The organism is Anaeromusa acidaminophila DSM 3853 (genome assembly GCF_000374545.1).
Classification (GTDB): Bacteria; Bacillota; Negativicutes; order Anaeromusales; family Anaeromusaceae; genus Anaeromusa; species Anaeromusa acidaminophila.
Window position 1 is genome coordinate 1 of record NZ_KB894598.1, and the last position, 57,671, is coordinate 57,671.

A 57,671-nucleotide genomic window follows, 5' to 3' on the forward strand; every position below is an offset into this window, starting at 1 on the left:
TAAGATCCATTGCTGAATCTCCGTTCGACTTGCATGTGTTAAGCACGCCGCCAGCGTTCGTCCTGAGCCAGGATCAAACTCTCCGATAAAATCGAAGAACTGATGTCAGCTCTTAGTTTAAAAAAAAAATTTTAATTGACTTCCTTCGCCTTGCGGCAAAGGTTGCCTCGCACATCTGGCTTGTTTGCATCGTTCAGTTTTCAAGGAGCACTTGTGTCGCTTGTGTTTCTCAGCGGCAACGTGGTTTATTATGCCACATTGCCCCCGCCTTGTCAACCGGCTTTTTCATTCGCTGCTTGCGCGGCGTTTGCTGCTGGCTGCCTGGGCTCTCTCTCGGCGACGAAAGTGAGTATACCATTGGAAGCAGTCTTCTGTCAACCACTTTTCTCTGTTTCTTTTTCCGAGAGTGATTCTATTATACCTCTGCCTGTTTTCATCGTCAAGACAAGTAAGTGAATTTTCTGTTTTTATAAAGAGATACGGAACGCAGAGTAACAGGGAAAAGCCAGAGGAGTAATATAAGGGAACGGCTTAAGTGAGGTGGCCGTAACTGTATTTGAGACTTTTGGGGAGCAAGACGGTCCGCAGGACGCAAAAAACAGGAGGCGACGGAGAAAAGTTCCGTATGTCTGAGCGCCAGCGAGTTCGCGGAACTGCCGTCGACTCCTGGTTTTGCGAGGCGCGCGGAAATCTTGTCTCAAATACAGTTATGCTGCCATTTATACAAAAGCTCCTAGCCCTTGAAAACCCTTTCGCGCATTTCGCGTATTTCGCGGTTCGTTATCCCCCGCCAGTTTTCCTATCTCACCCTCTCAAAGCTTGTAAATTCTCGTATAGAGATAAAAACGAAGCCCCGGCATTTCTGCAGAGGCTCCGCGAGTGTGCGTTTGCGGCTTTTTGCTATTTGACAACCAAGACCGGAACTTTGGAGTAAGCGACCAGCTTCTGCGCTACGCTGCCAATCAGTAAGCCTTCAAAGCCGCCTGCGCCGCGCGTACCGCTGACGATCAGCTCCGCTCCGCTAGCTACGCTGTGCTCAATCAGCGTATCCACAATATGTCCCTCCAGAATGTGCGTTTCCACTTTCCGCCCCTTATCGGCGCATTCCGCACGCAGCAGCTCCATGGATTTTACCATGCCTTCTTTCTGGCTTTCCCTTACACTCGTCATATCCATAGGATAATCCGCATACATGAAGAGGTTTCCAATTGGCGGCAGAACAGTAACGACATCTACCGTCACTCCCAGACGTTCCTGCAAAGCCAGCGCCCATTCCAATGCCACCTTGCTATACGTTGAGCCATCGTACGCAACCATAATCTTGCTAGTGAGCATACTCTTCCCCTCCTTCACGGTTTAGGAAACTATTGACTTCTTCTTTCATTATATATGATTTTTAAGCGCTTTTAAAGTCTGAATATTCTCATTCTGTTTGCTTTGACTCAACTTTGTACCAAGCTGCATAAAGGGCTGGCAAGAAAAGCAGCGTCAGCACGGTAGCCACAAAAAGGCCGCCCATAATCGCCACCGCCATAGGCCCCCAAAAAGCGCTGCCCGAAAGAGGAATCATCGCCAAAATAGCTGCTGCCGCCGTTAGCATGATCGGACGAAAGCGAAGCAGCGCCGAATTGATAATCGCATGCCAAGGCGATTCCCCCTTGGCCAAATGCTGGTCGATCTGATCAATCAAGATTACGGAGTTACGCATAATCATGCCCGCCAACGCAATAACCCCCAGCTGCGCTACATAGCCCATCGGCTTTTGCAGCGCCACTAAAAACAAAGTTACCCCAATTAGGCCTAAGGGCGCCGTAAACAACACCAGCAGCATTTTGGAAATGTTCTGCAGTTGCAGCATCAGCAGGATAAGAATCACTACGATCATCGCCGGATAAATTTCCACCAGCTCCGCCATGGACCTAGCGCTATCCTCGGCATTACCGCCAATCGCAATGGCGTACCCGGGCGGCAGCTGCTGGCGCAGCGGAGCTAGACGCTCATAAACGCCGCTCGTTACATCATTGCCTGTTACGCCTTTAGCTACCTCTGCTTGTACGGTAATAGTCGGCCGCAGCGTGCGCCGCCAAATCGAGGCATCCTCCGCTCCATAGGAAATTTGAGCAATTTGTTCCAGCGGCACATACCGTCCCTGCCCTATGTGAATTTGCAACGTTTTTAGCGCCGCCAAATCATTTTTATCAATTCCTTCATTGCGTAACACCAAAGGAATCGTTTTATCCCGCTCCCGATAATCCGTTATGCTGTAACCGGACAGCGCCGTCTGCAAGCTAGCCGAAAGAGCTTGACTGTCCGCTCCCATCACGCGCGCCTTATCCTGATCTACGGCAATCCGCACGGATTTACCTTGTTCGAACCAGTCATAGGCAACCGTTGTAACCCCCGGATAGCCACGCAATTCCGCCGCCACTTGCGAGGCTATTTCACGTACCTTGCCTACTTTCTCGCCGGATACGCGCAGCATCACCGGATACGACGCCGGCGGACCAGTGGAAAGCACTCGGGTATGAACCAAGGCCTGCGGCAATTGCGGCGCAACAACATCCCGAATATGCTGTTCTAAAGAAATACGAGCTTCCGCGCTAGTAGTAAGGATAATAGCCTGAGCAAAATTATCGCCTCCCGGCGGCGCATCTACTACCAACACAAAACGAGGCGTCGGCTTTTTCAAATAGCCGGCGATATTCACAATCCGCTTGTCCTCTGCAAGAAGCATTTGGAACTTTTGCAAGGCCTCGTCCGTTTGTTCCAGCGACGCCCCTTCGGGCAGCGTCAGATCCACGATCAACTCCGGCCGCACCGATTGCGGGAAAAATTCTTCTTTCACCAAGCTGTTCATCGCGATACAGGCGACAAAGGCCGCCAAGGTCGTACCAATGACCAGCCAGCGCCGCCGCAAACAAAATTCCAGGATACGTCGAAAAGCCCGATTAAAACGAGTATCCGGCACTTCATGCTCTCCCGCCTCGGCCTCTCCGATATGAGGCGTCACTTTTAAAATGCGATGTCCCAAGAGAGGAATGACCGTTACCGCCACAATCCAGGACACTACCAAAGCCATGGCCACCACCCAGAAAATAGCGCCTGTGTATTCCGAGGTGCTGCCAGCGGAAAAGCCTACAGGCATAAAACCGGCGGCCGTAATCAACGTACCTGTCAGCATGGGAAATGCAGTTACGGTATAAGCGTAGCTGGCGGCCCGCTCCTTGTCGAAGCCTTGCTCCAGCTTTAGCTGCATCATTTCGATCGCAATGATGGCATCGTCCACCAAGAGACCCAAGGCGATAATCAACGCCCCCAAAGACGTTTTGTGCAAATCAATGCCAGTGCCCTTCATGGCAATAAACACACAGCACAGCACCAAGGGAATGCTAAAGACCACTACCAGACCTGCCCGGCGGCCCAAACTGAAAAAGCTAACCACCAAAACAATGACTACCGCTTCTAAAAGAGTCTTCATAAATTCACTAATGGACTCTTTAACTACCTGCGGCTGATCCGCTACCGGCGAAATCTCCATGCCCGCCGGCATTTCCGCACGTATGCGTAAAAGTTCCTTGTTCAGATTTTCCCCCAAGGAAAGGATATTCCCTCCGTCGCGCATGGACACAGCCAAACCGACAGCCGGCTTACCATTAAAATACATCTTCGCGTCCGGCGGTTCCGAGTAGCCGCGATGCACCCTAGCAATGTCCCCGAGACGAAAGGTGCGCCCGTTGGCCCTGATGCCCAGGCTCTGAATCTGTTCCACACTCTGAAACATACCACTGACGCGCAGATATACATTATCGCTGTCCGTCTCCATGCGCCCTGCCGGAGTCATCGCATTCTGCCGGCTCAAGGTCTGTACAATTAATGCCGGGTCCAACTGCAGCGCCGCAAGTTTGCTGTTCTCAATTTCGATATAAATTTTCTCTTGCTGCGCCCCAATAATGTCCACCTTGCTCACATCCGGCAACGTTAGCAGTTGCAGGCGCAGGCGATCGGCCTCGTCTTTCAGCTCGGCCATAGAAAAATCATCCGACGTCAGCACATAAATAGAACCGAAGGTATCCCCAAAAGTATCATTAAAGAAGGGACCTTGAATATCCGCAGGCAAAGTCGAGCGGATATCGCCCACCATATTGCGCACTTTCAGCCATGTCGGCTTAATCTGGTTAATCGCAACATAGTCATCCACCTTCACATAGATCGTAGCCACCCCGGGCTGCGATTTGCTGCGGATGCTGTCCAGCCCCGGGGTTTCCTGCAGCTTCTTTTCAATTTTATCGACAACTTGCTCTTCCATTTGCTTGGCTGTCGCTCCCGGCCAAGCCACAGATACGACCATCTCACGCACCGTATAGGAAGGATCCTCCGCCCGTCCCAATCGCAAATAAGAAAGAATCCCCGCCACAAAACAAAGAGCCATGAAAAAATACATGAGCTGCCTGTGCTTAAGAGCCCATTCGCTCAGATTAAAATGCTGCACTCAACGTCCGCCTCCTTCCCAAATGCGGACGCTCTGGCCTTCCGACAATTTCTGCACGCCAGCAACAACAATCGTTTCCTGCGCAGCAAGCCCTTCCAACACCACCACATCATTCTTGCCGTACTCGCCCAAGCGCACCGGGCGAAAATGCACTTTTTCATCCTGTACCACCCACACGCCGCTTTGGCCATCGCTCTGATATACAGCGGCCAAGGGAATGCGCAGCGCCTGCACCGCACCGGCTTCAAGGGCCACGCTAGCGCTCATGCCTAAATATACTTGCTCTGGAGGCTGCACCAAAGACACGCGAACCTTATATGTACGGGTTACCGGATCCGCTTGGGGCGTCACTTCCCGAATATTGCCGGAAACCACCATCCCCGGCAGCGCCCAAAAAGAGACCTGCACCGGTTTCCCGGCGAATAGCTCTTGCACGCGGTTTTCCGGCACTGCAAACTCCACTTCCTTTTCCCCGTCTCCTACCAGCGTCAATACCGGCTGCCCTGCAGACACCACCTGGCCGACTTCGCCGCTGATGGCAGAAACGACCCCGGCGCGATCCGCCGTAAGCACACTGTAAGAAAGCTGATTGCCCCCTTCGCCGTAGGCGGCTGTCGCCGACCTGGCTTTGGCTTCCGCCGCCTCATATTGGGCCACCTGCGTATCATAGGCTTGGCGGCTAATCGCTTGCTGTTCATAAAGTTCTCGAGAACGTTCCAGATTTCGCTGCGCCAGTTTCAGATCCGCCTCAGCACCAGCCACGCCGGAAGCCGCCCGTTCCAAAGACAGCGTCAAATCGCTGGGTTCCAATCGGAATAACGGATCTCCCGGAGCCACTCTGGCCCCAGCGTCCACTAACCGTTCTTGAATCTTGCCGGCCACTCGGAAGGAAAGCTGGCTCTCCTTGCGCCCCTTCACCTCACCGGCATAAAGACCGCTGGCCAATTGATTGCTCGCGCCAACGCTTTCCACTTTAACAGCCACTTTATTTTCCAATACTTCTTGTTTCGCTCCACAGCCCCCCAAAAACACAAGCGCCGCCAACATCGCCGCCGCATAGGGCCTACAATTCATTCTTTGCAAATTAGTTCACCTCTTCGTACTATATCGCTGACTTTAGTTTAGGACGACGTACTTTTCTTGTCAAGAGCGATATCCTTCTCCAACTTGCCTCAACAGCGTCGCCAACGTAATTATTTTTTCTCCTGCATTTCCACGCGCCAACTCGCCGGGGGCGCTTTATCGGCGGGATATTCCTGCGGCATCGCAATCGCGCTGCCATCACGCACCGCCATATAGTGAGGAGACATGATTTCCACCCCCGCCGCAAAAAAAGAATCCTGAATGCGTTGATGCAATTCCGAATAGATTTCCAACATATTCTGCGGCTGCCGGGTATATGCATTCAATTGATACACCACATAAAAATCATTTAAAGCCCGCTGCAATACAAATGGCTGCGGCTGTTCCAATATAAAGGTTGTTTCTTTCGCCGCTTGCAATAGCAGCTCATGCACTTGCCTCCACGAAGTGTCATACCCTATCGTTATTTCCGTATATAAGATTAGCCCCGGCCCTTCCGCTAGCAAGGAATAATTCACTACATGCGAAGACAGCAACGTCGAATTAGGAACCGTGATTTCCTCATTCTTCACCGTTTTCAATTTGACTGCCAACAGCCCTTTCTCCAAGACATCGCCGACAACATCGCCCACTTTGATCCGATCGCCTACACGAAAAGCCCGGGTATAGATTAACGCCGTCCCCGCCAAAATCTGAGACATGAGTGAGGAAGAGCCTACAGAAACTAAAACGCCGACAAAAACGGACACTCCCTTGAAGACTTCCGAGTTAGAACCCGGAATATAGGGGAAAATTACTACTAAAACCAATAACACCCACAGTAAGCGCACGATGCGATACGTAGGTTCCGCCCATTCCGCATAGAATCCGTTCAATTTCAGATTCCCATTCTGCAGTTGCCGAAACACCGTATGAATCAACCGCAGCGCGTAACGACTAAAAAACAAAACAACTACAATCATCATTAAATTGGGCAACTGATCGACGAACCATTGTGAAATCTGACCAACCGGCCCCAACAAAAAGCTCAGTAGTTTGCCGGAAATATCCTTAGTCCACGAAAAAAAAGATAATGAAAACGACGCATATATGTATAGCAGCATCAGCCAGCCCAAACGGTAGATTACGGTCCAAAGCTGACGCAGCCTAGTTCCCACTACAAGCGGCGTTAAAACCTGCCAGTTCTGCAGCTGAGCGCGCGCCGACGTCAAGGTCGCCACCCAGGGGATCAGATTCTGCACAAACCGTCCTATTCGCTTCCAAAGCCACCCTAAACAAAGGAACACTAGCAAGCCGCCGCCCTCAATCGCAGCCAGCCGTCCCCTTCCCTCCCACGTACGAACGCGCTTATACGTCTCCAACGCAGTTTGCATCCGTTCAGCCCGTTGACGAGCCAAATTTTCAACATCAACGCCCGCCAGAAGCGCTTCATCTTCTCTAACTGTATGAATAAGCACCTGACCCGCCGTTATTTTCCACTCGTTATTTTCCCGAAATACATTCAACGCAGGCAGTGAAGCTTCTTCTTCCGCTAAACGACTCAAACGGTCCTCAATAATTCCCGCCCGCTCTTCCGGACTAAAGGTTCCTTCCGGCAGCAGCACAGAAAACAAAACTTCCCCTTCAAAAACCACTTCTGCCGGTTCGCTTGCCCCTTTGGGCAAAAATGCGTCGGCCGCAGCGATCGCTGCGCCACAAAGCATTAATGCAGCTAAAATACAACTAACCACAACCCGTCTCATATCTTACCAGCACCTCTCCCAGCGAGTTTTCAACGAAAAGCTCCCCGGCTTTCTCGTCCAAACCATAGCCAGGGACGACAGCAAAATCTCTTACAGATGAAAAAGGCGCAAGACAATACTGCCTTGCGCCTAAAAATTATAAATTACGATACTCTGGTTTTAACAACTCCTGCACCTGCGCAAAAGAAATCAAAAACTCCACTTGCCCCATGCGGGCTGGAGCAATCTCACAGGGGCGAAAATAGACAACAATACCTTGGGGCGTCAAATAAAATGTCTGCTCCTCGCGAATACCTTGGAAACAATACCGCCCACTTTCCGGTCTAGCCATAATAAGTGCATTAATACGCTTAGCATACGCATCTCCGGGAAGGAACAAGTCCGCAAGGCGAAGCTGTCTACCATCTTCTACGCGATAAGTAAGACCAACGGCATTTCGCTGCCCCTGTTTGGCCGCCAACACACCGCTGACAACCAGCCCGTCGTTAAAACGCACATCATACTCTCCTGGCAGGCGTTGACCTTGCAATTCCTGATGCTGCTTGGCCTCCGGCGGCGCCGTGATTACCGCTGCTTCCGCCTGGGGCCATGCGCCAAACAAAACTGCCGCTGCCGCCATTCCCGCCAAACCTGTTTTCAGAACCGACACAGTACGTTCATTCATACCGCTAGGTACCTCCTGATTCTTTTGGTTTGTCTTTGCGGATTCACCGTTCACTTTTGCCGTCCTTTGCACCTCCTGCGCCGCCGGGCAGCATGCCACCCGACAGATGAAATTGTTCCTTTATTCGACACATCGCAACACGATTCCTGCTTCACTTCGTTCTAATGATAAAAATAAGTCAACCAAAGGTACCCATGGGAAATAGCAACTGATAAAAGCATCAACGGGAATGCTATTTTCAAATAGTATTTAAAGGAAATAACAAAACCATTTTTCTCCGCAATCCCGGCCACAACCACATTGGCAGAGGCGCCGATGAGAGTGCCGTTTCCTCCCAGACAGGCGCCTAAAGACAAGGCCCACCAAACAGGTTCCATAGGCAGCCCGCCCAGTTGCCCCACTTCCTTGAGCAAAGGAATCATCGTCGCCACGAAGGGAATGTTATCAATAAACGCCGAGGCAATAGCAGAGATCCACAGTACCAAAAAGGTCATTTCCTGCACCTGCCCATGGGTTATGCTCAAGCACCACTGCGCCAACGCGCCGATCACGCCGGTAGCGCGCAAACCGCCTACCAAGGCAAACAAACCCATAAAAAAGAAAATAGTCGGCCATTCTACATGGAGCAAAATGTCTTCGGGCTCCTCGCCGCTGATGAGCAGCAAGATCATCGCCCCTGTCATGGCCAGCGTCGCCGACTCCAAATGAAGCAAGCCATGGAGCATAAAGGAACCAATCGTCAAGGCCAATACAGCCAAGGACTTCTTCAAAAGCAGCCAGTCCTTAATCTGCTCTGCCGCATTCAGCGCCAGCACCTTAGAACGGTTTTCTTCGGTCACATCCAAATCCTTGCGGTAAAAAAACATCAGCAGTGCTACGGTCACGATCATAATAATACTACACACTGGGGTTAATTCCAGCAGAAAATCATTAAAACTCAAGCCCACGGCGCTGCCGATCATGATATTCGGAGGATCGCCGATCAAGGTCGCCGTCCCCCCAATATTGGACGCCATAATCTCTGAAATTAAAAACGGCACAGGGTTCACGTCCAGCCGGTCGGTCAGCGTCAAGGTTACCGGTACCACCAAGAGCACCGTTGTGACATTATCCAAAAAAGCGGATGCCACCGCCGTAATGCAGGACAACAAGGCCAACAGCCAAAGAGGCCGTCCTTTTGTCACTTTCGCTGCCCAGATGGCCACCGCTTCAAAGGCGCCGGTGCGTCGCGTGATGGCCACTAAAATCATCATGCCAATCAGCAGTCCTAATGTATTAAAATCAATATCTTCCATAAGTACAGCTTCTTGGCTGACAAAGCCGCAAAGGATCATCGCCATACCGCCAGCCATAGCGACAATCATGCGGTGCACCTTTTCCGAAATGATCACCCCGTAAGCAACAAGAAACACGAGGATCGAAAGAAAAAAAGAGATATCGCTCATGCCAACCCCTCCTGACACAACATAGGAAAAGAGCCGCTAAGCCGGCCCTTTCCCTAAAGATCAACCTATTTCTTTTTTAATTATACCGCAAAGCAACCAAAGCTCCTACTATTTCCAAAGACTTGCAATGCCCTGCAACGAAGTAGCGCCAGCATAAGCGGAAACCAGCGCTGCCAAAATACCAAAAACAAAGAGCCAAAGCGGATGCTGATAAGCCCCGACAATCTTCCTATTCCGCGCCGCCATAAGCATCGCCCCTAGCGTAATCGGCAGAATCAAGCCGTTCAACGAGCCTACCAAAACCAAAATGGCCACCGGACGCCCAATCAGTACAAAAACCAAAGTAGAAATCAGAATAAATGCCATAATGACATAGGAATTATAGGTATCAACCGTTTTAGACATAGACCGCAAAAAAGAAACGCTAGTATAGGCCGCGCCCACAACCGAGGTAATCGCCGCCGACCAGAGTACGATGCCGAAGAACTTATACCCCAAATCGCCAGCGGCAATCTGGAACACCGATGCTGGCGGATTACTAGCCAGCAATTGTGCGCCGGTACTCACTACGCCCAGGACGGCCAAGAACAAAATAACCCGCATTACTCCAGTAACAACAATACCGGTAACAGCGCTCTTATTGACTTCTTTAAGATTTTCTTCGCCTACAATCCCTGCATCCAGCAAGCGATGCCCTCCGGCAAAAGTGATATATCCTCCCACCGTACCGCCCACCAAGGTAATCATGGGCAGCATCAGCATCCCATAATCCGCCGGGAACAGAGCTTTCGCCGCCGCTGTAGCCACCGGCGGATTAGAGGCAAACATAACATAGGTTGTCAGCGCAATCATCAGGCCGCCAAGAACCTTAGCCACCTGATCCATAGCCGCCCCCGCCTCCTTAGAAGCAAATATAGCCAAGGCAATGACACAGGAAATCATAGCACCTGTCTCAACCGATATGCCAAACAACACATTGACCGCCATGCCACAACCGGCAATATTACCGATGTTAAAGGCCAACCCGCCTGCAACAATCAAGATAGCAATAAAATGTCCCAAACCGGGCAATACCGCATTGGCCACATCCTGACCGCGCATGCGACTCATCGTAATGACCCGCCACACATTCAACTGTGCGCCAATATCAATCACAATTGACGCTAGAATAGCAAAGGCAAAATCAGCGCCGAATTTTTGCGTAAACACCGCTGTTTGCGTAAGAAAACCAGGGCCAATCGCCGAAGTAGCCATAATAAAGGCCGCTCCTAGCAGCACCGACCAATTTGTTTTTCCAGAATTACCCGTTTTAGAAATTACAGGCTCTGCCATAGATATACCTCCTACTATTTTTTTAGATAACCCCATAGGACTCATCGGTCGTATCACAAATAAACATATACCCCGGGGCATGCGTAATCATCAGCTCCGGCTTAGTATTCATCGCCACCGCTTGCGGCGTTACGCCGCAAGCCCAGAAAACCGGCACCTCTCCGGGACGAATGGTAACGGCATCACCAAAATCCGGTTTGTTCAGATCGCGAATACCAATACTTTCCGGCGAACCCACATGCACCGGCGCACCATGTACCGCCGGAAAACGCGAGGTGACTTGAACCGCTCGCACTACCATTTTCTCCGGTATAGGCCGCATGCTGACCACCATGGGCCCGGAAAACACGCCAGCCGGCGTACAGGGAATATTGGTAATAAACATCGGCACATTACAACCTTCTTCAATATGACGTACAGGCACGTTATTCTTCAGCAGCGCAGTTTCAAAAGAAAAGCTGCACCCTAATAAAAAGCCCACCATATCCTTCGTCCAGTACGCTTCTAAATTACTGACCTCTTCCACAAACTCCCCCTTGCGATACACTCGGTATTTCGCGATGTCATAACGCAAATCCGCACCGCTTCCTACTAAGCGAGGCTCCGGCGAACCTACTTCCGTTACATCCAATATCGGACAAGGCTTGGGATTCCGTTGGGCAAACAACAAAAAATCGTATGCCAAGTCTTTGGGCAAAATCGCCAGGTTTGCTTGTGCATATCCCTGGGAAACTCCCGACGTGGGCCGGCATAGCTTCCCTGCTCGAATCAATTGACGCGCCTGCTGTGGCGATAACAAAGCTACGTTTTCCATGTAAATCCCCCTCCTTTTCGTTCAGAACGTTCCAAAGGCTTTCACTTCTACGCCAGCGGCATCCAAGGCTTCCCGTATGGCCTTTATCATGGCAACCGCTCCTGGCGTATCGCCATGAACGCAAACCGTTTGCGCCGTAATTGGCACCGTCTGACCATCAAGGCTCCGCACCTGGCCTTCGCTTACCATCTGCAGCACCCTCTGCGCCACTTGTTGAGGATCATGAATAACTGAGCCCTCCTGTTTGCGCGGCACCAAAGTCCCTTGCGCCGTATAGGCGCGGTCCGCAAAGGCTTCTTCCACATATGGAACGCCTTCGGCTTTTGCCGCTTCCACCATCAGGGAGTTTCCCAAACACAGCATATACAAAGCAGGATCTACCGCTTTAATCGCCTTGGCAATGGCCGTCGCCAAGACCAAATCTTTAGCAGCCGCATTGTACAAAGCGCCGTGAACCTTCACGTGCTGAAGTTTTAGGCCCTCCGCCCTGCAAATTGCTTCTAACGAACCGATCTGATATAGCACGTCAGCATATACTTCTTCCGGCGAGAGCGCCATGAGGCGCCGTCCAAAGCCTACCAAATCAGGAAAGGACGGATGCGCCCCGATCGCTACGCCGTACTTTTTCGCCAGCCGCACCGTTTTTAGCATATTCGCCGGGTCGGAAGCATGAAAACCGCACGCCACATTGATTGAAGTCACATACGGCATGGCTTCTTCATCATAGCCAAGCTTATAGGTCCCAAAACTTTCCCCCATATCGCAATTCAAATCCATTTTCATTGTCTTCATCCTTCCTGCACTTGCACATCGTATGTGGCCCCGGCCACGACAATTCGAAACTGCCTGCTACCTTTACTTTCCTCAGCCCCCGCCAGCCACGCCGCAGCAGACTGCTCTAAGGAGCGCATTTGGCGCAACGCCGCCACCGCTTCTGCATCGCTGCACTGCACAAAGCGCACCTGGTCTCCCGGCTTGGCCTGGGCAAGTTTGCCCAGATCCGCGCCAATGACCGCGCCAATTTTCGTATATCCTCCGGTCGTTTGCCGGTCCGCCATCATAACAATCGGCTGTCCATGCCCCGGCACCTGAATTGCCCCTAGACATAAGGCATCCGAAATAATATCCGCTTTTCCCACATGTTCAATTACAGGTCCTTCCAGGCGATAGCCCATGCGATCCGCCTCGGAAGAAATTTCATAGTCTGCAGAAAACAAGGCAGCCACTCCCTGATCAGTAAAGGCTTCCGCCTGCGGCCCCAACAAAACGCGCACCAAGGGACGCTCTTCTGGAATCGGAATGTACGATACTGGCAAAAAGAGCGGCTTTTTAAGACGCCGATCGCAAGCTCCTAAAGGCAAGACGTCTCCTGTTTTTAAGGCGCGCCCATTTAGCCCCCCTATCGTTCCTCGCGTATAGGTGGAACGGCTTCCCAAAATTACCGGTACCTCAACCCCTCCTTGTACGGCAAGATACGTCCGGCAACCCTGCTCCGCGTAACCAAAGGACAACTCACTGCCGGCAGGAACGAAAAAGCGGCTCCAATTAGACTGCATCTTACCATCAAGCGAAATCGGCATAGCCGCCCCGGTTACCGCAACCCAGCAGGCCTGGTGAAAGCAAAAGCTTCCTCCTAACAGAGTCATTTCCAAAACAGCAGCCCCCGGTTCATTACACAACAAGCGATTGGCCATTTTACAAGCATACTCATCCATCGCACCGGCAACCGGCATGCCATACGCTTGATACCCGTTACGTCCCAAATCCTGAACCGTCGTAAAAAGACCTGGTTCTTTTACCTCAAGCACGGCTAACACCTCCCAAGCTTACGCGATCTCGCCGTACCTCATAGCGCCCTGCCGCCACCGTTTCAGCCAGTTCTTCATATTCCGCACGTGAAATAGCTTGAAACTGCAAATAGACTCCCGCCTCTAATAAAAACGGCGTCTTTGCTGCAGGATCGAAAGCTTTTACCGGCGTTCTGCCGATCAATTGCCAGCCTCCCGGCGTTTCCAATGGATAAAATCCAGTCTGGCTTCCCGCAATCCCCACCGAGCCGGCGGGAATACGGGTGCGTGGTTTCGTCAGCCGCGGCGTAGCGATACGCTCGTCCATTCCTCCTAAGTAAGGAAACCCCGGCGTAAAACCAAGCATATATACCAAATAAGGTTTTGAAGTATGTATTTTTACCACCTCTGCTTCACTCAACCCATTATGAGAGGCGACAAACGATAAATCCGGTCCAAATTCCTCGTCATAACATACTGGAATATAGATTCGCTCGGCTTCATGGACAACTGCTTCTTCTGCGGTTTCCCGCAAACACTGTTCCACTTTAACCGTCAAGGCGGCCCGTGATATCTGCAGCGGATCAAAATACACCAGCAAAGACCGATAGGTAGGCACCACTTCTTGGATCACTTCAGGGTATTCGTTCACTAATTTTTTAGCTAAACCGTGCACCCGCGCGTTAACAGCCGGATTAATTTCTTGACCAAACTCAATGACAAGCCCGCGCTCGCTCGCCGCCCGCATTTTTACGCCATCCATCCTATTCACTCCTGCCTTTGGGGGTAATTCGTTGATTTTTCATACATATCTGTCATCATTTCGAACTTACCCACTAGAATCCTCTTTAGATTGTCAAAAAACCGACACATTTTACTTAAAAAAATAAAAAAGCCCGCTGAACTATGATTTCACAGTCAGCAGGCTTCATTGCCTTATTATGGACTTTTCCTTATTTAGCTTGATTATAGCAAAGACTAACGTATTTTGGCAAGCCCTCCCTTGCCTTAGACCTCGCAACACGCTATGATAAAAGCATGAAACGATGGATTACCCATGTAGACATGGACGCTTTTTTTGCCGCTGTGGAACAGCGGGATCACCCGGAACTTAAAGGACAGGCAGTCATTATCGGCGGTCTGAGCGAGCGCGGCGTAGTATCCACCGCCTCGTATGAAGCCCGCCTTTTCGGCGTACGCTCGGCCATGCCCATGGTCGAAGCCCGGCGCCGCTGCCCGAAAGGCGTCTTTCTCCCTTGCAACCATCGCCATTATGCTGCGGTCTCCCGCGAAATCCGCAGCATAATGAATGACTTTTCTCCGCTAGTGGAGCCTTTATCATTAGATGAAGCGTTTTTGGATCTCACTGGCATGGAATGGCTGCACCCGGACATTACCGAACTGCCGCGCCAGCTGACCCAGCGGATCTACGAAGAAATAGGACTTACCGCCTCCGCCGGCTTAGCACCCAATAAATTCCTCGCCAAGATCGCTTCCGATCTCAAAAAACCCCACGGCTATGTCATCGTACGCCATGGCGAAGAAGCGTCGTTTCTAGCGCCGCTGCCCATTCGCCGACTTTGGGGCATCGGCCCCAAAAGCGCCGCTAAACTAACACAACTGGGCATTGAAAAAATTGGCCAGCTTGCCAAGCTGCCTCTGACAGCGCTGCAAGCCGCCTTTGGCGATACAACAGGCAGTTGGCTTCATGAACTGGCCTTAGGTCATGATGACCGGCCAGTAGCAACTGGCCTGGAAGCCCACTCTATTGGTAATGAAAACACCTTTGACCAAGATTTGCGGAGTACGGAAGAAAAAGTGGAAGCCCTGCGGCAGCTAGCGCAGAAAGTAGGCCAGCGCCTGCGTTCTCGTAAACTCGGCGGTCGCACCATTACGCTCAAGGTACGCTTCGCTTCCTTCACCACCATCACCCGCAGCCATACGTACCAGCAACCGTTGGCTTATGACGAAGACTTATTTCAAGCAGCTCAAGAATTGCTGCAAAAAGCATCTTCGCTGGAAGGAGTGCGCTTGTTGGGTCTTACCGCTGGTCAATTAGAGCCCCTGACGCAGCAAGGTTCTCTTTTTATGGAAGAAGACCAGCGTAAAGAAGCGCTATACCAAACTCTCGACACCTTACGCGAACGCTTCGGCGAGCAAGCTCTCTGCCGAGGCGCAAGTAAACCCAAGGCACGAAATAACGAAAAGCAACAGGAGTAGAGGGAGTATACGAATGAGGGTACGAGTTGGGGAATAAATATTTTTAAATCCTCTGCTTACTCTGGCCCTTTCTCTATTCCTCCGTGTAAACGTAAATTCCCGCGAACCCGAAATAAAACCAGGAGGCATTACTATGATTAACGAAGCACGCATGTTGGAAGAATTTTTTGAGCTGGTCCGCATGGACTGCCCTAGCGGTCAGGAAAAAGACGTAGCGGAAGTGCTGCGCCGCAAACTGGAAGCTCTCGGCTGCACTGTCTCAGAGGACCAGGCGCAACAGCATTTTGGAGGAAATTGCGGTAATCTCATCGCCACTCTGCCGGCCACCAAAACTAACGCTCCTACCGTTCTTTTCACCTCGCACATGGACTGCGTTTCCCCTTGTCTTTCCATCCAACCCCGTCTTGAAAACGGCCGCATTACCTCTGCAGGCGATACTGTCCTAGGAGGCGATGACAAAGCCGGCATTACCGCTATTTTAGAAGGCCTGCGCACCCTGAAAGAGAGCGGCAAGCCTCACGGAGCCGTGCAAATCGTCTTTACCGTCCATGAAGAAGGCGGCCTCAAAGGCTCCAAACACATGGACGCCGCACTGCTCAAAGCTGATTTTGGTTATGCCTTGGACGCCGACGGCGCTCCCGGAGAAATCGTCACTATGGCCCCGGGTCAAGACAGCATTACCGCCATTGTGCACGGCAAAAAAGCCCATGCCGGCCTCGCGCCCGAAGAAGGCATTAACGCTATCCAGGCAGCAGGCAAAGCCTTAGCAGCCCTTAAAATTGGCCGCATTGATGAAGAAACTACGGCCAATGTCGGTTTGATTCAGGGTGGCACGGCAACTAACATCGTCCCGGACCATGTAGAGATTCATGCGGAAGCCCGCAGCCGTAATCTGGCAAAGTTGGAAGCCCAAAGCCGCCATATGAAGGAAACCTTGGAACGCACTTGCCAAGAATATGGCGCTAGAGCCGAAGTCACCGTACAACGCCAATACGACAGTTTCAGCTTGGCTCCCGACAGTCCGGCTGTCAGCCTAGCCGTAGCCGCAGCACATCAAATAAGCTTACCTGTTCACATCACTGGCACTGGCGGCGGCAGCGACGCTAACCACTTCAACCGCAAAGGCGTGCCTACGGCGGTACTGGGAGTGGGCATGAAAAAAGTTCACACCACAGAAGAATACATCGATGAAAAAGATCTCTATGATAGCGCCCGCTTGGTTTTAGCCATTCTGGAACAAGCCGCCCTCGCCTAGCCTTTTTTCTTAGTTGCTCTGCCTTCTATTGTTGTATGTTTTCTTGAACGAAAGGAGCCCTCCCTCATGAATTTCCGTCTCTTTTTCTGCAGCTTGCTGCTGTTTTATTTTGCCGCTTCCGTCTCTGCCTCCCCAGCAGATCATCCTGCCTCAAAAGCCAAGGCAAAGGACGCGAAAAAGGAAGAAGTTGCCGTTGCCGCCGAAGAACCAACCCCGTTTTCCCAGCGTATCCAAGGCATCCTTGCTTCCTTGAAAACGCCGCCGGAAAAACCAGAACAAGAAGATAAGACCCCTATTTTCGGCAAAGCCCAAGTTCCGCCGGAACAGATTGTAGCTTATATTTTGCAGCGCAATCCCCAGCCTAAGCTCAATTGCACCGTAGCGGAGCTTGTCGGTTACTACTACGAAGAAGCCTCGCGCGAAGGCATCCGTCCTGATTTGGCAATCTCCCAAGCCATTTTGGAAACTGACTGCTTCCGTTACGGCGGCGACGTCGTACCGGAACAAAACAATTATGCCGGCATCGGCACTACCGGCGGCGGCGTTAAAGGAGCCTTTTTCGATTCGCCGCAAATTGGCGTCCGGGCCCAAATCCAGCATCTTTTAGCATATGCGTCTTCTCGCACGCCAACTTTAGCCATCGTAGATCCTCGCTATGATATACTCAAGGCGCATCCCGACAAATTTGGCCGTTGCTCTAATTGGGAAGATCTAAATGGACGCTGGGCCGTGCCGGGAAAAAATTACGCTCAAAACATTTTCCGCACCCTCAGTTATATTAAAACAGCGCCTGCGCAGCCCACCGTTCCTCAACCTCCTGTGACCGCCTGGCGCGTCACGGCACCGCCTGTCGAAAACCCTGGCAATCCTGCACCGATCGCGCTCCCAGCACCTGGCGTTACCGCCCAGGACGCTAATGCGGCTGCGGAGTAACGCTGGAGCTATGGACGAACAAGAGTAAATGAGGACTACGGCGATAATGGTGTTTGAGAATTTTAGCTATCCGTTTTACGCAGAGACCTCCCAAGATTTGAAATCCTTGTAAATTCCAGCAGTATTCCCCAAACAAAAAGCAGTACGAGCAATTGCTCGTACTGCTTTTTTATCGTTTCGGGAATATTCGAACCCTCCGATTACTCCCTCTACTCCTGTTGAAAAAATCGTCCCCGATCCCTCTCGCATAAATGCTAGTAGACGTCGGTTGCTATGCCGTCCATGGATTTTCAAAGGCGACCGGCGATTATGCCATCCTTAACATCGCCGGAATTGGTACATCACATACAGTTAACCCCATCCGGCGGCGGCGCACTCCTGCTCGTTTCTTGCTTATTTTCCAGTCAGCTTCTCGCTGAAGGCTTGCGCAAAGGAAACAATCACAGCAGTCAGCTCTTTTTTAGAACTAACGCTTTCCACCAAAGCCGCTACGGTACGGCCTGTTTTGGTATCATTCATGGTAAATTCCACGGTTTCCCGCCCTTTTTCGTCGCGTCCCAGTTCCGTATACATAGCCAGGTCGCTTTGCTCGCTAACCGCCTTGATGAACTGCCGATAACTTTCGTCCGGATTCGTTTCGTGAAACTTCATCAAATCAACGCCGCTCTTTTTCTGATGCGCCGCCAATACTTGGTTCACGTCTAAAAGGGTAACCGTCTTCGGCTGAAACGTTTTCCAAAACAGCTCCGCTCCCTCGGCTTCGCCAACATAAGTCAAGGCGGATGCTATTTTGGGGTCGTTCACATATACTACCTTCACCTTGGAAAAATCAAATTCCTTGTCAAACCACGCCGACGGCGCCGCACCGGCCACAGGCAGGGACAACATCAAAAAAAGCGCCACTAGGCAAAAAAAACGTTTCATGCCCTTCCTCCTCAAATTTTAGAGTTTCCGGTATGCCACCAGTCTTTCCATCATACCATCTGCCGCCGTTGAACGCCAGCCCGGCATGCTCTTAAAAACTTCCCACAGGGCTGATGGCAATCTGCGCCGTCATATTCCAACGCAAACGCTCATCCCAGCTTGCCGGCGCAATCGTCACCGTATACGTAATATCGCCGCGTTTCTTCTCGCCGTAAGGACGGATAAACTTCACTCGCCCCTGCAGCTCCAAATCTGGAATGCCGTCAAAAGTAAGCGTCACAGGCGCTCCTTCCCGCACTTTGGCAATAGAAAGCTCCGTCAAATCATCACTGCGCACTTCCCAGGCGCTTTCATCGGCAATGCGCACCAGCACCGTTCCGATATCAGCACGCTCGCCAAGACGCTTGTCCAAGTAAGAAACCCGACCAGCCATCGGCGCACGCAGTTCACTTTTATCCAAAATCTCCTGACTTTCCTTCAGCGCCTCCTGCTGGGTCCGCCATTCTTCCTTAGCCTGGGCTACCAATGTCAGGCTGCGCTCCAACGTCGTCTGCGCCTGATCCATCTGCTGCCTGGAAATACCGCCGTTATCCGCCAATTGACGCTGACGGAACCACTCTCGCCTGGCATCGGCCAGATTGACCTCCGCCTGCTCCACCGCAGCGGCCGCTTTGGCGGCAGCGGCGTCAACGCTTCTTACCCTGGCCTGGACGTCCTGGCGCACCAAACGCAGCAAAGGCTGCCCTTGCCGCACCATGTCCCCCTCTTGCACAAAAATCTCGCCAATGGTGCCTTCCACCGGCATAACGATTTGAGCATAACGCACCGGAAACACGATTCCTTCCGAAAGCACCCTGCCGTCATCTTTAACCGGAGGCAGCGCCTGCGGCTCCTGGCGGCTGCTCTGCCAATACCACCAAGCGCCGCCTGCCGCTACGAGGAGCAGCAAAAGCAGCAGTCCGTATTTTCTTTTTTTAAGGCCTGTCGCTCCCATACAGCATCCCTCGCTTATTGTTACTCATAACTAATGACATCCCGTACGCACAGGCGAGTTGCATTGTACGCCGGAAGTAAGCTGGCAGCCACCGCCAAAAACAAAGACAGCGCCAGCCAAACGGCCCAGCCGAAAAAGCTGAAAGAAAATGTCAACGGCGCCTGAATAAAAAGCATCCCCACTTGGTAACTGAGCAGCATAGCAATAGGCAAGGCCAGCAACGATGCCGCCAGCCAGCTCAACAGGCCGATGCAAAGGGCCTCCACCACAAACACCTTGCCCACAGCCAAGCTGGAAGCGCCAATGGCGCGCATGACGCCAATTTCCCGGGTGCGCTCTAACACATTGATACTCATGGTACCAGTCAGCCCTAAGGCTCCTACCAACGCCAACAACAACGCCATAAACAGCAAGAAGGTCGTAAGAATATCAAACTGCGAACGCAAGCGCTCCTTTTGCTCCCAGGTAATGTCTACGTTCTGGACTCGCAAATTGTTTTTCTTCAAATGAGACTCCAGTTCCCGCCCCAGTTGAGACTGGGCCTGCTGTGAATCCGTAGCAGCCACAATCTGTACGGAACGAGCCTTGCCTGCCGCCTGGGTAACACGGCTCAGCCAAGTATAGGGAGCATAGCAAATGGGACCAGTCAACTGGCTTTGCGCCACCCCCACCACCACACAGCGCAGGCGCTTGTTCGCCACTTTGATCACCCCGACTTCTCCCAGACGCAAGTGCGGATTATCCTTAAGAACCTCCGTATTGATAACAATGGCGTTCTCATCCTCCGGCAGCAGCCACCGTCCCTGTACAATCCGAGGCGCGATCATTTCCGTGTCTACCGGCGGCGCCAGCAAAAACACATTCTTGCTAGCCTCGTCTTCAGCCTGCTTGCTGTCCGCATGCAGGATTCGTCCTGAATTGAATCCCCAAGCTTCGGCCCGCTTCACCCCGGGCGCCTTCAGGACTTCCTGCTCCACCCGCTCGGCCCGATAGTTTTGCGTAAATGTAACCGCCACATCATATTGAAAATACTCCAACGCCTTATCCAAAGTGGCATCCAAGGAATCTCTTACCGAAAATACCGCCATAAATACGGTTCCCGCCATCATCAGCGTCAACAGCGTCAGCGCCAGCCGACCCTTGCGGCGAAAAGTATTGCGCAGCGACAAGAGCACAGGGCGCGACAACGGCCGCAAGCGGTTTAGAAGCCAATCAACACCGCGGTCCACCCGACCGCTGGCCGCCACGGAGCCAATTCCGTAATCGCTTACCGCTTCCCGCACCGTTACGCCAGTTCCCTGCCAGATGGGCCACAGCGCCGCTGCCAGAGGCACCGCCAACGCTACAGCCGCCTCCAGCAGCATAACCGTAAGAGGCCACTCCAGACCGCCCGAATTGAAATTAAAAGCCGCCGCCATAAAGGCGGTTACCTGCTGCGCCGCCAGGGCTCCCAAGGGAGCTGCCACCGTCAGGGCCAACACGCCGTACACCGCCACCAGGGTCAAATACATGCGCATCAGTTGGGCTCTTCTAGCGCCAATCGCTTTCATAATGCCCACTTGGCGCACTTGCTGCGTCAAAATAGCAGAGACCGTATTCACCAGCAGCAAGGCACCCAGCAGCAGCGAAAGTACGCCCAGCACCGCCAGCAAAAGCAGCAGCGCGTCGATAGCCCCCTGGAGCTGATGTTCCCCCGGCTTATTCACTTGCAGCCAAAATACGGTTGTATTTCCTTGCTCCAGCTTATTCCAGGCTTTGCGACCGACCGCTTCAATGGCCTGCACGGCCCTTTCCTTGTCCAGGCCAGCCAGCGCCGCCGGCTGCAAAATAAAGTTTACCTGATCCAGCCGCCGCTCTTCGTCCAGCTTCTCTAAGGTATCCATAGTAATGTAGCCATAAGCGCGGCCCGTAAAGAGGCTAGGAATCTGGCTGGCGTCATACACGCGGCCGCTCACCTTCATCAAGCGCTTGCGCCCGGCTGCGGTTTCCACCGTCATATACCGCCCGATGCTCAGTCCCAATTCCTTAAAGGAGGAACGCTCCAGCAGCACTTCGCCGTCCCGAGGCGGCCAGGCCCCAGCCTCGCTCTTCACAAGATTGACCTTCTGCTTGTCATAGTCCGGGATGGCAATCAGCCACATCTGCCGCCACTGGCCGTCCCCGCCGCGCACGCGCAGATCCACATTGCGCCGTCCCTCGGCCTCCTTGACGCCTCGAAGACTGCGAACGCTCTGCACCAGCTCTTCGTCAAAAGGATCTGCGTATACTGCGGCATTCGCCGGCGCCGCCATAGTCCAGCTCTGCGTCAAGTCTCTGGAAAACATCAAATAGGAACTGTAGACCATACCTACCGCAAAAACGCCGACAGCAATAGAAAGCACCACCAGCAGCGTACGCAGCTTACTGCCCCAAAGATCGGCCCATACCTTGCGCCAGCGCGGCCGCAGCCAAAGGCCCCTAGCCATCTGAAGCCCTCCCTTCGGCCTCTAAAATTCGTCCTTCCGCTACGGTAACGATACGGCTGCCTTGACGGGCCAGCTCGCCGTCGTGAGTAACCATAATAATGGTTTTCCCCGCTTGCGACAGCCGTTTAAACAAAGCAATCACCGCCTCCGCCGTCTGGGCGTCCAAATTTCCCGTAGGCTCATCCGCCACCAACAGCGGCGGATCATTGGCCAGGGAACGGGCAATGGCCACCCGCTGCTGCTGTCCGCCGGACAAATTGGCCGGCAGCTTGTCCGCCTGATCGGCTACGCCAACCAGCTCCAGCAGCTCCAGCGCCCGCTGCGGACGTTCCTCCCAGGCATGGACATTGCAAAAATCCATAGGCAGCATGACATTTTCCAAGGCCGTCAAGGTAGGCAGTAACTGAAAAAACTGAAAGACCACGCCCACCGTCCGCCCCCGCCAAATCGCGCTTTGATTCTCCGAAAGACGGTGCACCGGCGTTCCCGCCACCCATACTTCGCCTTCCGTCGGCCTGTCAATGCCTGTAATCATATTGATCAGCGTCGATTTTCCGCTTCCCGACTTGCCGATAACCGCTACAAACTCGCCGGCAGCTACGGTCATGCCCACGTCTTTCAGGGCCGAAAACTCGCCGGCGCCAGTGACATAGGTCTTAGAGACCCCTTGCATCTCTACCGCCCAGGCAGCTTCTTTTGCTGTAACGGCCACCGCTTCTTCCGACCAAAACCGCCAGCCTTTTCCCATAGCAGCCTCCTATGCCTCTGTTTTCAGCCGCCGCTTCACGCAAGCCTCCACCGCCTGCCCAATCCGAACCTTTGCCTCTCCCTCCGGCAGCGCCGCCAGCAGCAGCGGCAAAAATCCGGCATGAGCAACATAGCGCACGGCTTCTACCGTATTGAGATCATACACCCAGGAAATACGAAAGACCTGCTGATCCGCCGCTGTTTTTACCTGAGCTGGTCTCCCCAGTCTGCCTGAAACCACCGTAGCCGCCAGTTCCGGCGAAATGCCTCCATGCTGCGCGATCCCGTCGGTGGGCGGCATGCGGTATTCTTTGTCTGTTGTAAGCATATCAAAAATATCCAGTTTGTCCGCATCCCTGACTACTTTCGCCGGCAGCCACGCCGCTCCGGCAGCTTCTGGCGGCAAAGCCCTCTTATTGTGCCATAACACCGCCTTCTTCAGCACTACCGCCGTTTCCTGAGGCACCCACTGCCAGACTCCTTCTTCCGTCAGTGTTTCCACCCCTAAGTCTGCATGATCCACCGATAATAAGTCCCGAAAGGTCCGATACTGCCAATACTGAGGAAAACGCCCCACATCATGCAGCAAAGCCGCCGCATCCACTACCGCCAATTCCTGCGCCGGAAGTTCTCGCGCTTGCATCAATTGCCGCGCAATATTCCTTACCCTCGCCGTATGAGCGACTTTGAGCCGCACATGATAATCCGTCTCTTCATCTCGTCCTAAAAAACGCCGCACATAAGATTCCCACCAAGAAGCCAGCTTGTCCCGCCATGCGGCCGTTGTTTCTTCCATTACGCCATCACCGTCAATTCCAGATTGAATTCCTTTTTAAAAGATTTCTTCAACTTATTCAGATTTTCCTGTTCAATAACGGCCGCTTCCCTTAGCTCCAACTCTAAAAGAGCCAAACCACGTTCCAAATCCACCCCTGCCTTCACGCGGCGCACCAACTGCATTTGCGTCGTATCCAAAGCTTCCGCCAAGGCGAGCAGCAGCCCCAGCTTACGAGCCCGCCCCCAGTCTCCCTCGTCCAAAAATTCGCTATACATGCGGTTGCGAACGTATTTCATAGAAAGACCGTTATGCCAGCCAGCCATCACAGCGCACATCATCTGTTCTCTGTGGGTCAGGCCGAAAAGCCGGGCGTTTTCCACCAAGTAGGCGCTGTGCCGAGGATGATCGTAGTAGTTGATAGAAATGCCGATATCGTGCAGCAGCGACGCCACGCGCAACAGCCGCCGCTCACGCGCGCCGAGCTCCCCCTGGACTCCCCAGCCCTGCCAAAGTTGATCCGCCAAGCTAGCTACATGCTGCGCATGGGTTTCATCTAAATTGTAGGACAGCATTAGATTGTGCGTGCTATGCTCCAAAATATCCCGTACTAGTTCCCCCTCGCCGTGACGCGATTGGTAATACTGCATAAATAAACCTTCACGTACGCCGCAGCCGCTCACCAAAAACTGCTGACTCGCCGTTATGTCAAACAAGGCATTAACAATCGCCAACCCCGGCACAATAATGTCCGCCCGCTCATTACTTAAGCCAGGCACTTTGCGACGCTGGGCCAGCGTCATCCCAGCCAACCCTCGGTAGAGTTCTTGGAAGGCCATTTTGCCAAGACGATAGTTATGCACCTTAGGAAAAGGATAGCCTTTTTTGCGTTGATCCATTTTAGCAATGTTCCGCGCCGTGCCGCCAATGCCAATTAAAGGTACGCCGCTATCCTTAAGCCAGCTCAAGCCAACCAATTGGTCCCACAAATAATTTTGCAGTTCTAGCAGCTTTTTCTCATTCGGCCGCGCCCCCAGGTACTCTGTCAGCGTCACCGCCCCAAAAGGCATACTGACCGCGGTCTGCGCTTTACGCCCTTTAATCATTGTCAACTCCGTGCTGGCGCCGCCCAAGTCGAACACAATGCCTTCTTCAATATCCAAGGTATTCACTACGCCCAAATACCCTAATTTTGCTTCGGCTTCGCCGCTAATCACCCGCAACGGAATGCCTGTTTCTTTTTTAGCTTGCCGCAAAAAATCAGCGCCGTTTTTCGCATTACGAACCGCCGCGGTCGCTACGGCCAAGACCTTGTCTACTTTAAACAACTGGTTCATATGGGCAAACACCTGCAGCGTGCCTACGGCCCGGCGCATAGCCGCCTCCTGCAATTGCTCCGTAGCCGCCAAGCCTTCCCCCAGCCGGACCGTCTCTTTTTGGTTGTACACCAGATTATAGGCGCCCCTTCGGTCAATATCTACCACAATCAGCCGCGCCGAGTTCGAACCTAAGTCAATAATAGCTACCCGTTCCCGCTCTTTCATACCAAGACTTCCTTTCTCCGTACATTGCCTCTTTTCTATATTCGCGTTTTATAACAAAATCCTGCCAAAAAAGCGAAAAACCTTACGACGGCATTCAGATTTTACACAACCTTAAACTAAACCGGCAGGGATTTGGCCATCCCCAGAGAGAATGTACTAAAAAACATTATGCCGCGAGGTGATTTCATGCACAAAAACCATCCCAGCCTCTTTGCAGCCATTCATGTCGGTTCAGAACAAGTCAGCCTGCAAATTGTAGAATACCGCAATCTAGAAACCATACGCGTTCTAGAAAACATACATCGGCAAATTTCTTTAGGCGAAGAAACCTTTCAAACTGGCCGCATCGGCACCGATACGGTGGCCGAATTGTGCGATATTCTCAAGGGTTTTCGGCGCAAACTAACGGAATATGGCGTACGCGACTATCGTCTCATGGCGACCACAGCCATTCGCGAAGCCGCCAACCAGCCCTATATTATTGACCAAATTCAAATTAAAGCGGACCTCGAGGCGGAAGTCGTCGACATGCCTCAGGAAATATTTTTTAAATATGTAGCGATTTTCCGCAAAATGCAAGTTCTCGGCTTAACAGGCGGCAAGGAAGCTTTGCTCTTTGTGGACATCACTTCCGGCGGTCTAGGCATTACCTTGTACCGCAACGGCCGCATTCTCTACCAGCAGAATATTCATATCGGCGTGCTACGCATCAAAGAAAGCTTCAATAAAAACCAGCGCGACTCCCTCTCCTTCCAGCAAGCCTTAGGCGAATACATTTTTAGCGTCATCGAGCCGGTGCGGCCCGCTCTGGCGGGGCACACGATTCGTTACGTAGTCCTCTCCGGGCCGGATACAGAGCTGTTTTTACAGATGCTGGGGCGCAAAACACGAAGCGCGCTGGACTCGGTCAAGCAAGAAGAGTTCCTGGTTTTGTACAAGAAATTGCACAAGCTCAACCTTTCTCAAGTCATGCAAGCCTTTGCCCTCAGCGAAGCCAAAGCGGACATGGCCTTGCCGACCATTATCCTGTACCAGCAGCTGCTTTCTCTCTGCCAAGCCCAGGAGCTGGCCGTCGTCAACGATCAGTTTCTCGACGGCATGACCGTCTGCCATATCGCCCAGAAAACAAAGCACCCTTGGATGGATGAAATCGACAAGCAGACCTTCAGCCTCATCCGCTCGCTGGCTAAAAAATACCATCAGCATGACGGCCACTCCGAAGCGGTTGCCGCAGTCTCCTTGCAGCTTTTCGACAAACTTCACCGCGCCCACGGTTTAGGAAAGCGAGAACGGCAGCTCCTGGAAGGCGCCGCCCTTTTGCATGACATCGGTAAGTTTGTCAGCCTGCGCAGCCACTATTTATTCTCGCATCGTCTCATTCTCTCCTCAGATATTCTCGGCTTTTCAGAAAAAGAAAAACTGATTATGGCCTGCGTAGCGCAATACCATTCCAAAGGCACGCCTCGTCCTTCCGACCCGACCTTGAGCGGCTTGAGCGTACAGGAACAAATGACCGTAGCGAAGCTGGCCGCCATCATTCGTCTAGCTGACGCCATTGATCGTACGCACCGTCAAAAAGCGCTCAAAATCGAATTTGCTTTTCGCGGTGAAGAGTTGCTCGTCACCGTCACCACTCGCGAAGATTATGCGCTAGAACAATGGACCTTTGCCGACAAGGCTTCCTTTTTTGAAAATGTCTTCGGCATTCGTCCCATCTTAATACGACAGGCAGGTTGATACCATGTTTGATAAACCGGAATACTTTTTTAATCGCGAACTAAGCTGGCTCAAATTCAACAACCGCGTCCTTAGCGAAGCAGGCGACACGGCAACGCCGCTTTTGGAACGGCTGCGCTTTATCGCCATCACTGCCTCCAACTTGGACGAATTCTTTATGATTCGCGTCGCCGGCCTCAAACACCAACTTGAGTCAGGCATCAACAAAACCGACGCCGCTGGTCTTACCGTAGCTCAGCAATTAGAACGCATTTCCGAAACGGCTCATGAGCTGGTTAAAAACCAGTACAAACAGCTACGCACGCTCATCCCGGCCTTATGCGACGCAAAGCTCTGCCTGCGCAGCATTGACGCCTTATCCCCCCAACAGCAAGAATGGCTGGATCATACCTTTCACCGCACCATTTACCCGGTTCTCACCCCTCTGGGCGTGGACGCCAGCCATCCTTTTCCCTTCTTGGCCAATCGCAGCCTGAATCTGGCCGTACAATTAACCCGCCCTGACGAAGACGAACCGGCCATCGCCATTATTCCCGTGCCCTCCGTATTGCCCCGCTTGCTGGAAGTTCCTTTCGCTCCGCAGGAAGAACGTCATTTCTTGTTTTTAGAAGACATCATCGCCGCCTATTGCTCCCGCCTGTTTCAGGGCTATACACTGAGCCAGCCGCTCTTTTTCCGCATCACCCGCAACGCCGACATGTTCATTGACGAGGACGAAGCCGAAGACCTGCTGGAAGAGGTGGAAAGCGCCCTCAAGCAACGTAAGCGCGGCCCGGCTGTACGCCTGGAAGTCTCCAAGCACGGCAACAAGGAACTGCAGGCCGCCTTACAAGAAGAGCTGGATATCTCCGGACAAGATATTTACGAAATCAACGGACCTTTAGATACTACGTGCTTTTTCCGTTTCGCTGATATTTCGGGCGCCGCTCATTTGCGTCACGCCCCTTATCAAGCGCCCCTGCCGGCGGCCTTGGCCGAAGCAGAGGATATCTTCGCCGCCATCCGCCAAAGCGATATTTTACTGCACCATCCCTACGAAAGCTTTGAACCGGTAGTAGACTTCATACGCCAAGCCGCCCTTGATCCCCAGGTGTTGGCCATTAAGCAGACGCTGTACCGAGTCAGCGGCAATTCTCCCATTGTCAGAGCCTTGATGGAAGCCGCAGAGAACGGCAAGCAGGTTACGGTCCTCGTGGAGCTCAAAGCCCGCTTTGACGAAGAAAATAACATTCAGTGGGCCAAACGCCTGGAAGAAGCCGGCGCGCATGTCATCTACGGCTTGATGGGCTTGAAAACCCATTCCAAAATCGCTTTAGTCGTGCGCCAGGAAGAGGACGGCATTTGCCGCTATGTACATTTGGGAACCGGCAACTACAATGACTCCACGGCCCGCATCTACACAGATCTAGGCCTCTTCACCGCCAACGACGCCTTTGGCGCCGACGCCTCGTCGTTTTTCAACATGCTTTCCGGCTACTCCGATCCGCCGGTCTGGAATAAATTCATCGTGGCGCCGCTGAATATGCGCGAACGCTTTTATGAACTTGTGAATGAACAGATCGCCGCCGCCCAAAGCGGACAGCCAGCACATATCAGCGCTAAAATGAACTCTCTCATTGACAAAGGAATCATCCTGAAACTCTACGAAGCCTCTGCCGCTGGCGTTTCCATTGATCTCATTATCCGAGGCATTTGCGGTCTGCGCCCAGGCATCCCCGGCGTCAGCGACAACATTACCGTCCGCAGCATTGTCGGTCGTTTTCTAGAGCATCACCGCATCTTTATTTTCGGTGTTGGCGATGAAGCTAAAGTCTATCTTTCCAGTGCCGATTGGATGCCCCGCAACCTCAATGAGCGGGTAGAGCTGCTTTTTCCTATCGACGATATTCGACACGCCGCTCGCATCCGCGCTATGTTCAGTCTCTTTCTCAAGGATGGAAGAAAAGCCCACGTCTTGCGTTCCGATGGCGTCTATCGCCGCGTAGACAAAAAAATTGACGCTTTTTCCAGCCAAGACGACTTCTGCCGCCAGGCTCACAAAGCCGCTCAAAAGAGTTGGACCCTAGAGCAACGCCTCCAGCCTATGCAGCGGAAAGACACCTAGAAGCAAGAGAGAAGTTAAGGGAAAACAGAATATTAACAGGAGTAGATGGAGTAAATGAAGGGCTCGACTGAGGATTCAAAGGAATGTATTTTTATTTTTGTCTTCTCGTCCCCTTTTTTTACTCACTCTACTCTTGTTCAAAAGTTCGTGCCCCTTTCTTACATTCCATATCCCCCGTCCAAAAGACCGCGAAAGCGGTTTTTTCATTTTTTCCTTGCACCTAGCGGCGAAACATTGCAAAATAAGAGAGATATCAAAAAAGGAGGGCTGCTCTTGAAATCGATTCTTCTGGTCCGCCACGGGCAAGCCGAGCACCATACCCGCGGACTAACCGGCGGTTGGACTGACGTCGATCTCACACCAGTAGGCTGTCGCCAGATTGAGGCCCTTGCCAAGCGTCTGGAACCGCATTTTTCCGGACATGCTTTCGACCTCGTCGCCAGCGACTTAAAACGCGCCGTACAGACAGCCCAGATCCTCGGGCAGCCTTTCGGCCAAACTCTCTCTCAGCATCCAGGCCTGCGCGAAATGAACAATGGCATTGCTGCAGGCAAAAGCGAAGCGGAAGCTCGCAAGCTGTCCTTGCCTAAAACAACGCCGATTCTCGATTGGCAGCACTACCCGGAAGGCGAGTCAAGACGCCAATTTTACAACCGCGTCGCCGACGCCATGGACGAACTTACCGCTCGCCAGCGACGTCCTCTGATCATTGTGGCCCACAGAGGCACCATTATCAACATTCTCTGTTGGTGGCTAGGCTTAGGCGTCTCCGGCGCCGTTCATCACAATTTTTCCTTTGAAGTAGCCCCAGCCAGTTTAACGGTGCTGCGCTGCAACCGTTGGCATGAAAACGCCATCGAACGCCTTAACGACACTGCGCATCTGATCAGCGCCGGTTTTGGCGACAAAATGTTATTGGACTTTTAAACGAAGAAAGGTTGGATTACTATGTATCGTGTCGCAATCAGCTATGGAAATGATTTGGGTTATGTTGAGTTCAATGAAGTCTCGCACACCCTCTCGGTTGTCTTGCCGAATGAAGAAAAGCGCGAAGCAGCCGAAGCCTTTTTGGCACAACAGCATACCTTTAAACTTCCGCAGGAGTCACTAAGTGATTTTGTTGAAGCCACCTTACAGGCTTCGGAAAGCAAAGAAAATTTTCAACGTGTTTTAGGATATTTGTGGCAAGCTACTGGCGTTCATGTGGACTGGAGCCGCCCTGTAGACTAACCCACAGCTTATCCACAGTTATCCACACACTTATCCACATTTTCAACAAAACAGTGGATAAGTGCCCTCGCAAAATGTTGAAAACTCGGCTAAACCCCCTGTTTTACACACTTTTCTTGTGGATAAGCCTGTGGATTTGTGCATTTCTCTGTGGATGAACATTTTTACTGTTGACATCAGGCTCTCGTAGTGTTATTATAAGTCTCGTCCATTAAACACATGACTCCGTAGCTCAGCTGGATAGAGCGTTTGACTACGAATCAAAAGGTCGCAGGTTCGAATCCTGCCGGGGTCACCATTGAAAGCTAATCCTCCGACTTTGTCGGAGGATTTTTTTATGCTTGCGTACCGTTGCCTTCGATCTGGCCATTTCTATTTCTTCTCGAAAGCCACACTCTATATTATCCTTGCTTTAATGCTTGAAATCATTCATTTCGCTCCCATTTTCTATTATTTTATGTAATATAAGAAGCAACCCTCTTCAAACCACATCGAAGAGGGTTGCTTCTTATATTAAAACGAAATTATCCTTTTCTCCGACCTACACGAACCATTTCTTTGAATTTCGCCATGATGAGCGCCGAGGCCACTTGCGTCACATAACGCACGCCCAGATCTTCGCAGCGCCCGATATCGTCAATCCCCGACGCCATGAAACCCATCAGCACACCCTTTTCACGACCGCGGCGGATCAAATCTTCAATCACCGCGCGCACTTCAGGATGGCTAGGTCCTTCCGCCTTATAGCCCATGGAAACAGATAAATCCGCCGGGCCGATAAAGGCAATATCAACCCCAGGAACACTGATGATTTCATCAAAGTTTTTGACCGCTTCCGGCGTTTCAATATGCACAACTACCAGCGTATTTTTATCCGCTGCATCCAGGTAATCCTTGCCCGAATCCATCCCAAAGCGGGCCGCCCGTACCGAATAAGCTGCGCCGCGTGTGCCGCGCGGCGGAAATTTAGCCCGCCGCACCGCCGCTTCTGCATCTTCCTTGGTGTTGACCATAGGCACCTGAACGCCCTTTGCACCGCGATCAAGCGCTTTTTGAATGCCCGCCGTACCATAAGGAACCCGCACAATAGGCGTCACCCCGGTCAGATCCGCCGCCCGAATGAGCTCTTCAATTTCACTGTCGGCAAAACAGCCATGCTCGTTATCGATAACAATAAAGTCCAAGCCCGCATAGCCGATCATCTCCACTAAATTGGGCGCATAAAAAGGTACAAATAATCCTAAAGCCAGTTCGTCCCGGCCTAATTTTTCCTTCAACTGATTCTGCAGCATGGTTCTCCCCCTTAGCGTTTGACTTCTACTTTAGCCAGTTTCTCATAGTACTGCACCAAGGCCCCGTGATCGCAGCCTTCCTTGCCGTCAATCTTCATAGCCTGCATCATTTCCATGACTGCCGCCGTCAAGGGCAAAGGCACGCCGACCTCGTGGGAGGTATCGAGAATGTTGCCTAAATCCTTGATATGCAGATTAATGCGGAAGCCGGGCTCAAATTTGCGGTCCATCATCAGAGGCGCTTTAGCATCCAAAACGGTGCTCCCAGCCAAGCCGCCGCGGATGGCTTGGTAAACCAGATCCGGTTCCACGCCAGCTTTAGCCGCCAGCACCAGCGCTTCGGAAACAGCAGCGATATTGATAGCCACAATAATTTGGTTGGCCAGCTTGGTCACGTTGCCAGCGCCGATATCACCGGTGCGCACCACCGAGCCCGCCATCGCCTTCATCACATCGTAACAACGGTCAAAGACCTCCTGCTTGCCGCCGACCATCACGGAAATAGTGCCGTCAATGGCCTTGGGCTCGCCGCCGCTTACCGGCGCATCCAGCATTTCCATGCCTTTAGCCGCCAACGCAGCCGCAATCTCCCGGCTCACCAACGGAGCGATGGAGCTCATATCCACCAGCACCTTGCCCGCGGCAGCCGCTTCAAGCAAACCGTTTTCGCCCAGCGCAACTTCCTTCACCTGGGGCGAATTAGGCAGCATGGTCACGATAATATCCGTCTGCTGCGCCACTTCCTTCGGGCTAGCCACTACTTCCGCCCCCAGGGCTTTTAATTCCTCTACGACCGCCGGATTGCGGTCCATAATCACCAGTTCATAACCTGCCTTGATTAGATTTTTGCTCATGGGCTTGCCCATAATACCCAAACCAATAAAACCGATTTTTGCCATTGTATATTCCTCCTATTTTCTTTCAGAGCTAGTGCTTCCTGCTCACTTTTTTAAGGTTTGATTTCTCTCCTGTTCGTTCTCGTACGCGCTCCCGTCAAGTCACAGGCGCCGGATTGAACAAACACAGGTCGTTATGCAGCTTCCAGTGTTCCGCCCAGGTTTGCTTCTTGCCGCTGGCCACTTCCAAAAGCAGACGGAAAATTTCCCAGCCCACTTCTTCAATCGTCGCTTCGCCAGTAGCGATGCGCCCGGCATCCACATCCATCAAATCCGGCCACTGCGCCGCCAAACAGCTGCGCGTCGCCACCTTAAGCACCGAGGCCATCGCCAAGCCATAGGGGGTCCCCCGCCCGGTAGTAAACACCTGCAAGTGCATGCCCGAAGCCAGCTGCAAGGTGCCGCAGACAAAGTCGCTGGCCGGCGTCGCCGCGTAAAGCAGACCCTTCTGCTGCGCCTTGACCCCTGGCGGCACAACGCCGCAAATAGCGCTGCTGCCGGACTTGGCAATGGACCCTAAAGCCTTTTCCACTACATTAGCCAAGCCGCCTTTCTTATTGCCCGGCGCCGGATTGGCGCTGCGGTCCGCTTCACCGCGGCTTAAGTATTCGTCGTACCACTTCATTTCACGAAGCAGTTCCCGCCCTACTTCTTCATTAATCGCCCGCGGCGTTAAGAGATGCACCGCATCACGCACTTCAGTCACTTCCGAAAACATCACTGTCGCTCCGGCGCGCACGAACAAATCCGCCGCATAGCCGACTGCCGGATTGGCGGTCACCCCGGAAAAAGCGTCGCTGCCGCCGCACTGCACGCCAATCACCAACTCCGCAGCCGCACAGGTTTCGCGACGCCGACGGTTCAGTCGTTCCAAGCGTTCCTTGGCTCCGGCCATAATTGCCTCAAGCATCACGCCGTAGCCGTGCTGCTCCTGCAAAACCAAAATACTTTCCGGCGACGCCCAAGGCGCCATCTCTTCAGGACGCAGCTTTTCACAGCCAAGTCCTACAATCAACGCTTCACCGCCAAAATTGGGGTGAGTCGCCAAGTTCTGCAACGTCCGGATGGGAATAACCGCTTCCGGCGCACCGATAGCCACGCCGCAGCCGTAATTGTGGTTAACGGCCACAACGTCTTCCACTTCCGGATAGAGAGGCAGCAATTCCTGGCGAATGCGAGCTACTGCCTGATTGACGACCCCGGCGGCGCATTGCACGCTGGTGACGATGCCCAAGAGGTTTTTCGTCCCTACTGTGCCGTCGGCATTGCGATACCCTGCAAAGGTATAGCCCGCCAAAGGCTCCTGTTTGGCAGGCGCCTTGTTTGCCAGCGGCAAAGTGGACAGCTCTGGCGCTTGCGGCAGCAGCACCAGTGACTCTTCAATCCAACAGCCGCGGCTAATAGCGCTTTTTGCATAGCCAATGACCTCGCCATAGCGAAGAATCTCCCCGCCTTGAGCAATATCGACAAGCGCCACTTTATGCCCCTGGGGTACATGCTCCCGCAGCACCAGCCCCTCCGGCAGAAGCGCTCCGGCCGGCAAGCCGCCGTCTTTTACAATAATGGCCACATTATCCTGCGCATGGACTTTGATATAATGGTTTACGTCCTTGGCAATCGTTGCTTCCATAAAAATCCTCCTGTTCTGCATCCGTCCTTACCTCTTCATTTGCCAGCCGCCGCCGATTCCGTTTTGTCGATTTGTAGCTCCACTCGCTTGATATCGCCAACAATGAACAAATACGACAACGCCCCTAACAGTCCCATAGCACCAACAAAAACCAGCGCTCCATTGAAAGACTGCGTCACGTTTAGAATGTAACCGATCACAATGGGCGTAATGATACTGGCCATATTGCCGGCAAAATTGAAGATGCCGCCGCTGAGACCCAGCATTTCCTTCGGCGACGTATCGCCGACCACCACCCAGCCTAAAGCCCCAAACCCTTTGGCAAAGAAGGCTAGAGACATAACTCCGATAACCACGGCTTCCGTAGTTACATAGTTCGCTAAAATAATGCTGCCGGAAAGGCAGAGACCACAAACAATGGGCAGCTTTCTGGCAAAAGTTAAGCTTTTGCCGCGACGCAACAGCCAATCAGATACATAGCCCCCCAAAAGACCACCTACAAAACCAGCCAATGCCGGAATGGCGGCAATCAAGCCCACTTTCAAAATAGACATGCCTTTGGCTTGGACCAAGTAGGTCGGAAACCAAGTCAAGAAGAACCAGGTGATGGTATTCAGGCAGAACTGCCCCAAATATACGCCTACCATCATGCGATTGGTCACCAAGGCTTTAATATAAGACCATTTGATTTCGGTCTTCTTATCACCCATATTGGCTAAGCCGCCGCCTTGCTGAATATAATCCAGCTCCGCCTGGTTGACTTTCGGATGGTGCTTAGGATCCTTAATGACTCGGAACCACACAAAAGCCAACACAATTCCCGCCAGCCCCATAGCGTAAAAGACATAGCGCCAGCCAAAAGCCACCAGCACCCACCCCATGACCGGGTTAAACGCCGCCAGGGCAAAATACTGCGCCGAATTGAAAATTGCAGATGCGAAGCCGCGTTCGTGCGTAGGAAACCACATCGTCGTGATGCGGCTGTTCGCGGGAAATGCCGGCGCTTCGCCAACGCCCATCAGAAAACGCAGCATAAAAATGAAGGCCAAGGCGCTAATCCCTGTAATAAAGCCTGCCATACCTTGAAAGAAAGTAAACAAAGACCATAAAAACAAGCCTACGCCATAAACCAAGCGCGATCCATAGCGATCCAGCATCCAGCCTCCGGGAATCTGCAGCGCCGTATATGACCAGCCAAAGGCGGAAAATGCGTATCCCATGGATACGGCATCCAAGCCTAAGTCCTTACGCATCGCCGGCGCCGCCATAGACAAAGTCGCCCGATCCACATAGTTCATCGTAGTCACGACAAAGAGCATCGCTAAAATAAAGTAGCGAACATGGGTCTTTGACAGCTCTTCTTGAACGGCTTTCACAAACATTCCTCCTTACAATAACAGTGGGCCCGAATTACGCATGCACTCTTAGTTAAGCATATCGCGTGCCAATTCACAAAACCGCAAAAACGCTGACAATTTTAAAAACCAGTTTGTTGTTTTTGTTTCTAATTCGCTTCATTTGTTGTTGCTTCGCTACACTTTTGCGGTCTATACTAGAAGCATCTTACCAAGGAGGTGCCCTTATGGCCCGCATTGCTTTCATTGCCCCAGACAAACAGCTTTTCCTGCAAGGAAAAAAAGTCATCGCCGACATGGGTTTAACAGAGCAAGTCAGTCTCTATTTAGGGCGCCTCAAGCGAGGCATCCGTATTGCGAAAAAGCTCGAACGCCAGGAGGTGGACGTCATCATCTGCCGCGGCGGCACCGCTCATCTCATCGTTCAAGCTCGCGTTCGCATTCCGGTTGTTGAAATCGCCATTACCGGCCAGGATTTGGCTCATGTGTTTCACGAAGCCAAAAAATTAACCGGTCTGGCCCGGCCGCGCGTCGCCATGCTAGCCTTTGAAAACATGGGCCATGACATTGAAGCGCTTTCGCAAATTCTCGGTATCGAACTGCGCGTCTATCCCCTGCAAAGCACCGCCGATATTCCCCAGCGCATCGCCGAGGTAAAAAAAGACACCACCGACTTGGTTGTCGGCGGCATTAAAACCGTGCTGCTGGCCGCCAAAGAAGGCCTGCGCACCCAGCTCATCCGCTCCGGCGAATTCTCCATCCGCGCCGCCTTTCTGGAGGCCAAAAAAATCGCTTTAGCCCGGACAATTGAAAAGGAACACGCCCAAACCTTTAAAGCCTTGGCCGACTATTCTTTGGAAGGCATTATCAGCATCAATCGCCAGCGGCGAATCGAAGTATTTAATCCCGCTGCAGAGCATTTGCTGGAGATCTCAGCCGAGCAAGCATTAGGCCGTTCCATTGAAACAGTCTTTCCACAGTTGGATTTAAATACCTGTCTAACTACGCAAAAACCGCTTATCGGCCACACGCTCCGCTGCGGTTCCCGCTGGCTGACGCTCAACGTGGCGCCCATCATCGTCGACAGCCAAACTAGCAGCTGCATCGTCACGTTTCAAGACATCAGCCGCATCCAAGAGCTGGAGGCCAAAATCCGCAACGAGGTGGTTGCCCGCCAATTTGTCGCCAAATACCATTTTCCGCATATCCTGGGAGAATCGCCGGAAATTCAGGAATGCAAACGCATGGCTAAAGAAATCGCCCAAGTGGACGCTACCGTCTTAATCACCGGCGAGTCCGGCACCGGCAAAGAATTGTTCGCCCAAAGCATTCATAACGCCAGCAAACGCAGCACCGGCCCTTTCGTCGCCGTCAACTGCGCCGCTTTGCCGGCTAATTTGCTGGAGAGCGAACTTTTTGGCTATGTAGAAGGCGCTTTTACAGGGGCTACCAAAAAAGGCAAAGCTGGTTTATTCGAATTAGCCCATAGGGGCACGCTCTTTTTGGATGAAATCTCCGAAATGGACCCTTTCGCCCAAAGCCGCCTCCTGCGGGTGCTCCAGGAACGGCAGGTCATGCGCCTGGGAGACGATAAATACATTGCCGTTGACGTGCGCATCATCGCCGCCACCAACAAGCCCCTTAAAGCGCTCACCCAAAGCGGCTCGTTTCGCCAGGATCTCTTCTACCGCCTCAAGGTGCTCACCTTGACCCTGCCTCCTTTGCGGCGCCGCACTCATGACGTGCCGCTTTTGGCTGAACATTTCCTCTCACTCTTCCAAGAACGTCACCGCAAACGCCTTGTCATTCATCCTTCTGTGTACGCCTATCTGGAACAATACCCCTGGCCCGGCAATGTCCGGGAACTGCGCTGTTTTGCCGAACGCCTAACCATCATCGCCAAGGAAGCGGTCTTGGATATTCCAACTGTGGAGCATTACTGGGATGACCGGGACGAATGCGAGCTGCCTGCGCCACCGCCTTTGTCCGAAAAAGAACGCATTTTGCAAAGTCTGCGCCATTGCCAGGACAACATTTCCCGTACCGCCGCTCTGCTGGGCATGGACCGCAGCACTCTCTACCGCAAGCTGCGTCAGCACCAGATCGCCGTGCGCAAAGGGCCGCGTCTTTGAGCCCCGAGATTATCACGAAATGAGTTGATTTCATGCACACAGGCCTTGTGTTCAGCCTCTTCTTTGCAGGCCTTCTCTGCAGCGTCCAGCAGCATATCCCGCTTCTTTATCCGCTTTTATTAGGTCTGGTCGCCTTCACCGTCTTAGCCATGCGCCAAGGACATTCTTTACGGTCCTTAGGAAGCATGATGCTGGCGGGTTCGCGCAAATCCTTAATTGTCATCAAAATCTTCGTTCTCATCGGCGTCATCACTGCCGTTTGGCGCTCTGCAGGCACCATCTCCACCATCGTTTACTACGGCATCGCCTGGATGCCGGGAGATTACTTTTTACCGGGCGCTTTTCTGCTCTGCTCGCTGGTTTCTTTTCTTCTGGGCACTTCCTTCGGCACCGCCGGCACCATCGGCGTCGTGCTGATGGTGTTGGCCCAAAGCGGCCAGATGGACATCTCTATGGCAGCCGGCGCCATCATCGCCGGGGCGTACTTCGGAGACCGTTCCTCGCCCATGTCCTCCAGCGCCAACCTGGTCGCCGTCCTCACCGGCACCAACCTTTACGACAACCTGAAAAACATGTTTCGCTCCGCCTGGGTTCCCTTTTTTCTTTCCATCCTAGCCTACGTCTGGCTGTCCCAAAATCATCCGCTCCAATTCCAGGCGGACAGCATTTCCCAAGAAATCGCCGCCACCTTCAATCTATCTCCGTTGACGCTGCTGCCGGCTCTGGTCATTTTGCTCCTCGGCGCTTGCCGCACCGACGTCAAGCTAGCCATGGGAGTCAGCATCCTCCTTGGCGTCTTTCTCAGCGTGTGGGTGCAGCAAGTCTCCATAGCGCAGTTGCTCCAGTACCTCCTTTGGGGCTACACCTCGGAGCATACAGGGTTTTTCGCCGGCATTATCCAAGGGGGCGGGCTTTTTTCCATGCTCAATGTCGCTTTGATCGTGCTGATCTCTTCCGCCTATGCCGGCATCTTCGCCGGTACCAACCTGCTGCAGCCGTTTGAAAACGCCTTAATAAAGTTGAGCCAGCGCACCAGCCCTTTTACCTCTTTGCTGCTCTCCAGCCTGGGAACCGCCGCTTTTAGCTGCAACCAAACCTTAGCCATTTTGCTCACCCACCAGTTGGCGCACAAAGCCTATGCTACCTGCCGCCTCAGTGCGTCTCGGTTGGCGCTGGACCTAGAAAACTCGGTAGTTCTGCTCTCGGTGGTCATTCCCTGGAATATCGCCGGTGCGGTCCCTGCCGCCACTTTAGGGGCCGACGCCTCCTTCATTCCCTACGCTTTTTATCTCTTCCTAGTTCCCTTATGGTGGCTGCTAAAGGCAAGGAATGGAACATGAGTCGCGGCGAGAAGCGGAGGGTACGAAAGAGGGAGTGAGGTACAATATATAAATTCTTCCATATAAAAAAAGACCGCCAGGCGGTCTTTTTTTATATCCGAGACTCCGATCACTCCGCTTCTTGAGTTTTCTTTTCTTCCCTCACTATTTTTTCTAGGAATACATCCAACAGCTTGGGATCAAACTGCCGCTCTCTGCCGCAACGCAATTCCCGTTCCACTTGCTCCCCATTTCGAGCTTCTCGGTAAACACTTGGATTAGTCATAGCGTCATAGGCGTCAACAATAGCTACAATTCGACTTTCCAAGGGAATATCTTCCCCTTTAAGCCCCCGGGGATATCCCTTTCCGTTCCACCATTCATGATGTGTACGAATCAATTCGGCAATTCCCTCTAGTTCTGGAATAACCAGGGCAATCCGATAGCCAATCTCCGCATGACGCTGAATTTCCTGCCGCTCCGCATCAGTCAGCGGTTCTTGCTTCGTCAATAACGGCTCCGGCAACCCAATACGCCCAATCTCCCGAAACTGGGCCAGCAAGACCACTTTTTCAACTTCTTCTTCCGACAGTTCCATCTCCCGGGCCAGCTTTTCCGCTAGCCTTTTTAAACGCTGCGAATGCCCGTTGGTTACAGATTCGTGGAGCTCAATCATTTTTAACAACGCTTGGATGACTACGCCCCGCGTGCTCTGTCTGCGGAAATTTTTCTGGCGGTACATCGCATCATCCGCTTCGCGCAGCAGATTGTGCAGCTCATCGCCGCCAGGGATACAGCGCTCCTGATACCGGCAGCCAAAAGAAATTTGCAGCGGCATCTGACCGCTTTCCTGCTTCTGCGCTTCTGTTTGCAATTGCTGATACCACTTCCACAGTTCTTCTTCGTTAATGCCGATCAACAGCGAAACAAACTCATCGCCGCCAGTCCGCACCGTAATGGCCGACTCCGGCAAAATCTTCCGAAACAAGTCGGCCGTACGCCGTAAAAGCGCGTCACCGGCTTCATGCCCCAACGTATCATTGACCATCTTCAAACCGTCCAAATCGCCGCAAATTATGCCGAACCCCTTCACGCCGCTTTGAATGTATTCATTCAACACAATTTCTAAAAACGTACGGTTATATAGCCCGGTCAGAGCGTCATGCCAGCAATGATACTGCATCAACTCCTCCGCCTTTTGACGCTCTTTTAATTCTCTCTTCAAGGCTTGGTTCAAATTATCAATCTGTGAGCGATCCTCTCGCAGCCGTTCCAGCATCTCTTCTATTTTTCTCGTAATTCGGGCCAGCTCATCATTACCGCCTCTAGGAAGTTTAGGCTGAATTTCATTCCCCACATTGCGAATATTCGCCAAAAAATCCCCCAGACGTCTGAGACGCCTGGTTAGTAGCAAATCCAAGCCATACACAGATATAAGCAGCGACATGGCAAGCACTGCTATACTCAATAAAAAGAAGTATCGGTATTGATGCTGCATCTCTTGATATAAATGTCGCTCTATATCCAACCGCAGCACGATCCCGGACCGACCGAAAATATCCTCCACCGGCCAATACGCCCGAATTAACTGTGCGTCTTTCTCCTCAGACCAAGCGTTAGCCAGGTGTCCATCTCGCCCCTTTTGTTCCAAAATCAGCGTTGCTTGCAGCCTCTGCGAAAATTCTTTCAGCAAGTCTGCATCCACTAATTGAAACATCACTAAGAAGCCGACGCCAGGACCGCGTTTGTCGCTATGCAGAATTTGCTGGGCCGCAACCAAGACTGGCTGACCATTTACTATAGCTAACCCTTTAACGCTCTCGCCTTGACGCAGCTGCTCCTGTATATCCGGCGAGTCCCCTACCAACGCCTCCCATTCTTCTTCGAAGCGCAGCCGTTCTTTTTCATCCCAAGCTCCCACTAACGAGCGGCTGTAACGGACCTTGTACGCCGGATCTAAAAGCAGGACCCAGTCTACGCGCAAATTGGTCATGGAGTCATCACTCAGATTATCCCGTTCAAATTTCCGCTCCGCCGGATTCTGAGCAAAGTCATACAGTTCATCCCATGGCGCCCAGTCCGCCACCGTAAGAGCCAGACGCTTCTCCTCCGCCTCCCATAAATGCTGCGTCCATTTCTCCTTATCCGTCGCCTGCCGTTCCTCCCAGCGTTCATATTCAGGCGCCCATACCCAATAAGCCGCCATATACATGGCAGCAACGATTAACGCCCCCATAGCCAGTTGAGAGAAAGCTATTTTTGTGCCAATGCGCATACGCTCACCTACCTGCCTCAGCATCTTTTTGCCACTCGGCTAAGATCCCGCACCAGCCGGCGTTTTCACGCTTTGCCTCTATTGTAAATCCATAGCATTCTTAGATGATTTATGAAAATTAGAAAATTATGTTCCTCTTAATGAGAATACGCTATTTTTTGGAATTTTCCTCCTATTTCACATGTATTCACTGAGAAAGCCCAGAGAATACGAGCGAAAATTTTGTCATAAATTAAAAAGAAAAGCAGCGGCGACCGATAGGTCACTGCTGCTTTTCCGCTTCTTTAGCCCGTGTGAATTACCCCAAACCTAGTTTTAGTATTCCAAATGATCATCCACTTTGACCCTCTTGCGGAAAACCCAATACGTCCACGCCTGATAAACCAGCACGATAGGCACCAAGGTCAGCGCCACAACGGTCATGATTTTCAGCGTATACGGCGTAGAGGCCGCCTTCGTGATCGTAATGCTCCAGTCCGGATTCAAGCTGGATACCATCAAGCGCGGGAAGAGGCCGCCGAAAAATCCAGCCGTCGTAAACACGATAGCCAAGGAACTCATTACGAAGGCCCAACCAAAGCAGCTGCGCAGCGTCAGAACATACGACGCTACAAAGGTAAGCACCGCCAGAATCAGCCCGCCCGCTCCCAGAGAGCTGCGGAACAAATCCGTGTTGGCGTAGGTCATGCCAACGCAAGCCAAATACACCACCGCCGCTAGCAAGCCGCTCTTCAGCGCCGCCCCCCGGGCGCGCGCAATCATCTCGCCATCAGTTTTCAGCGTCAAAAACAGCGCTCCATGGTAAAGGAAAACCAACAGAAAGGCAGCGCCGCCCACTAACGTGTATGGGCTAAGAAGATCGAAAAAAGTACCTACATACTGCATTTTCGCATTTAACGGCACACCCTGGATCAAGTTGGTTACCGCAACGCCCCAGAGCAAGGCCGGAATGGCGCTGCCGCAGAAAATGGCCCAATCCCAAGTCGCCCTCCAAGCGGGCCTCTCATCCTTGCTGCGAAACTCAAAGGCCACGCCTCTGGCAATGAGCGCCATAAGCATCAAGAAAAGAGCCATGTAAAAGCCGCTGAACAACGTAGCATACATATGGGGGAACGCCGCAAACATCGCTCCGCCAGCGGTAATCATCCACACCTCATTGCCATCCCATACCGGCCCGATGGTGTTAATAATCACACGACGTTCCGCGTCATTTTTACCCAAGAAGGGCAACAGCATGCCCACGCCGTAATCAAAACCTTCCAAGAAGAAGAAGCCCGTAAAAAGCACCGCTACCAGAATGAACCAAAGAGTTGTCAGTTCCATACCGTCGCCTCCTCTGTCCGCCCTTCTCCATCGGGGCCTTTTTTGATGAATTTAAAGACCAGATAGACCGCCGCAGCCGCCAACAGGCCGTAAATCACCGTAAAGCCAAACAAGGACAACCAGATTTCCGTAGAGGTTACATTGGTAGACACGCCATCGGCCACCTTTTGCAGCCCCACAACCAACCACGGCTGCCGGCCCGCTTCCGCCACAAACCAGCCGCAGGAGTTCGCTACATACGGCAAAAGCATGCCAAGCATCGTTAATTTCAAATACAGCCGCGACGATTCCAGCGCCTCTTTACGAGACAGCCATAAGCCCAATGCCCCAAGCGCCATCATCGCTACGCCGGCGCCGGCCATAAAGCGAAAGGCAAAGAACAGCGGCGTAACCTGAGGAATATAGTTGCCAGGTCCGTATTTTTGCTCCGCTTCGCGCTGCAAATCTTTAATGCCTTTAACTTCGCCTTGGAACGAATCGTACGCTAACAGCGTCAGCATACCGGGTACGCCGATTTCCATCGTATTGCGTTGATTTTTCTCATCCGGAATTACCGCAATCGCAAAGGGGGCCGGATCCGCAGACTCCCAGAGAGCTTCTACCGACGCCAGCTTCATAGGCTGTACCTGCCCCATATACTGCGTCTGCACATGCCCAGTGCCCATGACCGCCAGCGAGCCTGCCAAAAGCACCGCCGTCCCCAGTTTGAAAGAGGGCCGGAAAATTTCCAAATGCCGGTTGCGCAGCAAGTACCAAGCGCTCACTGCCGCCAAGAACGCACCGCCCGTAGTCAACCCGGCCAGCACGGTATGGGGAAACTGCTTCCAAACATAGGGATTCATCAGCAACGCTCCGAAATCGACCATTTCCGCCCGCCCATTCTGCAAGGCAAAGCCGACAGGATGCTGCATAAACGAGTTAGCAACCAGAATCCAGAAAGCCGAAAGATTGCTGGCAAAAGCCACTAGGGTAATGCATATTGCATGCACCTTCGGCGATAAGCGATCCCAGCCAAAAATCCACAAACCTAAAAAAGTAGATTCTACAAAGAAAGCGGATAAAGCCTCCATCGCCAAGGGAGCTCCGAAAATATCCCCCATAAAGCGCGAGTACTCCGCCCAGTTCATACCGAAGTGGAACTCCTGCACAATACCGGTTACCACGCCGACGGAAAAATTGACCAAAAATAGCTTACCCCAAAACTGCGTCATCCGCTTGTACTCGCTACGTCCTGTGCGGACCCATTGCCATTCCATCCAGGCCAACAGCACCGATAAGCCCAATGTAAGAGGCACAAATAGAAAATGATACGTAGAAGTAATGCCAAACTGCCATCTTGCTAATAAAACCTCACTCATGACTCACCCTCCTGCCTCTCTTTTTTTTGAAATTCCCTCCGTCGCGCCGCCAATGAAGCGAACTCAATTTCATGCAAGGAATCCAGCAACGTTGCCTGCACCCCTTGCAGCGCTTCATGCACCGGACATACGCGACTACAGCCGATTTTACAGCCCTCCGCACTTACAAGGCAGCGAGAAAGCTCCACTGGCCCCTCCATAGCTTCAATTACCTGCAGAAGCGAAACCTCTTCCGGCTGTCGGTTCAAAACAAAACCGCCTTCCACGCCTCGATGAGAACGAACAATCCCAGCGCGATTCAAAAAGCGCATTACTTTGCGCAGAAACTGCACCGGCACTTGTTCCTGCTTGGCGATTTCCTGGCCGCTAACAATGGTCCCCGGCGGTTTCGCCGCCAAGTGGAGCACGATACGAAAAGCGTAGTCCGTCGCCTGCGTAAAATGCATGCGTGTACCTCCTTTCCGCTTGTATGTATTCTTTATTCAATACCGTACCGGTACGGTACTATTTACTTGTATAGTATTCCCATTTTTTCTATTTGTCAATCATCACTATTAAATACTACGCCCTATTTTTATCAATATCCTTTTTCCAAAAACGCTTTCTATATTAGATTTGTATTCTTTATAAAATTTTAATTTCTTGCAAGATTTAAGAAAGAAATATCGAATTATACCAGCATCACACTAAAAAAGAGGTGTTGACCATGCAGGAAGATTTTCGCCTTCTTTTGCTTGCCGATACTGCCCTGGATCGCAAACAGCTAGAACGTCTCCTGTCCAAATATGCGCCTCATATCTGCCTTTATGAACAGTCCTTCTTCGAAAAAAACTCGGATGTCTCTTTCCATGGCGCTCTTATAGATTATGCTATTAACACCGCCAGCGGCCTTCCCTTATGGCAGCATTTCCAAGAACGCCACCCGTCTATCCCCTTAATTTTACTAACTGACGAAGCCCTTTGGCCGCAGCAAGCTATTGACGCCGGCATTATCGACTTTATTCCCAAAAGCGCCGCCTACCAACCCCAGGTGCTGCTGCCGCTGCTCCTGCGTCTTCAACAGCAGCAACACCATACCCATCATCTGCTGGCGCAAATGCGCCACAGCGAAGCGCAGCGGCAGCTACTGATGGAACAGACTATCGGCGGCATTCTCCTTAGCGACCCTCAAGGCTATTATGTAGAAGCCAACTCTCGCATGTGCGCCATGCTGGGCTATGAAAAGGAGCAGCTTCTCGGTCTGCGGTTAGAGGATTTGACGCCTCCGGAATTGACGGCGCGCTTAGGAGAACTGCGCAGCCCGCTGCCGGCCGGAACCTCCCTGCTCATTGATTGGTCCCTGCTGCGCAAAGACGGCACCCACATGCCGGTAGAGATGAAAATTTCCCGTAGCGGCAACCGCTATCTCAGCATTGTTCGCGACATCACCCGCCGCCAACGAAAAGATGCCGTATCAGCACTGCTGCACCGCGTCAATCAGGCCATTTTAAAAGATCAGCCGGTCAACCGTATTTTAAGCATGGTCTGCGAAGAGCTTTTGTCGATTTATTCTCTAACCCTCAGTTTTGTCGGCGCCAAGGGCGCCGATGGCAACGTCGAGTTATGTCAAGCCGCCTGTATTAATCCCGAAGAAATCCCCAAGCTTAATATTCGCTGGGACGACACGCCTCAAGGCTATGGCCCCAGCGGCGAGGCGTTGCGTACCGGCAAAACCCAGATGATCAGCTGCGACGACCCTCGCTTTTCTCCTTGGACGGAACAAGTAAAACGCTACGGGTTGGAGGGCGCCATTTCCGTCCCCATGTCCTTGGGAAATAACATGGACGGCGTTCTTTGCATTTACGGCAAGAAGGGCTATATCTGGAATGAAGAACTGAAACTAGAATTGGAACGAGTCGCACAAAAAATTACGAATGTACTGCAATTTACCCATCATCGCCAAGAAGCGAATCTTCTGCGCTCCGCCTTGCGCGCTACCGCTAACAGCGTCGTTATTACCGACGCCGAGGGAAAAATATGTTGGCTCAACTCCGCTTTCAGCGCGCTTACCGGATATTCAGAAGCGGAAGCTCTGGGAAAAAACCCGCGAATTTTACGTTCCATATTACAAGATGATTCTTTTTACCAGCATCTTTGGAGCACCATTACTTCCGGTCAGCCCTGGCACGGCGAGCTTGTAAACCGACGCAAAGACGGCAGCTTATATCACGAAGAAATGACCATCACTCCTATTTGGGACGCCGATGCCGCCATCACTCATTTCGTAGCGGTTAAGCAAGACATTACTTCCCGTAAAGAAGCGGAGCTGGCGTTAGAAACATACCGAATGTTTTTCCATAACGCCCGGGATAAAATGTTTCTTTTGGATACGGATGGCGTTATTATCGCCGCCAATCAGGCTGTCGAACTCACCTACGGCTATACGTCCGAGGAACTCCAGAGCCTCAGCATTCGTGAACTGCGAGCGCCGGAAACCTTGGGAGACTGGCCAGAGCAAATGCAGACAGCCCGTACTACCGATATTCTTTTCGAGACTATTCACAAGCATAAGGATGGTACCACATTCCCTGTCGAAGTTCGCTCTTGCCAAGCAGTTCTTGACGGTAAAAAATACCTGCTCAGCATCGTCCGCGACATTAGCATTCGCAAGAAAGCGGAGCAAGAAGCCCACGAAGCACAGCAGCGAGCAGCGCAAGCGGAGCGCATGGCCCTCATCGGCACTATGGCTGCGGCCATCACTCATGAGATCAATCAACCCCTCAACGCCCTGCAGTTGACCGCCGACGGACCGCTTTACCTCCATCATCATAACAAGCCGATTGACACGCAGCGACTCTGGGATGCGTTAGAGAAGATTTCCAAACAAAGCCGTCGCATCAGCAGTATTATCCAAAGTATGCGTTCTTTTGTGCGCAGCGGCTCTGAAAAAGTCACCGGCTCTTGTGATTTAAACGAAGCCGTACGCACAGCCGCTGAAAATCTGCGTTCACGGCTTTGGGAGGAAGGTATTCAATTGCAATTGGAATTGGATAAAGAAGCAGGCTATGTCCCCGGAGATTCCATGCGCCTGGAAGAGGCCATCACCAACCTGCTAGTCAACGCCGAGCAAGCGCTAGGAGATGCCGACCCAGCAGCAACCAAGCAAATCGCTCTGCAAACGCATCACAAAGGAGACTACGTCATTTTGGAAGTCCGAGACACCGGACCGGGCTTCCAAAGCGATATTCTCCCTCGCGCCTTTGAGCCCTTCGTTTCCACCAAGGCCGTCGGACGAGGCATGGGGCTGGGCTTAGCCATTGTCCGTTCTCTCATGCAAGCCTACGGCGGCGACATTACGGCGGAAAACATGCCGACCGGCGGCGCCTGCATCCGCGTGATCCTGCCCCAACAAAACAATTAAATACGGAAGCTTAAACAGGAGTAAAGAGAGTACTCGGAGGGTACGAAAAATGTAATAATTCATCGTTCCCTCCCTCTACTCACTCTACTCCTATTAAATTTTTCGTTTCCTCAGCGCAGCCATTTCAAGAGCGTATCCGGAATATCCCCCAGCGAAACCAGACACTCAGCGCCGCCTTTTTCATAGGCTGCCCGGGGCATACCGAACACCACCGAGGAAGCCTCATCCTGCGCCAACGTTCGGCCGCCAGCATGCCGCATCTCCGCCATGCCGTCCGCGCCGTCCGATCCCATACCGGTCAAGATAACGCCAATGGCATTGCGCCCCACCTGCTGGGAAACCGACCGAAACAGCACATCCACTGAAGGACAATGACCGCTGACATTGGGACCGTCATAACACTCTACCAAGTACATGCCGCCGCTGCGGCGCACACGCATATGCTTGCCCCCCGGCGCCAAAAGTACGCGACCAGGCATGACGCGCTCCCCGCCCTGTGCTTCCACTACTTCCATTTGCGACACATCATTAAGGCTAGACGCAAAGCTTTTGGTAAAGCCAGCCGGCATATGCTGCACAATGACCACTCCCGGCATCGTCGGCGGCAACAGCTTCACAATGCGCCGAATAGCTTCCGTACCGCCGGTAGAAGCCCCGATGGCGATGACTTTATCTGTCGAGTTAGCTAGCGCCCGTTCCTCTTGTCCGGAAACAGGCCGTTGCGCCGGAAGCTGTTTTTTTTGCTGCGCCAGCCGTTTCCAAGCGTCCAAGTTCGCTCCGGCCGCCATTCTCACTTTAGCTCGCAGTTCCTTCATCATAGCCCCTAGCCCTCGGGCGATGTCGGATTTTGGCTTATTCACAAAGTCAATCGCCCCGGCCTCTAACGCTTCCATGGTGATTTGCCCGCCCCGTTCCGTCAAGGCGCTGACCATGATCACCGGCAGCGGATACTGCGTCATAAGACGCCGTAAAAAAGCTACGCCATCCATACGAGGCATCTCTACATCCAATGTTAGTACGTCCGGATTCAGCTGCAAAATTTTATCGCGAGCCATATAGGGGTCCGTTGCCGTGCCTACCACCTCAATGCCCGGGTCCTGCGACAGGCCGCGGCTAAGAATATCGCGCACCAACGCCGAATCATCCACCACCAGTACCCGGATTTTCCCCATCTATGCTTCCCTCCTTCGTCCGGTCCATTTCCGGTAAATCGCTGGCTGCACCGGTTGAAAGAGTTCTCGTTTGTCCAGCGATTCCGAATGACCGATAAATAAATGTCCTTCTTCCTGCAAGTAATGATGAAACTTTTCCAGCAAGCCGCGAATCACTTCCTGAGAAAAGTAGATCATCACATTGCGGCAAAAAATAAGATCAAAACGCCCTTTAAAGGGATAGGGAGAGTGCATCAGATTCAGCTTGCGAAATACCGTTAAGCGCCGCAGTTCATCACTAACCTGCCAATTTTCCGTGTCTACTTTGGAAAAGTAGCGAGCCCGCTGCAATTTGGACAATTTTTGCACTTGCGCGTCCGAATATACTCCCTGCTCCGCTTGGGACAAAACGCTCTGGGAAATGTCGCTCCCGAGAATTTTCACATCCCACCGCGAGGCTTCCTCCCCCAAAAATTCAGAGACCACCATAGCTAGGGTATATACTTCTTCGCCGGAGGAACAACCAGCCGACCAAATGCGCAGCTTACGGTCTCTACGGGTTTGCAGAGTCGGCAAGATTTTTTTTGCAAAAATTCAAAATGGTCCTCTTCGCGAAAAAAGTACGTATAATTCGTCGACATCACATCCGCTAATTCCAATAGCGCCCGGCCGCTGGCATCCCGCCGGAGATATTCTACATAGTCTGCGAAGGAAGCCATCCCATGACGACGCAACACTTTCTGCAGTCGGTCGCAAATCAAACTTTGTTTAGGCGTATCATAATGAATGCCGAAACGTTCATACAGCAAGCTGCATATATCCAGAAATTCTCTGCGCCGCAACGGAATATGCGACCATTCATGCATGGCCTACCACTCCTTTTTTTACAGGAGCTGCTTAGAAGGGTTAACCGCTTTCCGGCAGCTCCCGCATCCGCTCAATTGTCAAAATTGATCAAAGCCCCGTTCATCTAATGAAATAATCTCTTCCGGCGCCGGTCTCGCGGTTCCTTTACTTTTGCGTCCAGATTCTTCCGGGGCGCTTCTTGCCGCCATTTGTTTAGGCGCAAACGCCAGTCCTTCCTGCAGCCCTGCGCCGCCGGTGTTCATTAAGCGTTGCAAACGGAAGCGTTCTACCATCCTCTTGAGCTGCGCCGCCTGGGCCGATAATTCTTCGCTTGCCGCTGCCAACTCTTCGGAATTGGCCGTATTCTGCTGTACCACTTGCCCCACTTGCGAAGCGCCTTCATTAATCTGCTTGATGCCTTGCGCTTGTTCACGCGAAGCAGCCGCAATTTCACTCATTAAATCCGCCACTTTCGTAATGCCATCAACAATTTCAGCCAGCGATTCCGAGGTTGTATGAGCAATACTGGTGCCCACTTCGGTCTTCTTCACCGAGTCCTCGATGAGCGCTGTAGTTTCCTTGGCCGCTTCGGCGCTGCGCTGCGCCAGATTGCGCACTTCCTCGGCCACTACCGCAAAGCCCTTGCCGTGCTTGCCCGCCCGGGCGGCTTCCACTGCCGCGTTGAGCGCCAACAGATTGGTCTGGAAAGCAATTTCATCAATAACTTTGATAATTTTAGAGATGTTCGTACCAGATGCGTTGATATCATTCATCGCGCCTACCATTTGTTGCATCATGCTGCTGCCTTTTTCCGCATGATCTCGCACGGTAACCGCCATCTGATTCCCTTGCATGGCGTTTTCAGCATTAAGGCCGGTCTGCGCCGACATTTCATGAATCGAAGCTGAAATCTCTTCCATGGTGCTGGCCGTTTCCGTAGCGCCTTGCGACAAGGACTGACTGGCGTCGGAGATCTGCCGCGATCCTGCCGCTACCTGGTCTGTCGAGGAGGCCACTTGGCGCAATACGTCATTCATAGAAACAAGCGTACTGTTCAAGGCTTTTTTCATAACCGCGTAATCGCCCTTGTAGTCGCCTTCCATCTGCACATCCAAATTACCCTGCGACATTTCTTTCAGACAGCCTACGGCTTCGTTGATTGGCGTCACCACTGCGTCCAGCGTCTTGTTCACGCCTTCGACAATACGCCGATACTCGCCGCCATGGTTCGCCGCATCCGCACGTTTTTCCAGATTTCCTTCAATGGCTTCCGCAGCCAAACCGTCAATATCGCCCACAACATGGCGGATATTTTCGCGCATCATAATCAGCCATTCGTGAATCTGATCGTCTTCTGAGGACTTGCGCATATCCGCTGTCATATCGCCATTGGCAATTTTCGTCACATAGGCAATAAGCTCTTTCATCCAGTCATGCATGCCGTTAACAGCGTTTTTCATGCGCTGATGATCGCCAGCGCACTCAATATTCACGCGCTCGCGCAAATCGCCGCCGCTGAGTTTTTGCAAAATCCGATTGCTTTCGGCCAGCGGATGCAAAATAGCGTCCAAGGTAGCGTTAAACGCTTCGACCAACGTACGGTACTCGCCCTGATGCCGCGAAGCATCGGCACGCTGCTTCAATTGCCCTTCTACCGCCGCCGCAGCCATTTGATTTACTTCGCCCAATACTTGCTGCAGATTTTTCACGCACAGCTGCAGACTCTGATTAAGCACATCCTTGTCGGAACGCACTCGGATATCGGCGCTCAAATCCCCTTGACTAACGCTTTGCAAATGATGCGCCGTCATTTGAATATTGTCCGCCATCACTTGGAAGGAAGCAGTAAGCTGCCCTACTTCGTCTTTGGTAGCGCCGCCTTTAAGCTGCAGTTGCACATCGCCCTGCGCCATCCGGTTGGCGGCATCTACAAGCTCTTTTAACGGATTGCTGATACCTCTGGCCGTAAAAACGCCCAAACCCATGGCAACCGCTACAGCCACCAAAATCAAGATGATCATATTACGGGTGGCGTCTTTTACAGTGGTCACATTGGTTTCGTATTTCAAGGCCGCCTGTTTCACCTTGCCATCAGATAAACGATCAAAGGCTTCGTTTAATTGCGTTGCATTTCGCTGCACCACGTCACTGTACATGGTAGTCAGCGCTTGATCTTGAGACCCGCCTACCCACAAGCCGGTAATTCGATCCACATCTTGCAGAAACATAGCGTAGCTTTTCTTCACCGCATCAAAATCACGCCTTGTTTCCTCGTCGCGGATAGTCTTTTCAAAGTTATCCATACTTTTTTTCGCATTTTTATCATAGTCGCGAATGCTTTGCAACAAACTCTGCTGCTTCTGCTTATCCGGAGTAATAATAATATTACGCACCGCCACGCGAATATCATAAAAAGCATTGGAGATATTGCCTAGTTCATAAATCGGCACGGTATTGAGCTGGTACATTTCCGTATCCAGTTCGCCCATGTTTCTCATATTGCTTACGCCGACATAACCAACCGCTCCGGCTAATAACGCCACAATGCAAAATCCTAGCAGCAAACGCCCCATGATCTTCATGTTTTTAAGCCAACTCATCCTTGTCGCCTCCTTTTATTTCATTCAAACAGAAGTTTTTCCACATTCAACAAGATCTTCACCTTATCGCCAACCTTGCCCAAGCCGCTGATATAACGATTGATGTGATTCTTGCGCAAATCCGGCGCTTCTTCCACGCAGGACTCGTCTATATTGAGCACTTCGGATACCCGGTCGACAATGAGGCCGATCATCTGCTCTCCCACAGTAATGACGATGATGCATGTCCGCTCGTCATACTCCTGCGATTCCAGACCGAAACGGATGCGCACATCCATTACCGGAATGACCTTGCCGCGCAAATTGATAACCCCTTTGACATATTCCGGTAAATCCGGCATGTCAGTAATGTACTGCATGCCCACAATCTCCCGCACATGGCGAATTTCCACGCCGAATTCCTCTTTTTCCATCATAAACGTAAGATACTTATTCTCCAGCGTATCCTCTTCGTCTTCCTCTTCCAGCAAATCATCATCTACATCATTTCTTTGCCGGTCTTCACTCATGTCTAGCGCCTCCTTTCCTCCTTAAGAGCGGTTTACAAGCCTACGCTCATCGCCGCTTCATCCACGGCCAGAAGCAAACTGCCAATATCCAAGATAATGCTGGCGCCGCCGTCTCCCAGAACGGCCAGGCCCGCCGCGCCCCGGACAGATCCCAGATATTCCGGCATGCCTTTGATGACAATCTGCTGCTGCCCCAAAAGCTCATCTACCAATAAGCAGCACCGCTTGCCTTCGCTTTCCACAATGACCACAATGCCTTTCTCCAGTTGCTTTACGTCCGTCCTCACCCGATAAAATTCATGCAGCCGTACGACAGGCAGCAGTTCGCCCCGGACATTGACGATTTCCCCGCCGTCAGGAGTCACGGTGATCTGCGACGGTTTGGGCCGGAAGGATTCGCGAATGGAAACAATCGGCACCGTATAGCGGGAACGCCCCACCTTGACGATCATCCCTTCAATGATGGCCAATGTCAGCGGAATGCGCAGCAGGAAAATGGTTCCCTGCCCCCAGACGCTCTTGATATCCACGCGCCCGCGAATACGTTCTATATTTCGCTTCACCACGTCCATGCCCACGCCGCGTCCGGAAATAGCCGTCACTTTTTCCGCCGTGGAAAAGCCGGGCTCAAAAATAAACTTCCAGATTTCTTCGTCCTTCAGCTCTTCGCCGCTGCCGCTGTAGATACCGTTTTGGCGCGCTTTATTCAGAATTTTCTCCCGATTCAGCCCCCGTCCGTCATCCCGTACGATAATCCAAACCTCGCCAGCTGCATGCTTTGCTTCTAAGAGTACATGACCCGTTTCTTCCTTGCCCGCCGCCAAGCGTTCTTCTGGATTTTCAATGCCATGGTCCAGGGCGTTGCGAATAATATGCATTAACGGATCGCCGATTTGCTCCATAACCGTTTTATCCACTTCCGTTTCGTCCCCCACGATGGTCAGATCTACTTTTTTGCCGGACTTAACGGAAACATCCCTCACTAGACGAGACATTTTCTGGAAAGTGGCTGTTAAGGGAATCATACGCATCGACATAGCCACGTCTTGAATATCCCGGATAATTTTCCCCATATGGGAAGCCTGTTTGAGAATACTGCCGGAGCGCAGCATCCGGAAGGAGGGATTATTGAAAACCATAGCTTCCGCAATAACCAGCTCGCCCACATAGTCCAGAAGATGGTTCAATTTTTCCACATCTACCCGAATGGCCTGCATCATCATGCTGCCTGCAGCATGATCTCCCGCGTTTTTAGGTCCCTCCGCTACCGAAAGAACCGGTTTTCCTTCCGCTTTACCGGCGTCTTCTCTGCTTGTTTCCGCTGCCGTTTCCTTGCCGCTTAGACCTTGGAGCATCTTGATCAATGCTCCTTTAGCAGGCAAGTACTCTTTTTCCCCGGAAGCCAGCTTCTCGACGCCCTCTCTCAAGGAATCCACCGTTTTCAACAAAAGAGAGCATTCCGCCGTCTGCGCTGTACGCCCCTGCCGCAACGCTTCCAGCACTGACTCCAGTTCATGCCCCACCTCTTCAAATGGCGCCAACCCCATAAATCCGGCATTGCCTTTGAAGGTATGCATCACCCGAAACGCTTCATCCAAGAACGTCCGATTAGCCGGCTGTTTCTCCCATTCAAGCAATGCAGCAGCCGCTTCGCGCAAATGTTCCAGCGCCTCCGTGGCAAAACGCTCCTGCATTCCCTCGGTTAAACCTTCTTCATCGCCAGCGCCCGCCTCCGCTTGGTCTTCTTGCGCTTCTTGCGGCCGCTGCGTCCATAAGGGAGTACACTTCACTTCCGCCATACCATCCGAATGCTCCACCAGCCCTTGCAGCTCCGTTTGCTCCAAATGGGTCCGATAGACAATCGCCATATCCTCGCTGTCCACCTGTTCACAGTGATGTTCCAGCAGATACGGATCGGGATGGCAATACAGGCTCGCTCCATGTTCTTGCAGCTTGCTCAACAGCATATACTGCCTCACCTGGGGCATGCATTCCGACGGATCCGCCTTGGCCCAAACCAAAAAGACATGACCATCAGCATAGGCTTCCGTAACCATCGGCGGAGCAATGCTTTCGACTTCGACAAAGCAATTAGGCCCATCCGCCATATTCTTATTCCGCTTAAAATCGAGAGCCTCCTGATTATGCTCTTTGGCCATTTTCACCAAGGCCAGCAAATCAAACTGATGCTGCGCCAGTTCATCCATGTTTTCGTGCGCTACATAGGCCGCAATTTCTTGCTCCATCAAGTCAATGGCTTCTAAAATCAAACTGATGGCGTGACCGTCGATAATATGCTCGCCTTTGCGGATCATATCCAGCAAGTCTTCCATTTTATGCGCCAGTTCCGCCAGCATTTCCAGCCCAATTGTTTGGGAGCCGCCCTTGATGGTGTGGAACGCGCGAAATACTTCCGGCACCGCTTCCACAGCACGACCTTCTTTTTCGTTGCTGATTAGAGAGTCAGCCGAATTAGCCAACAGCTCACACGCCTCGGAAAAGAAAATCCCGTCTAATTCGCCGAATTCCCGGTCTACCACCGGCGCTTTCGGCCGTACCGGCCCTTGGGGCACATGGCCCTGTTCCAGTTTTTCCTGAATGGCGTCCAGCAGCTCGTAGAGCTTGAATGCATTAAGCGGCTTATACAAGAACGCATAGGCTCCTCCCTTACGGGAGGCCGCTGCCAATTCCTCATTGCCGTAGCCGGTAATAATAATGACTACCGCATCTTCTCGCCGCTTCCGGATATTCTCCAGCACCTCCAGCCCGTTAAGCTGCGGCATGCTGAAATCCGTTAGCACCACGTCATGCACCGCCGGATCATAGGCGGCCAGGGCTTTAGCCGGATCCTGAAAGGCGTCGCATTCACTGCCTCGTGTTTCAATACAATCTCTAAGAGACTCCAGGCTGCCCTGATCGTCATCGATGATCATGACTCGCATCTTCATCCCCCCTTTGCACCGCTGAATTCAAAAAAGTCCCTGCCATAAAACAAAGCAAGGAGCATGCCAAAAGGCATACTCCTTGCTTTTCTTCCTTGCAATGAAATTAACGGCTTCGCCAACCGACTATCTGCGTCAATTTGACTCACTTACTTGCAGCAAATTGACTCATTGCTGCATTTTGAGAAGATACGGAGAAATATAATTTTGATTCAAAACCCTTTCGCGTATTTCGTGTGTTTCGCGGTTCGTTAACAACGTCTCTCGAATTTATTATCCAACCGCGAAAATCGCGAAAAGCACGAAAATTGATTTGTCATGCTCAAAAACCCGCTCTATTCCTGTTAAAAACACCGTACCCCGTAACCCTCATGTGGGCCCTCCGGTTCTCTTGTTCTCTTGTTCAATCTCCGTGCCTGTTCTTTGTTTCAGCTGCGTCGCAGCATGCGCGTTACCGTCGAGCGGCTGATGCCCAAAAGGCGCGCCGCTTCCTGCTGATTGCCTTTCGTATCGCACAGTATCCGCTTCAAAATCAGCTGCGTATATTGCTCCAGCTGCACCTCCGCCGACGGCGGCGGTAACATCAGCCAGGCAGCTTCCGAAGAACCTGCCGCAACGTCCTGCTGCGGCCGCTGGCTGGCCTTTAGCTGCTCCGGCGTCACAACCTCGCCGTCAAACATAAACACAACCCACTCAATTGCATTGCGCAGCTCCCGGACATTTCCAGGCCACTCCCTGCCCGCCAGCCAAGCGGCGGCTTCGGCGCTAAACCCCTGAAAGCGCTTCCCCCTCTGCCGAACGCTTTCCTGCAAAAACGTCAGGCTCAACGGCAAAATATCCTCCCGTCGCTGACGAAGAGGAGGAATGTACAAATGCCCCAGTTGCAACCGATAATAAAAATCTTGACGAAACTGACCGCTTTCCACACGCTCTTTGATATGAGCGTTCGTTGCGCAAATCACCCGAACGTCGCTAGTCAGCCGCTTGAGTCCCCCTACTCGATAGTACTCCCGTTCCTGCAGCAAGCGCAGCAGCTTCGCCTGGTGCTCTGTCGGCAGTTCCGCCACTTCATCTAAAAACAGCGTCCCCCCTGCAGCTGCATCCACCTTTCCTTTGCTCCCTTTAACACTGCTGCCGGTAAAAGCGCCCGCCTCATACCCGAACAGTTCGCTTTCAAACAACGCTGGCGTCAGAGCCGCGCAGTTTACCGCCACAAAAGGCCCGCCGCCGTCTCCTTGCGAACCGTAATGAATCAGTCGCGCCAAAACTTCCTTGCCGGTTCCTGTTTCTCCTTCAATGAGCACGGGCAACGAAGGGTCGGCATGATACTTTTCCGCCAAATCCGCCAAAAAGGCCATCGCCGGCGACACAAAGCAAGGACGATTGCCTTCGACCTGAGCCAGTTTTTTCTTCAATCGCTGCAGTTCCTGCCGAGTTTCGCCCGTCGCCTCCTGAACCGCCGCATCAAAGCGACTCGACAAATGGCGATTTTCCCGTCGCAACGCCTGATGCTCGCCTACCCGCTCGGCGATCGCCGCCAAATCCGCCGCCGCCAGCGGCTTCAGCAAGTAATCGTACGCCCCAGCGCGCAGCGCCTCCAAAATCAATTCCGGCTGTCGATCCCCAGTCATCAAGACCACATCGCTGCGCCATCCGTCCGCCAGCGCTTTCAACCGTCGTGTCATTTCCACGCCGCTAATCCCAGGCATATGAATATCCGCCAACACCAAGGGAAAATCCTCTTTCGCCCATTTTTCCAACGCTTCTTCCGCGTCTGCGCATTGGACCACTTCATGGCCCAAATCTTGCAGAAATTGCGCCGCTGTATGGCGGCTGTCCTGATCGTCATCAAGCAGCAATATCCGCATGCTTCGTCCTCCTGCATTAGAACGACTTTTGTTGTTTAATTCTCCTTATCCCCGCAAATCCCTTTATATTCCAAGAGCTTCCCTGCACCCTCTTTTCCTAATTCCCAGCGTCTTTACGTATTTCTTTAAAACTGCTATACTTTGTTCGTTAACCGTTATTTATTTTTTGGTTTACAAAGGAGTTGTCTGCTTATGCCAATTCGTTTTTTAACGGAAACCGCTCTTTTAGGAGCACTGATTACCATCACTGGCGCTATCAAACTTCCCGGTCTGCTTCCTGGCACGGAGTTTCAACTTTCCGCACCGCTGGCGGTAGCCATCTGCGCCGCCTTTGGCTTTAAAAAATACATTATAGCAGGCATTCTTTCCAGCGCCGTCGGCCTGCTCTTGGGTACCCAAACCTTGTTCAACGTCTATATCGCTATGATCTTTCGCCTGGTTGTCGGCGGCGTACTCTCCTGCGGCGGCACTTCCTGGTTTATGGTGCTTCT

General features: G+C 52.3%; 43 protein-coding genes, 1 tRNA gene and 1 rRNA gene (1 of these 45 running past the window's edge). 12 read left to right on the forward strand and 33 right to left on the reverse strand.

The window, feature by feature from the left end; translation table 11 throughout:
- The 12 genes from C508_RS0112465 to pxpB form a co-directional block, all read right to left on the reverse strand.
- Positions 1–89, reverse strand: a 16S ribosomal RNA gene (locus C508_RS0112465); the annotation flags it as partial.
- 811 nt (positions 90–900) lie between these two features.
- A complete protein-coding gene (locus C508_RS0112470; protein WP_018703899.1) occupies positions 901–1,335 on the reverse strand; it encodes a universal stress protein in 435 nt (144 codons plus the stop codon).
- Positions 1,336–1,423: 88 nt separating this feature from the next.
- Positions 1,424–4,489, reverse strand: coding sequence for an efflux RND transporter permease subunit (locus tag C508_RS0112475; RefSeq protein WP_018703900.1), 3,066 nt, complete (start codon positions 4,487–4,489; stop codon positions 1,424–1,426).
- The gene (locus tag C508_RS0112480; protein WP_018703901.1) at positions 4,490–5,563 is read right to left on the reverse strand and encodes an efflux RND transporter periplasmic adaptor subunit; all 1,074 of its coding nucleotides are present in this window, start codon (positions 5,561–5,563) and stop codon (positions 4,490–4,492) included.
- 119 nt (positions 5,564–5,682) lie between these two features.
- The gene (locus C508_RS0112485) at positions 5,683–7,314 is read right to left on the reverse strand and encodes a mechanosensitive ion channel family protein (RefSeq protein ID WP_018703902.1); all 1,632 of its coding nucleotides are present in this window, start codon (positions 7,312–7,314) and stop codon (positions 5,683–5,685) included.
- 136 nt (positions 7,315–7,450) lie between these two features.
- Positions 7,451–7,978, reverse strand: coding sequence for an RsiV family protein (locus tag C508_RS0112490; protein WP_018703903.1), 528 nt, complete (start codon positions 7,976–7,978; stop codon positions 7,451–7,453).
- Between the two features lie 161 nt (positions 7,979–8,139).
- Positions 8,140–9,423, reverse strand: a complete 1,284-nt coding sequence (locus C508_RS0112495) for an ArsB/NhaD family transporter (RefSeq protein ID WP_018703904.1) — start codon at positions 9,421–9,423, stop codon at positions 8,140–8,142.
- A gap of 108 nt (positions 9,424–9,531) precedes the next feature.
- Complete coding sequence (locus C508_RS0112500) at positions 9,532–10,755, reverse strand: NRAMP family divalent metal transporter (RefSeq protein WP_018703905.1); 1,224 nt, start codon at positions 10,753–10,755, stop codon at positions 9,532–9,534.
- Between the two features lie 22 nt (positions 10,756–10,777).
- On the reverse strand, positions 10,778–11,569 hold the full coding sequence (locus C508_RS0112505; RefSeq protein ID WP_018703906.1) for a putative hydro-lyase: 792 nt from the start codon (positions 11,567–11,569) through the stop codon (positions 10,778–10,780).
- 21 nt (positions 11,570–11,590) lie between these two features.
- The gene (locus C508_RS0112510; RefSeq protein WP_018703907.1) at positions 11,591–12,352 is read right to left on the reverse strand and encodes a LamB/YcsF family protein; all 762 of its coding nucleotides are present in this window, start codon (positions 12,350–12,352) and stop codon (positions 11,591–11,593) included.
- Between the two features lie 5 nt (positions 12,353–12,357).
- Positions 12,358–13,377 carry a 5-oxoprolinase subunit C family protein gene (locus C508_RS0112515; protein WP_018703908.1) on the reverse strand — a complete coding sequence of 340 codons (1,020 nt, stop codon included), beginning with the start codon at positions 13,375–13,377 and terminating at the stop codon, positions 12,358–12,360.
- Complete coding sequence (gene pxpB / locus C508_RS0112520) at positions 13,370–14,119, reverse strand: 5-oxoprolinase subunit PxpB (RefSeq protein WP_018703909.1); 750 nt, start codon at positions 14,117–14,119, stop codon at positions 13,370–13,372. The genes C508_RS0112515 and pxpB overlap by 8 nt, the downstream gene beginning before the upstream one ends.
- 275 nt (positions 14,120–14,394) lie before the next feature.
- Here pxpB and C508_RS0112525 point away from each other — a divergent pair, with 275 nt between their 5' ends.
- The 3 genes from C508_RS0112525 to C508_RS18540 all read left to right on the forward strand — a co-directional run bounded on the left by C508_RS0112525 (position 14,395) and on the right by C508_RS18540 (position 17,764).
- Complete coding sequence (locus C508_RS0112525; protein WP_026319511.1) at positions 14,395–15,576, forward strand: DNA polymerase IV; 1,182 nt, start codon at positions 14,395–14,397, stop codon at positions 15,574–15,576.
- A gap of 133 nt (positions 15,577–15,709) precedes the next feature.
- On the forward strand, positions 15,710–16,831 hold the full coding sequence (locus C508_RS0112530; protein ID WP_018703911.1) for a M20/M25/M40 family metallo-hydrolase: 1,122 nt from the start codon (positions 15,710–15,712) through the stop codon (positions 16,829–16,831).
- A gap of 66 nt (positions 16,832–16,897) precedes the next feature.
- Positions 16,898–17,764, forward strand: a complete 867-nt coding sequence (locus C508_RS18540) for a glucosaminidase domain-containing protein (protein WP_018703912.1) — start codon at positions 16,898–16,900, stop codon at positions 17,762–17,764.
- A gap of 393 nt (positions 17,765–18,157) precedes the next feature.
- On the opposite strand, the gene C508_RS0112540 is transcribed toward C508_RS18540, so the two are convergent.
- The 6 genes from C508_RS0112540 to C508_RS0112565 form a co-directional block, all read right to left on the reverse strand.
- Entirely contained in the window at positions 18,158–18,688 is a 531-nt protein-coding gene (locus C508_RS0112540; RefSeq protein ID WP_018703913.1) for a hypothetical protein, read from the reverse strand.
- 91 nt (positions 18,689–18,779) lie between these two features.
- Positions 18,780–19,682: an efflux RND transporter periplasmic adaptor subunit gene (locus tag C508_RS0112545; RefSeq protein ID WP_018703914.1), complete on the reverse strand. Its 903-nt coding sequence runs from the start codon at positions 19,680–19,682 to the stop codon at positions 18,780–18,782.
- Positions 19,683–19,702: 20 nt separating this feature from the next.
- Complete coding sequence (locus C508_RS0112550) at positions 19,703–22,147, reverse strand: ABC transporter permease (protein WP_018703915.1); 2,445 nt, start codon at positions 22,145–22,147, stop codon at positions 19,703–19,705.
- Positions 22,140–22,895, reverse strand: a complete 756-nt coding sequence (locus C508_RS0112555) for an ABC transporter ATP-binding protein (RefSeq protein ID WP_018703916.1) — start codon at positions 22,893–22,895, stop codon at positions 22,140–22,142. Before C508_RS0112555 ends, C508_RS0112550 begins: the two co-directional genes overlap by 8 nt.
- 9 nt (positions 22,896–22,904) lie before the next feature.
- The gene (locus C508_RS19530) at positions 22,905–23,690 is read right to left on the reverse strand and encodes an HD domain-containing protein (RefSeq protein ID WP_018703917.1); all 786 of its coding nucleotides are present in this window, start codon (positions 23,688–23,690) and stop codon (positions 22,905–22,907) included.
- On the reverse strand, positions 23,690–25,213 hold the full coding sequence (locus tag C508_RS0112565; RefSeq protein ID WP_018703918.1) for a Ppx/GppA phosphatase family protein: 1,524 nt from the start codon (positions 25,211–25,213) through the stop codon (positions 23,690–23,692). The genes C508_RS19530 and C508_RS0112565 overlap by 1 nt, the downstream gene beginning before the upstream one ends.
- A gap of 186 nt (positions 25,214–25,399) precedes the next feature.
- Between C508_RS0112565 and C508_RS0112570 the strand changes: the two genes are divergently transcribed.
- The 5 genes from C508_RS0112570 to C508_RS0112590 all read left to right on the forward strand — a co-directional run bounded on the left by C508_RS0112570 (position 25,400) and on the right by C508_RS0112590 (position 30,582).
- Entirely contained in the window at positions 25,400–26,950 is a 1,551-nt protein-coding gene (locus tag C508_RS0112570) for a Ppx/GppA phosphatase family protein (RefSeq protein ID WP_018703919.1), read from the forward strand.
- Positions 26,951–26,954: 4 nt separating this feature from the next.
- Positions 26,955–29,054, forward strand: coding sequence for an RNA degradosome polyphosphate kinase (locus tag C508_RS0112575; RefSeq protein ID WP_018703920.1), 2,100 nt, complete (start codon positions 26,955–26,957; stop codon positions 29,052–29,054).
- 273 nt (positions 29,055–29,327) lie between these two features.
- Entirely contained in the window at positions 29,328–29,981 is a 654-nt protein-coding gene (locus C508_RS0112580; RefSeq protein WP_169342532.1) for a histidine phosphatase family protein, read from the forward strand.
- A gap of 21 nt (positions 29,982–30,002) precedes the next feature.
- Positions 30,003–30,284, forward strand: a complete 282-nt coding sequence (locus C508_RS0112585) for a hypothetical protein (protein WP_018703922.1) — start codon at positions 30,003–30,005, stop codon at positions 30,282–30,284.
- A 221-nt stretch (positions 30,285–30,505) separates the two neighbouring features.
- Positions 30,506–30,582, forward strand: a tRNA-Arg gene (locus C508_RS0112590).
- 226 nt (positions 30,583–30,808) lie between these two features.
- Here C508_RS0112590 and C508_RS0112600 read toward each other — a convergent pair.
- From C508_RS0112600 to C508_RS0112615, 4 genes are all read right to left on the reverse strand, one after another.
- The gene (locus tag C508_RS0112600) at positions 30,809–31,576 is read right to left on the reverse strand and encodes an HpcH/HpaI aldolase family protein (protein WP_018703924.1); all 768 of its coding nucleotides are present in this window, start codon (positions 31,574–31,576) and stop codon (positions 30,809–30,811) included.
- 11 nt (positions 31,577–31,587) lie between these two features.
- Positions 31,588–32,475, reverse strand: a complete 888-nt coding sequence (gene garR, locus C508_RS0112605; protein WP_018703925.1) for a 2-hydroxy-3-oxopropionate reductase — start codon at positions 32,473–32,475, stop codon at positions 31,588–31,590.
- 94 nt (positions 32,476–32,569) lie between these two features.
- Complete coding sequence (gene garD, locus C508_RS0112610) at positions 32,570–34,102, reverse strand: galactarate dehydratase (RefSeq protein WP_018703926.1); 1,533 nt, start codon at positions 34,100–34,102, stop codon at positions 32,570–32,572.
- Between the two features lie 35 nt (positions 34,103–34,137).
- Positions 34,138–35,421, reverse strand: coding sequence for an MFS transporter (locus C508_RS0112615; RefSeq protein WP_422664646.1), 1,284 nt, complete (start codon positions 35,419–35,421; stop codon positions 34,138–34,140).
- Between the two features lie 263 nt (positions 35,422–35,684).
- On the opposite strand from C508_RS0112615, the gene C508_RS0112620 reads away from it, so the two are divergent.
- Positions 35,685–37,589 (forward strand): sigma-54-dependent Fis family transcriptional regulator, encoded by a 1,905-nt coding sequence (locus C508_RS0112620; protein WP_018703928.1) that lies wholly within the window; start codon positions 35,685–35,687, stop codon positions 37,587–37,589.
- Between the two features lie 32 nt (positions 37,590–37,621).
- On the forward strand, positions 37,622–38,929 hold the full coding sequence (locus C508_RS0112625; RefSeq protein WP_018703929.1) for a Na+/H+ antiporter NhaC family protein: 1,308 nt from the start codon (positions 37,622–37,624) through the stop codon (positions 38,927–38,929).
- 109 nt (positions 38,930–39,038) lie between these two features.
- Here C508_RS0112625 and C508_RS19535 read toward each other — a convergent pair whose 3' ends face one another.
- The 4 genes from C508_RS19535 to C508_RS0112645 form a co-directional block, all read right to left on the reverse strand.
- The gene (locus C508_RS19535; protein WP_018703930.1) at positions 39,039–41,183 is read right to left on the reverse strand and encodes an HD domain-containing phosphohydrolase; all 2,145 of its coding nucleotides are present in this window, start codon (positions 41,181–41,183) and stop codon (positions 39,039–39,041) included.
- A 315-nt stretch (positions 41,184–41,498) separates the two neighbouring features.
- Entirely contained in the window at positions 41,499–42,506 is a 1,008-nt protein-coding gene (gene cydB, locus C508_RS0112635) for a cytochrome d ubiquinol oxidase subunit II (RefSeq protein ID WP_018703931.1), read from the reverse strand.
- On the reverse strand, positions 42,497–43,864 hold the full coding sequence (locus C508_RS0112640) for a cytochrome ubiquinol oxidase subunit I (protein WP_018703932.1): 1,368 nt from the start codon (positions 43,862–43,864) through the stop codon (positions 42,497–42,499). The genes cydB and C508_RS0112640 overlap by 10 nt, the downstream gene beginning before the upstream one ends.
- Entirely contained in the window at positions 43,861–44,310 is a 450-nt protein-coding gene (locus C508_RS0112645) for an RrF2 family transcriptional regulator (protein WP_018703933.1), read from the reverse strand. Before C508_RS0112645 ends, C508_RS0112640 begins: the two co-directional genes overlap by 4 nt.
- Positions 44,311–44,570: 260 nt before the next feature.
- Here C508_RS0112645 and C508_RS0112650 point away from each other — a divergent pair, with 260 nt between their 5' ends.
- Positions 44,571–47,264 carry a PAS domain S-box protein gene (locus C508_RS0112650; protein ID WP_018703934.1) on the forward strand — a complete coding sequence of 898 codons (2,694 nt, stop codon included), beginning with the start codon at positions 44,571–44,573 and terminating at the stop codon, positions 47,262–47,264.
- A gap of 110 nt (positions 47,265–47,374) precedes the next feature.
- Here the strand turns inward: C508_RS0112650 and C508_RS0112655 are convergent, their stop codons facing one another.
- The 7 genes from C508_RS0112655 to C508_RS0112680 all read right to left on the reverse strand — a co-directional run bounded on the left by C508_RS0112655 (position 47,375) and on the right by C508_RS0112680 (position 57,180).
- On the reverse strand, positions 47,375–48,436 hold the full coding sequence (locus C508_RS0112655; RefSeq protein ID WP_018703935.1) for a protein-glutamate methylesterase/protein-glutamine glutaminase: 1,062 nt from the start codon (positions 48,434–48,436) through the stop codon (positions 47,375–47,377).
- Positions 48,437–48,991: a CheR family methyltransferase gene (locus tag C508_RS19865; RefSeq protein ID WP_169342533.1), complete on the reverse strand. Its 555-nt coding sequence runs from the start codon at positions 48,989–48,991 to the stop codon at positions 48,437–48,439. It abuts the gene before it with no gap.
- Positions 48,907–49,281, reverse strand: a complete 375-nt coding sequence (locus C508_RS20155; RefSeq protein ID WP_051086815.1) for a protein-glutamate O-methyltransferase CheR — start codon at positions 49,279–49,281, stop codon at positions 48,907–48,909. Before C508_RS20155 ends, C508_RS19865 begins: the two co-directional genes overlap by 85 nt.
- Positions 49,282–49,359: 78 nt before the next feature.
- The gene (locus C508_RS19550; protein ID WP_018703937.1) at positions 49,360–51,861 is read right to left on the reverse strand and encodes a HAMP domain-containing methyl-accepting chemotaxis protein; all 2,502 of its coding nucleotides are present in this window, start codon (positions 51,859–51,861) and stop codon (positions 49,360–49,362) included.
- Positions 51,862–51,881: 20 nt separating this feature from the next.
- A complete protein-coding gene (locus C508_RS0112670) occupies positions 51,882–52,370 on the reverse strand; it encodes a chemotaxis protein CheW (protein WP_018703938.1) in 489 nt (162 codons plus the stop codon).
- A gap of 32 nt (positions 52,371–52,402) precedes the next feature.
- Entirely contained in the window at positions 52,403–55,312 is a 2,910-nt protein-coding gene (locus C508_RS20160) for an Hpt domain-containing protein (RefSeq protein WP_018703939.1), read from the reverse strand.
- A 428-nt stretch (positions 55,313–55,740) separates the two neighbouring features.
- Positions 55,741–57,180, reverse strand: a complete 1,440-nt coding sequence (locus C508_RS0112680; RefSeq protein WP_018703940.1) for a sigma-54-dependent transcriptional regulator — start codon at positions 57,178–57,180, stop codon at positions 55,741–55,743.
- Between the two features lie 192 nt (positions 57,181–57,372).
- On the opposite strand from C508_RS0112680, the gene C508_RS0112685 reads away from it, so the two are divergent.
- Positions 57,373–57,671: the 5' portion of a hypothetical protein gene (locus C508_RS0112685; RefSeq protein ID WP_018703941.1), read on the forward strand. Its footprint extends 193 nt past the window's final position; 299 of the gene's 492 nt are visible here — the first part of the coding sequence; it begins with the start codon at positions 57,373–57,375; its stop codon lies off the right edge, out of view.

Excerpts from the sequence above, each read along its gene's own strand:
- C508_RS0112470 (WP_018703899.1), bottom strand. The coding sequence starts at position 1,335 with ATGCTCACTAGCAAGATTATGGTTGCGTACGATGGCTCAACGTATAGC.
- C508_RS0112500 (WP_018703905.1), bottom strand. The coding sequence starts at position 10,755 with ATGGCAGAGCCTGTAATTTCTAAAACGGGTAATTCTGGAAAAACAAAT.
- C508_RS0112495 (WP_018703904.1), bottom strand. The coding sequence starts at position 9,423 with ATGAGCGATATCTCTTTTTTTCTTTCGATCCTCGTGTTTCTTGTTGCT.
- C508_RS18540 (WP_018703912.1), top strand. The coding sequence starts at position 16,898 with ATGAATTTCCGTCTCTTTTTCTGCAGCTTGCTGCTGTTTTATTTTGCC.
- C508_RS0112505 (WP_018703906.1), bottom strand. The coding sequence starts at position 11,569 with ATGGAAAACGTAGCTTTGTTATCGCCACAGCAGGCGCGTCAATTGATT.
- C508_RS0112540 (WP_018703913.1), bottom strand. The coding sequence starts at position 18,688 with ATGAAACGTTTTTTTTGCCTAGTGGCGCTTTTTTTGATGTTGTCCCTG.
- C508_RS0112640 (WP_018703932.1), bottom strand. The coding sequence starts at position 43,864 with ATGAGTGAGGTTTTATTAGCAAGATGGCAGTTTGGCATTACTTCTACG.
- C508_RS20160 (WP_018703939.1), bottom strand. The coding sequence starts at position 55,312 with ATGCGAGTCATGATCATCGATGACGATCAGGGCAGCCTGGAGTCTCTT.
- C508_RS0112565 (WP_018703918.1), bottom strand. The coding sequence starts at position 25,213 with ATGAAAGAGCGGGAACGGGTAGCTATTATTGACTTAGGTTCGAACTCG.
- garD (WP_018703926.1), bottom strand. The coding sequence starts at position 34,102 with ATGGAAGCAACGATTGCCAAGGACGTAAACCATTATATCAAAGTCCAT.
- C508_RS0112575 (WP_018703920.1), top strand. The coding sequence starts at position 26,955 with ATGTTTGATAAACCGGAATACTTTTTTAATCGCGAACTAAGCTGGCTC.
- C508_RS19535 (WP_018703930.1), bottom strand. The coding sequence starts at position 41,183 with ATGCGCATTGGCACAAAAATAGCTTTCTCTCAACTGGCTATGGGGGCG.
- C508_RS0112530 (WP_018703911.1), top strand. The coding sequence starts at position 15,710 with ATGATTAACGAAGCACGCATGTTGGAAGAATTTTTTGAGCTGGTCCGC.
- C508_RS0112650 (WP_018703934.1), top strand. The coding sequence starts at position 44,571 with ATGCAGGAAGATTTTCGCCTTCTTTTGCTTGCCGATACTGCCCTGGAT.
- C508_RS0112545 (WP_018703914.1), bottom strand. The coding sequence starts at position 19,682 with ATGGGAGCGACAGGCCTTAAAAAAAGAAAATACGGACTGCTGCTTTTG.
- C508_RS0112555 (WP_018703916.1), bottom strand. The coding sequence starts at position 22,895 with ATGGGAAAAGGCTGGCGGTTTTGGTCGGAAGAAGCGGTGGCCGTTACA.
- C508_RS0112655 (WP_018703935.1), bottom strand. The coding sequence starts at position 48,436 with ATGGGGAAAATCCGGGTACTGGTGGTGGATGATTCGGCGTTGGTGCGC.
- C508_RS19530 (WP_018703917.1), bottom strand. The coding sequence starts at position 23,690 with ATGGAAGAAACAACGGCCGCATGGCGGGACAAGCTGGCTTCTTGGTGG.
- C508_RS0112680 (WP_018703940.1), bottom strand. The coding sequence starts at position 57,180 with ATGCGGATATTGCTGCTTGATGACGATCAGGACAGCCGCCATACAGCG.
- C508_RS0112525 (WP_026319511.1), top strand. The coding sequence starts at position 14,395 with ATGAAACGATGGATTACCCATGTAGACATGGACGCTTTTTTTGCCGCT.
- C508_RS0112490 (WP_018703903.1), bottom strand. The coding sequence starts at position 7,978 with ATGAATGAACGTACTGTGTCGGTTCTGAAAACAGGTTTGGCGGGAATG.
- C508_RS0112585 (WP_018703922.1), top strand. The coding sequence starts at position 30,003 with ATGTATCGTGTCGCAATCAGCTATGGAAATGATTTGGGTTATGTTGAG.
- C508_RS0112615 (WP_422664646.1), bottom strand. The coding sequence starts at position 35,421 with ATGCTCTTTGTCGTGACTACGATGAACTATGTGGATCGGGCGACTTTG.
- cydB (WP_018703931.1), bottom strand. The coding sequence starts at position 42,506 with ATGGAACTGACAACTCTTTGGTTCATTCTGGTAGCGGTGCTTTTTACG.
- C508_RS0112600 (WP_018703924.1), bottom strand. The coding sequence starts at position 31,576 with ATGCTGCAGAATCAGTTGAAGGAAAAATTAGGCCGGGACGAACTGGCT.
- C508_RS20155 (WP_051086815.1), bottom strand. The coding sequence starts at position 49,281 with ATGCATGAATGGTCGCATATTCCGTTGCGGCGCAGAGAATTTCTGGAT.
- C508_RS0112670 (WP_018703938.1), bottom strand. The coding sequence starts at position 52,370 with ATGAGTGAAGACCGGCAAAGAAATGATGTAGATGATGATTTGCTGGAA.
- pxpB (WP_018703909.1), bottom strand. The coding sequence starts at position 14,119 with ATGGATGGCGTAAAAATGCGGGCGGCGAGCGAGCGCGGGCTTGTCATT.
- C508_RS0112620 (WP_018703928.1), top strand. The coding sequence starts at position 35,685 with ATGGCCCGCATTGCTTTCATTGCCCCAGACAAACAGCTTTTCCTGCAA.
- C508_RS0112570 (WP_018703919.1), top strand. The coding sequence starts at position 25,400 with ATGCACAAAAACCATCCCAGCCTCTTTGCAGCCATTCATGTCGGTTCA.
- C508_RS0112485 (WP_018703902.1), bottom strand. The coding sequence starts at position 7,314 with ATGAGACGGGTTGTGGTTAGTTGTATTTTAGCTGCATTAATGCTTTGT.
- garR (WP_018703925.1), bottom strand. The coding sequence starts at position 32,475 with ATGGCAAAAATCGGTTTTATTGGTTTGGGTATTATGGGCAAGCCCATG.
- C508_RS19550 (WP_018703937.1), bottom strand. The coding sequence starts at position 51,861 with ATGAGTTGGCTTAAAAACATGAAGATCATGGGGCGTTTGCTGCTAGGA.
- C508_RS0112480 (WP_018703901.1), bottom strand. The coding sequence starts at position 5,563 with ATGAATTGTAGGCCCTATGCGGCGGCGATGTTGGCGGCGCTTGTGTTT.
- C508_RS0112510 (WP_018703907.1), bottom strand. The coding sequence starts at position 12,352 with ATGAAAATGGATTTGAATTGCGATATGGGGGAAAGTTTTGGGACCTAT.
- C508_RS0112550 (WP_018703915.1), bottom strand. The coding sequence starts at position 22,147 with ATGGCTAGGGGCCTTTGGCTGCGGCCGCGCTGGCGCAAGGTATGGGCC.
- C508_RS0112645 (WP_018703933.1), bottom strand. The coding sequence starts at position 44,310 with ATGCATTTTACGCAGGCGACGGACTACGCTTTTCGTATCGTGCTCCAC.
- C508_RS0112625 (WP_018703929.1), top strand. The coding sequence starts at position 37,622 with ATGCACACAGGCCTTGTGTTCAGCCTCTTCTTTGCAGGCCTTCTCTGC.